The sequence below is a fragment of the Bacillus sp. Medicinal_06 genome (assembly GCF_056711665.1).
Genome location: NZ_JBWYHD010000017.1, coordinates 1 through 57,671, shown reverse-complemented (window position 1 = coordinate 57,671; position 57,671 = coordinate 1). Strand labels below are relative to the sequence as shown.

Sequence of the window (57,671 nt, the reverse complement as noted above, 5' to 3'; positions counted from 1 at the left end):
AGCAGTTCTTTTGCTCCGAGCGCATATGCAATTCCTGCTGCAGCAGTATCTGCATTTATGTTATAAACTTGATCTCCTCTTATTCCAATCGGAGCAATGACCGGAATATAATTTAAATCTAGTAATCCTTTTAATAGAGAAGTCTCTACACTGCTAACTTCACCAACATATCCAATCTCCTCATCAAGTGGCTGAACCCCAAGTAATTTCCCGTCACAACCAGAGACTCCAATTGCATGCAAACCATGCTTTTGAAAATTCATCACTACTTTTTTATTCGTACTTCCGCATAAAACCATTTGAACAATATTCATTACTTCTTTTGTTGTCACACGTAGCCCATTCTTTTTTTCAATTGGAATATTAGCTTGTTTTAGCTTTGCATCAATGTCTGGTCCCCCACCATGAACAACAATAACTTGATACTTTTGTTTCAGCTGCTTTATACACTCAAAAAACACATGGTCTAAACGATCTAACATACTACCACCGCATTTTACTACGATATACTCGCTCATTTTTTCTCTCCTTACGTGCGATAACAAGCATTTATTTTCACATATTCATAACTTAAGTCGCAGCCCCAAGCTCTTCCTTTTTCTTCGCCAAGGTGTAAATGAACATCTATAACGATTTCAGGTTGCTCTAATTTTTGTTTCATTTCCTTTTCAAGGAACACTTGCGGCTCACTCCCTTGTAAAACAGAAATAGACTGAACAACAATATCAACAGTGGTAGGTTCAATCGCAACTCCACTTTGCCCAATCGCACTAATAATGCGGCCCCAATTTGCATCTTCACCATACATTGCTGTTTTCACAAGACTTGAGCCAACAATTTGTTTTGCAACCTTATTCCCTTCTTCTACCGTTTGTGCTCCGTATACATTTACTTCAACTAACTTAGTAGCACCTTCACCATCTTTAGCAATTTGCTTTGCCAAGTCCTCACATACCTTTTGCAAAGCAAACATAAACTTTTCCCACTCTGCATGAGTTGTATCAATAGCGGTCGTCCCTGATAACCCACTTGCCATCACAACGACCATATCATTTGTAGACGTATCTCCGTCCACAGTAATTTGATTAAATGTATGATTCGTAACTTCTGATAATGCTCGCTGGATTGCTCCCTGTTCTATATTTGCGTCTGTTGTAATAAAGCTAAGCATTGTCGCCATATTCGGGTGAATCATACCAGAACCTTTTGCGGCTCCTGCAATCGTTACTTCTTTTCCTTCAATCATGAGTTGATAACACGATTGCTTTGTAACAAGGTCCGTTGTTACAATCGCTTCATAAAATGCAGTTGCTTTCTCTTCTTCTTTCGATGGTATAAGAGAGAGAATACCAGTGCGAATCGCTTCCATTGGTAAAGGAACGCCAATGACACCTGTTGAAGCAACTGCCACGTGATTTTCTTTTACATGAAATTGTTTCGCAGCCAACGTCCTCATTTCATACGCATCTTGTAATCCCTGTATTCCTGTACAAGCATTGGCATTTCCACTATTTACAACAATTGCTTGTAATTTCCCTTCCGCAGCGATACTTTCTTTCGTCACTTGTACCGGCGCGGCTTGAAACTGATTTGTTGTATACACAGCTCCGCAATTAGCAGGGACATCACAAACAATTGCTCCCATATCTTTTTTCCCTTTTTTCAATCCAGCCTGAGTCCCAATCGCCGAAAAACCTTTTGGTGTTACAATTGATCCACTTGCGACTTTTATAATAGAATCTACTCCAATCATCATTCTTCCCCCTTATAGATAGAGCGGTATATATTGTAATCCCTCTGTTTCCTCTAACCCTGCTAATAGGTTTGCATTTTGAACTGCTTGCCCAGCAGCTCCCTTCATCATATTGTCAATTACAGAAACAACTGTAATACGTCCTGTTCGTTCATCATAAGCTACTCCAATATCGCAATAATTTGACCCCCTTACTTCTTTTGGACTTGGAAACTCCCCTTTAGGACGGATACGAACAAAAGGAGCATGACAATACGTTTCTTCATATAGCTTCTGTAATATCTGTACACTGACATCTCGTTTTACTTTTGCATAGAGAGTAACCATAATCCCTCTTGATATTGGAATTAAATGTGTGCTAAATGTAATTGGCTTCGCCTGCACATTCCACTCAGTAAGCATTTGCTCAATCTCTGGAACATGTTGGTGCTCATTTACCTTATAGATACGGAAATTATCATACAGCTCTGGAAAATGAGTGAATGTTGTCGGTGTTTTTCCCGCTCCTGACACCCCTGATTTCGCATCGATGATAAGTGATTCTTCCTCTATCATCCTGCCCTGCATCAATGGCGCGGCTGCTAATAGTGCCGCTGTTGCAAAACATCCTGGATTTGCAACTAATTCTGCTTCTTGAATAGCTGATTTTTTCCATTCACTTAATCCATACACCGCCTTTTGAAGAATCTCTTCCTTTGCAGCAGGCTTTTTATACCATCTTTCATATGCATGAGGATCCAACATACGAAAATCACCTGATAAGTCAATAACTTTTAAGCCCGCCGCTAGCAAGCGCGGCGTCAGCTCCTTTGAAACCCCTGCCGGCGTTGCTAAAAATACAATACTAGCCTCCTTCGCTATCACATCCACGTCGATTTCTTGTAATGTATGGACAATAAAATTTCGCAAATGCGGATATGTATTTGTTATTTGTTCTCCTACTTGTGAAAAAGAGTGAAGAGATGTTATCGAAAAATATGGATGTTGATGTAACAACCTGATTAACTCAATTCCTCCATATCCAGTTGCTCCAATAATCGCGACTTTCATATGCTCCTCCTTATATCGATTCTTTAAATTAAGTATGATTATAATATTGTATATTTATAAAGTCAATTAAATATTTATTAATTTTAAAAGTTTTAAATTCGTAATTTTTCTAGAAAAGCAATAAGTTTACGCGAATTTTTATACAACATTAATGTATACTAGTATTTTTTATATACTTCAAGTACAATAAAAACAATACATTTATATATGTGAGCGGAGAAAAACATGAATGAAAAATTAATCGAGAAGATGTTGATAAAAAGTTTTCGGCAATATCAATGCAGACCTGTTTCAAAAGAGGATGAGGAAGTTTTAATTCAAGGCATCCAAACAATGATTCGGTCAAAACCTAATATCGATGTATACGAAGCAATTGAGGATATTGTTTATGAATATATTACGGGAAAGTAAAAAATAGGAGATTTCCATTTGGAAATCTCCTATTTTTTACTTAATGATTTACCTGCTACACGTTCAAACAAACCCGGAAATAACGCAAAAATTTTTGGTCCGACACTCATCCATTTCGGCAAATTCACTTCACGCTTTTTCGTTTGCATCGCTTTGACAATTTGCTCCGCTACGTATGTTGGCTTTAACATGTAACGCCCCATATTTTTTACATATGTACCGGATTGATCCGCAATATCAAAAAAGTTTGTATCAATTGGCCCTGGATTAATTGCTGTCACATGAATATTTGTATTCGTTAGTTCCATGCGTAAGCTATTTGTAAACCCTAATACCGCATGTTTGCTTGCTGCATACGCACTAGATTTTGGCGTTGCAATTTTCCCTGCTAACGAAGCAACATTAATGATTTGTCCATTATTTCTCTCTAACATATGAGGTAATACCGCTTTCGTACAAGCGACTAACCCAAATACATTAACCTGAAACATATCTTTCACTTCAGCCATGGAGGCATCTTCAAACGTTTTGAAAATACCAAAACCCGCATTATTTACCAATATATCTATTTGCCCTACATCTTTTAATACTCTTGCAAAAACAGTATTAACCTCTGCTTCGTCACTTACATCTAATACATAATAATAGCAAGGCTTATTGTAAGTCGTTTTAATCTTTTCTGCTAATACTCGTAGTTTTTCTTCTGTTCGTGCTATCAATACAGGAATTGCGCCCTCTACTGCCACTTGCATCGCAACTTGTTCCCCAATTCCACTAGAAGCACCTGTAATGACGATTACTTTTTCTTGTAAACGTCCTATCATTGCTGTCACCTACTTTGCATAATAAATCCATTGTGGCGACGATTCATCAATCATCACTTGTTGATTATATGCTAAAAAGTCTAATTGTCCAACTGTTTCTGAAATCGTAAGTGGCAATTGCTCTTTATATAATACAGGGAATAATTTCACACATACTTCAAAGGCTGTCATCGGTTTTTCTTTTAGTAATTCTAATACTTTAAACGCACGTGTTTCTTGCTTTTGCAACCTTCCTTCTATCAGCTCGTTCACATTCACAATATCTTCACCATGACCTGATAAAATGCGTGAAATCTTCATGTTACTTAAACGTTTTAATGTTTGATTATATTGTAGTAAAGGCTGTGCCCGTTCTGTCTGCCCTTCATATGGGGGTTCTAATATCGGATTCGAAGAAATGTGACTAATTAAAGCATCTCCACCAATTAGCAACCCATCTCGCTCCCTGTATAATGAAATATGAGTCGAAGCATGCCCTGGTGTTTCAATAACTGTAAACTCAGGTAAAGATTCAATACTGTCTGCCTCTCGTACAGTATGTGTTAACGATCTATTACAAGAATATTTAAGCGTTTTCGTCGTAAGTAATGCTTCCCCTTTAAAAAATGCTTCCGGAACTCCGAACTGTAATGCGGCTTCTTTAAAAAATTGCTGATAACGTTTCAAGAATTGAGAATCCTGCGTAATCCATGGTTCATTCCACGGATGGCCTACAATATTCGTCTTCTCAGAAAATGTGTTTAAAAGCCCACAATGATCAGCATGATGATGTGTAATCACTACTGTTTCAATGTCTTCTATCTTGTAACCTAAAGTCTTTAATTGTTTTTCTAATGCCGATTTTGCCTCTTTTGTATTTGTCCCTGTATCAATTAATGTTAATGATTCTCCCTCTACTAAAAACACATTCACTGTCTCAACTGCAAATGGAACAGGAATCTCCATTCGGTGAATTGCTAGCATATTTATGCCCCCCTGTCTCTCTCCGATTCAAAAATGAATCCCTCTTCAGTTTACAACTTCTATAAAAATTTGTCATTATTTTCAGACAAAAAGAAGGTGTTTTCTATAATAAAACGAATGTATGTAAATTTATAAGTTTTTCTTACAAAAATGAAGGAGGCTTCATCATGTCTATTCAAAAAATTTCCTTTCTGGGTGCTGGATCTATAGCTGAAGCAATAATTGCTGGTTTATTGGATGCAAATGTCGTAAAGGGTGAACAAATTACAGTAAGTAACCGCTCTAATGAAACAAGGTTACAGGAATTACATACAAAGTATCATGTTAAAGGAACACTTAACAAAGAAGAGCTACTTACTCATGCGGATATTGTTTTCCTGGCAATGAAGCCAAAAGACGTCTCAGAAGCACTTCAACCTATAAAAAAATATATAAAGAATAATCAACTCGTCATTTCATTAATGGCAGGTGTTTCTACAAGTTCGATTACAAGCCTGCTTCAAAAAAAGGTTCCGATTATCCGTGCAATGCCAAATACTTCAGCAACTATTTTAAAATCAGCTACGGCTATATCTCCATCCTTGCATGCAACAGAGCAACATATTCATATTGCCAAATCTTTATTCGAAACAATTGGCCTTGTTTCAGTGGTAGAAGAAGATCATATGCATGCTGTTACTGCACTATCTGGAAGTGGTCCTGCATACGTATATTACGTAGTTGAAGCAATGGAAGAGGCTGCAAAACAAATCGGCTTAGAAGAGGCTGTGGCTAAATCGCTTATTTTGCAAACAATGATCGGTGCGGCTGAAATGCTTAAAGCGAATACAAAACATCCTTCTATTTTACGAAAAGAAATTACTTCTCCAGGTGGAACGACAGAAGCTGGCATTGAAGTGTTACAAAGCTTTGATTTCCAACAAGCACTTATCTCATGTATTACACAAGCTACAAAACGATCTCATGAACTCGGAAAAACATTAGAACAATTAACAAAAGAAAAATAATAAAGGAGCTCAGAAAATAAATCTGAGCTCCTTGTATCACAACTACATTCTCTTATTTGCTACTCTTTCCAAAAATCTCTTCTTGAATGCGACGTCCTGTTGGTGTTGCTGCTAGTCCACCTTCTGCTGTCTCACGAAGAGCAACAGGCATTGTTTGTCCAATTCTAAACATCGCTTCAATCACTTCATCGCATGGAATTGTACTTGTTACACCAGCTAGTGATAAATCCGCTGCAATCATTGCATTTGAAGCACCTGCTGCATTACGTTTTACACAAGGAACTTCTACAAGTCCAGCAACTGGATCACATACTAACCCTAGCATATTTTTTAAAGCAATCGCCATCGCTGTAGCTGCTTGCTCCTGCGTTCCTCCTGCCATTTCAACAGCTGCTGCCGCTGCCATTCCACTTGCTGAACCAACCTCAGCTTGACAACCTCCAGCTGCACCTGAAATACAAGCATTGTTGGCAACAACCATACCAAATGCTCCAGCTGTGAATAAAAACTCAATCATTTCTTCACGTGTTGGCTGTAATTTTTCTTTAAGTGCAAACAGTACGCCTGGTACAGTTCCAGCTGATCCAGCTGTTGGTGTTGCACAAATAATCCCCATCGCTGCATTTACTTCATTTGTTGCAACCGCTTTGCTCACTGCATCCAAAATCGTATGTCCAGATAAGCCTTTTCCGCTCTTCATATACTCCTGTACTTTAACCGCATCGCCGCCCGTTAAACCAGTTGGCGATTTAACACCGCGAATACCACGCTCTACTGCTTGTTCCATCACGACTAAGTTCTTTTCCATTCCAGCAAGTACTTCTTCGCGAGAGATACTTCTTGTCTCCATTTCACATTGAATCATAATTTCTGCAATTTTTACATTTTGTTCTTTAGCTTGTGCCACTAGTTCCGCTGCGTTCCGAAACATGGTGCGTCCCCCCTGCAATTAGTCCATAATAGTTACTTGACAAATATTTGATTGTCCTTTTATTTCTTCAATCACTTCGTCTGCCAATAATTCATCCGTTTCAATAACCATAAGCGCTCTTCTTCCTTTTTCCTTACGTGAAACACTCATTGTACTAATGTTAATTTCATGTTTCGCAAGTATAGAAGCTACAGATGCAATCGCTCCAAAGCGATCATTATTCACGATAAGGAGTGCCGGACTTGTTCCCGATAGCTGTAAATCAAATCCATTTAATTCTACCACTTCAATCTTACCGCCACCAATTGAACAAGCAACCACTTCAATCTCCTCTTCTCCTTTATACAAACGAATTCTTGCTGTATTTGGATGTGGCGCATTCGCTTCTTCTTCAATAAAGTCCACTTCAATCCCACGCTCTTTTGCAATTTCTAGCGCACTTGGGATACGTGTATCATCTGTTTCAAATCCTAGTATTCCACCAATCAACGCTACATCCGTACCGTGACCACGATATGTTTTTGCAAACGAGCCATATAACGAAATTGTAACTCTTTCTGGTTCATGACGGAAAAGTTGACGAGCAACTTGCCCCATTCTTGCTGCACCTGCTGTATGTGAACTCGACGGTCCAATCATAACTGGACCGATAATATCAAATACTGAGCGATATTTCATCATGATTCCCCCTAAATCTTTTATGAAAAATTACTTACTACTATTCTATTAAGCTGCCGATTCTGTTGCCTTCCCTCCCGTACCACGAATTTGCTGTGCCGTACGAATTGGATAGTTTTTGAATAGAAGTGAGCCAATATATCCTGAAATAATACCAGATACCATAATACATAAGAAACATAGCGTTACTTTCATTGGATCATTAAAGCCATACATAACCATAAGTCCGGCGATTGACGTTGCTGTTCCTGTTGCATTATTTACAAGATCGAACATGGAAATAATAATACCGGCTGTCGCACCACCAATAAAGTTTGTCACATAGACTGGAATTGGTTTGCTGAAATTAAATCAGCTTGCGTAAGTGGCTCAATTGCAACCGCAATCGTCGTTCTCTTATCACCAAACTTCATTATAGCTTGTTTTTTATGAAACGCTTACTTTTATTGAATTTTAAAATTTCTGAATTCATAACCACTCCTCTCTCTTGTACTAATATTATATAAATTTATTTATATAACAGCTTTTTAAAACAACCGATACTTTGTATTTTTTCCTATACATTCAAAATCTTTAAAGTTTCTGTATTATCTCATATAGCTATCAAATAATAACAGATTCATCTATTTAATAAAGAAAAAAATTTTTATTACAAATAAAACAATGGCAAACCTATGTTGCCATTGTTTGTAAAATATTACCGTTCTACTGGAAAATGTTTTAAATCCATTGCAATTTCTGTATTCGCAAACAATGTTTGTGCTTCTTTTAATAACTCCTTATAAGTGTCTCCTTGATAACGAGAACTAATATGAGTTAAAATTAACCGTTTTACATTTGCTTGCACTGCAATACGAGCTGCTTGCTCTGTTGTAGAATGAAAATAATCATGTGCTTGTCCTTCATCTTCTGCTGCAAATGTAGCTTCGTGCACAAGTACATCTGCATCTTGTGCTAGCTGACGACTAGCTTCACAATAACGTGTGTCTCCTAAAATCGTAATAATTCTTCCTTTTTGGGGTGGACCGATAAAATCCTTACCATGTAAAACTCTTCCATCATCTAACTCTACTGTCTCACCATCTTTTAAACGTTTAAAGATTGGACCTGGCTTCACGCCTTCTTCTAACAATTTCTCAACAAGGAGATGTCCTTGTATATCTTTCTCTACTATTCGATATCCAAAACATTCAATCCCATGTGATAATCGCTTCATTTCTACAGAAAATTGCTTATCTTCAAAAACAATTCCTTCCTCTGTAATTTCAACAATTTCAAGTGGATATTTAACGTGCGTTGTACTCACTGACAAGGCCACTTCAATAAATTGCTTAATTCCTTTTGGTCCATAAATCGTTAATGGAGTTGTTCCCCCTTGAAAAGAGCGACTTCCTAATAAACCAGGTAGACCAAAAATATGATCACCGTGTAAATGTGTAATAAATATTTTTTCAATGCGACGCGGGCGCACAGATGTATGTAAAATTTGATGTTGCGTTGCTTCACCACAGTCAAATAGCCACGTTTCCCCTCGTTCTTCTAACAACTGTAAAGCAATTGCCGAGACATTCCTTCCTTTTGAAGGGACGCCTGCACCAGTTCCTAAAAATACAAATTCCACTTTCTTTCCTCCAGCTCTTTATAGAATCTACCTTCCATCTTACGGAATGTTATTTCAAATGGCAAATGAATTCCCATGAACTACTCATCTAGACGACTAGATTACACGAACGATACAAATAAAAAAATAGCAATCGTTCGTGTTTTGTAGTAAAATAGTTGTACCATAAATAAAGGGAGCGTTTAACTATGAAAGAAGTATTTCGTTTACAAACTGATTTTTCATCTTCATTTGACCGCTGGGTAAGTTCTTTCGTTTCTGATCACCCAGCACAACTAGAATGGACGACTTTAAAAGAGTTAATCCATGAGTACACAACATTGCATACAAATCAAACGTTACCGGAATATATTTCTTCCTCTATCACATATTATGCACAACGTATTTCAACGGCAAATAATTCAGAAATTGTGATTTATGAAAATCCTTCTATCTCATAATCTATAAAAATAAAAAGTGTCATGAGTACTGAATTACCATGACACTTTTTACATAAATTTATTTCGTAACTTCTGCTGAAACGATTTCTCCTGTTTTCGAAATAGCTGACTTCCTCTTTGCAAAATAGGAATCCCATATTTATCATTGATTTGATCAATTACAGCTAACAGTGGTTCTTCTTTCGCATCTTCTTCAAATGAAAATAAATCCAGTTGCTTCATTGACTCTGTCTTCCACTCTAATTCAGTAGCTGTAACACCAAGCAACCTAATCGGATCTCCATCCCAATGTTGTTTCCACAAACGTGAAGCGGCTTGAAAGATATCATGCTCTTCCCAAATCGCATTTTTTAATTGTTTACTTCGTGTTATTGTACGCCGATCATAGTATTTAATCATAATTTGAATGTTATAGCTGACAAGGGTACGTTTTTGCAACCTTTTACTAACCGATTTCGATAATCGCTCTAACATATCGAGCAATTCTTTCTCTCCATCCATATCTTTTGAAAATGTTGTGGAATTCCCGATGCTTTTATGTTGCCCCATTTGATTTGGATCAACCTCTCTATCATCCATACCTTTTGCTCTTTTTTGTAAATCAACGCCATGCTTTCCTATTTTCGCACGTATCAAATGTTCTTCTCCCTTTGCCAACTGTTCAATGGTATGTATGTGGATTTCTTTTAGCTTTTCTGCTGTTCTCTCACCAATTCCATGCATCGCTTCAACAGGACGTGGCCAAAGTAACTCCTGAATATCTCGTTTTCGAAATACTGTAATACCAAGCGGCTTTTTCATATCCGACGCAGTCTTCGCCAGAAAGAGATTTGGCGCTATTCCAATGCTGCATGGCAACTGTAATTCTGTTAATAGCGCTTGTTGAATCATCTCAGCAATCTCGAGAGGCGTACCTAATCCGTAACAATCTGTTATATCTAAATAACCTTCGTCTATAGAAACTGGCTGTATTTTTTCAGTAAAACGTGAAAGGATTTGAAACATCTCAAATGACGCTTCGCGGTACAATTTAAAGTTTGGCTGCTTTACAATTAACTCTGGACATAATCGCTTTGCTTCCCAAAGTGGCATTGTTGTCCGCACCCCATATTCCCTCGCTTCATAACTACATGTTACAATGATTCCTTTTCGTTCTTTTTCGTTCCCTGCAATTGCTAATGGCTTTCCTTGTAGCGACGAATTATGCGCAATTTCAACTGATGCAAAGAAACAATTCATATCCACATGCAAAATAACACGACCGTTTTTCGGATACATTTCTCGCATATTTCTCACCCCCAAAAAGAACATTCGTTCCCTATTCTTATTATATCAAATTCCACAAAAATAATGGAACGATTCCGTTACAAAAACTATATTCTTTCCTACTTCTATTTTTGATATACTTATATTAAATATGGATAATACTGTAAAAGGAGTGGTGATTATGAAAAAACATAGGAACCTCAACTACACCTTCCTCGTTATTATATTAATTATTGCGATTAACTATTTATTACTACCAGTTTTCAATATTAATGTTAACACCTTCACACTTCTCCCTCACCTAGTGCACGTCGCAACAACATATATACTCCCATGGATTTTTCTCTATCGGCTCATTCGCCTTGTAAAAACAATTGAATCTAAATGAAAAAGAGCGTGTAACCTTCTATAGGTTACACGCTCTTTTTGTTTTCCTTACAATTATTTCGCTACTTCTTCAATAATTGCTACAACTAATTCAGCTGTTTTTGCTAATTCTTCAACAGGAATTTTCTCGTTTGTTGTATGAATTTCCTCATACCCAACTGCTAAGTTTACTGTTGGAATACCATGCCCTGCAATTACGTTTGCATCACTTCCGCCACCACTTTGGTGAAGAGAAGGCGTACGACCAATTTTTTCAGCAGCACGTTTTGCAACCTCTACAACATGATCGCCGTCAGCAAATTTAAATCCTGGATACATAACTTTTACTTCAACATCTGCTTGACCGCCCATTTCTTTTGCAGTTGTTTCAAATGCTTCTTTCATTTTTGCAACTTGCTCTTGCATTTTTTCATCTACTAAAGAGCGAGCTTCTGCGAAAATTTGCACATGGTCACAAACAATATTTGTTTGTGTGCCACCTTCGAAACGACCAATATTTGCAGTTGTTTCAGAGTCAATACGACCAAGTGGCATTTTTGCAATTGCTTTTGCTGCGATTGTAATTGCAGATATACCTTTTTCAGGTGCCACACCAGCGTGAGCTGTTTTTCCGCGAATAATCGCATTTACTTTTGCTTGTGTTGGTGCTGCAACTACAATTTCGCCCACTTTTCCATCGCTATCTAATGCATAACCATATTTTGCTGTAATACGTTCATGGTCTAATGCTTTCGCACCAACAAGGCCTGATTCTTCACCAACTGTAATAATAAATTCAATTTTCCCATGAGGGATATTTTTCTCTTTTAAAACGCGGATTGCTTCAAACATGGATGCTAATCCAGCTTTATCGTCTGATCCTAAAATTGTAGTACCATCTGATACGATATAACCATCTTTAATAGAAGGCTTAATTCCTTTACCAGGAACTACTGTATCCATATGAGAAGTGAAATAAATTGTCTCTACTCCTTCTTTCGTTGCTGGTAAAGTACAAATTAAGTTACCCGCTCCATGTCCAGTTACACCCATTGTGTCATCTTCAAATACTTCAACACCTAAAGCAGTAAATTTTTCTGTTAACACTTTACAAATTTCTGCTTCATATTTTGTTTCAGAATCTACTTGAACAAGTTCCATAAATTCATTTACTAAACGTTCTTGATTAATCATGAAAATGCGCCTCCTGCACTACCATTATGTATGTAACATTGTTAATTATAACAGAATTTCGCAAAAGTTTCGAAAGACAAGATAAAAAACAGATGGTTCACACATCTAGATAACCATCTGCTTTCTTCTACTCATTTAAAAGGACCCAACGCATATGATCTTCCCAAATCCCATTCACCATTAACATTTTCCGGGACACCCCTTCATATTGAAATCCAATCTTCGTTACAACTTGAATAGATGCTAAATTACGAGGCATAATCGGAGCTTCAATACGGTGTAAGTGAAATTCTTGAAAAGCGACATCAATTGCTTTTCTAAGCGCTTCTGTCGTATATCCTTTATTCAATTCATCTTTATCTAATTTGTAGCCTAAAACGCAAGATTGATAAATACCTCTCACGATTAAATTGAAAGAAATGCACCCAATAATATTCTTATTATCGCCTTTCTTAAAAATCCATAATCGAATAATTTTCCCTTCCTTAAACTCTTTTCTATCTTTTTGCAATCGTTTCTTTTGATAGTCCAGTGTAAAAAAATCATCTGGTCGATATTCTTCCCACGCCTTTAAAAACTCACGATTTTTGTCGTAATATTGAAGAACTTGCTCTGCATACGACTCGTCAATTTCTCTTAATTGCAAACGTTCTGTTTCATATATTTTCATCATCGGATCTCCATTCTTCAGCTTGCAAAACTTTTAAAAAAGGCACCGAAAAAACTTGTGTCCATCCTTTTATATTCTCTATGCACTTTGAATTTTCCTGTTCTATTTTATATACACTTCTCGAATTTTGTCCTTACTCTCCCCTTGTCCATACTTTCGTTTCTCGTTACAATAAAGTTGTAATGATTGCAAGGAGGCCCTAATATGAATAAAAAAGCACAAAAAGTTATGATATACGTTATGCTAATTTCAATGCTTGTAACAACATTGCTTGCTGGAGCAAGTATGTTTTGGTAAAAAGGACGACGTGCTCGTCTTTTTTTATTTCCTACGTTTATGTAAATAGGCTGTTTATTCTCCTGACTAGAAAATAAACAGCCTGCTCAATCACCACATTATTTTAAAGAATCATATATATATTTTATTTTATTATGAGTAGAATCGCTACGATACTAAATGAAAAAGCCATCACAAGGGCCATAACAAAGCTTGTATAATGTTTCTGCTGAAACGCTCCTATAACAAAGGTTACATTCAGAAGTGCCATGAATACAATGGATACGAGAAAAGAACATATATTAAAAGTTGCCAATATGAAGGTAACAATGAATAGAAAACCAATACAAAATTGCATATAAGAAAGCCTTGGATTCAAGTACATATAAGCAACCCCTTTTCCTATTATCTTTGTATATTCTCATTAACGCATGGTTATGTACACATGTCAAGACACCTTAAAAGAAAAGAAAAAGCCAACTTGTAGGTTGACCTTTTCATAGGCGATAGCTCCTTTTTCTTTCGCAAGTTGCTGGAACGTTTTTTTTGATTTCACAATCGACACCTTTGTTCCAATCGGAATACGATCAAATAAATATTCCACATCTTGTTTTTTCATCCGAATACACCCTTGCGAAATATATTTTCCAATTGAGCTTGGCTGATTTGTGCCATGAATGCCATATTTACTCCCATCAGTCCCCCGCGCGTTAAACCCGATCCATCTAGATCCAAGGGGATTTTTGGGCGATCCACCAGGGATATTCTTTGCAATATAATAAGGATTTTTTGCTTTCATTACAACATCGAATGTCCCCTCTGGCGTTAATTTGTTTGTTTTTCCTGTCGCTACAGGAAAGACCTTTTGAATTTTCCCATCATTAATGTAAGCAAGCTTATTCGTCTGCTTATTTACAATAATGAATGGATCTCCGACCCGCGGGTTATCTCCAAGAGGCCAAATTGGTGAAAGAGAAAAACATAATAGCAAGGATAGAAGATACGACATGATTCATTCCTTCCTTCTATATATAAATCCACTTTAATTTTTAGACATATTAGATGCGGCTATGAAAACAAAAACTAATCTCCACTTATTTCCTCTTTTATTTTCACTCGGCATGGAGCTAAAAAAGGCACTGTCCGCTTCTATGCATGGCCGGATGCTCTCGCCCACCTAAAAAATGGTTTTATGTTGTTTTTATAATTTGGATTTATATAAGTACTTTCACATTATCCTTCCCCTTAAAACGACTTTTAATGAGTAAATATTGCTCCATTTCATAAACCAGTTGAACGAGCTTCGCACGCATTTCAAACTCTTCACGGGTCTCAGGAAGTGGCATTTCTCTAAAAATCTCTCGCATTTCTTGTAATTGTCTAAGTGAAATAAGCCCCGTACTTTCAGGGCGAATCGAATTCCCCACATTTTCAATTACTTCCGCAATCATACCTGCCTGCTCATATGACCACGATAATGAAGCAGCAAGAGGCATAATCCGTTCTAAAATTTCAAATTGTTGTCTACGCATATCAAAATATCGATAATAATAATCATCTTCTCGCATAAATTGATTTTCAAGTTTTTTAAAAGATAACTCTTTTGCTTCCTTCAAAATGTCCTCTGTTTCAATTAATTCTTTTCCAGACCATGTACTATCCCGATTTCGTAAATATACAGCCATCTCGAATAAAATGGTTTTAAAATTCCATTCTACTTTTTCCTGATAGCCTTTTAATTTCTTTTCCGCACTTGGCATATACATATTTACCAATAAAGCCACGCTAATTCCAATTGTTAAAATTGCAATTTCATTTTCAATCGCTGACCACGTAATCTGTTTTAATGAATACAAATGCATGACAATAACTGAACTTGTAACAATTCCTTCTTGAATTTTAAGCATAACAGCGGTCGGGATAAAAGTAAGTAATAACAAACTAATTGCAAGCGGTGTATAACCGATTGTTTCAAAAATACCAAACGAGAACACCATCGATAATAAGCAAGCTAAAAACCGATGCAAGGAGGCTTGAAGCGATTTTCGTTTCGTGTTTTGCACACACAAAATAACAAGAATCCCCGCGGAGCTATAAAATTCTAAACCAAATAGCTGCGCAATAAAAACTGCCGCACCTGTTCCAACTGCTGTTTTCACTGTACGATATCCAATTCTAAACATATCATTGCTCCTATATGTATAAACGTAGTTACGATAAGTATAAAAAAAGGATGACAAGCTGTCATCCTTTTCTCCTTATTATTCACGTAACTTTTACATGTTACAATATTTTTTGTAAAAATTCTTGTGCCCGTTTGCTTTTTGGTGCTGAAAAAAACTGTTCTGGATTTGCATCTTCAACAAGCTTCCCACCATCTAAAAAAAGCACACGATCAGCTACTTCTTTTGCAAACCCCATTTCATGCGTTACAATGGCCATCGTCATTCCTGTCGTTACTAAAGATTTCATTACTTCCAATACTTCTTTTACCATTTCAGGATCCAGTGCAGATGTTGGTTCATCAAAAAGCATGACTTCTGGCTCCATTGCCAAAGCCCTGGCAATTGCTACACGCTGCTTTTGCCCTCCTGAAAGACGGTTTGGATATGCATCCTTTTTATCGAGCAGCCCTACTTTTTCAAGAAGTTCCTTCGCTTTTTTCTCCGCTTCTTGTTTTGCTACTCCTTTTACATTTACAGGTGCGTACGTAATATTTTCTAATACGGTCATGTGAGGAAATAAATGAAAGTGTTGAAACACCATTCCAACATTTTCACGAACACTCATAATGTTTGTTTTTGGATTCGTTACTTCTTCATCCCCAATCCAAATGTCACCACTCGTGGGTGTTTCTAATACGTTCATACAACGTAAAAATGTTGATTTTCCTGATCCAGACGGTCCAACAATCGCAACAACTTCCCCCTTTTCAATTGTTGTCGTAATTCCTTTTAATACTTCATTTTGTCCAAATGATTTATGAAGGTTTTCAATTTTAATCACTTTTCTTCATTCTCCCTTCAATTGCCTTCCCAACAAATGTAAGAATAATTACTAAAATATAATAAACAAGTCCGACAAATAATAGCGGTTCAAGATATTTAAACGTTTCACCACCTACAATATAAGCACGGCGCATTAAGTCTGTAGCACCAATTACTGTTACTACCGCTGACTCTTTTGTAAGTGTTGCAAATTCGTTTACAAGCGCTGGTAATATATTTTTTAATGCTTGTGGCAAAATAATATTTCTCATCATTTTTCCATATGGAACACCTAATGCCATTGCAGCTTCTGTTTGTCCTTTATCAACTGCTTGAATACCTGCACGAATGATTTCTGACATATATGCACCCGAATTTAAACTAAATGCAAGTACTGCTGCTAAAAATGCAGGTATATCATATCCAATCATTTGCGGAACACCGAAATATATAATCATTAATTGCAAGACGAGCGGTGTACCACGAAATATAGATGTATATAAATCAGCTGCGATATTTAATACTCTTATTCTAGCAATCTTGCAAAGTGCTAATAGCGTTCCTAATATAAAACCAGCTAAAGCAGATACTGCTACAATTTTCAGGGTAACTTCTAGGCCCTTTAATATATATGGTATCGACGGCGTAATTGCCGAAAAATCTAGGTTCATCTTTTGTCATTCCCCTCATTGAAAATAGAAAGGCAGCTTATTTCTCGCTGCCAAACCATTTCTTCACTAATTTATCCATTTCACCATTCTCTTGCATCTTCTTAATTACTTTATTAAATTCTGCTGTTTTATCACTATTTTTTGGAAGAGCAATTGCCGCTCCTACCTCTTCTGGTGCTTCCGGAATTTCAATGCCTTGTAAACTTTTCATTTTTTCCAAATAATTTTTAGCAACTGTATCTTCTAAAATAGCAGCATCAAAACGTCCAGCTTGAATTTCTTGCACGATTTCTGGAATGCGGTCACGACCTTCTGCCTGGAAGTCTACTTGCTTTTTGAATTCCTCTGCTTTTTCCTCTTGAATAGAACCTGTTTGCACCCCTACTTTTTTATCTTTTAAATCTTGTAATGATTGAATGCCAGAATCCTTTTTCGAAACGATCATATTTTTAGCAACAAAATATATATCTGTAAAATCCGCATTCTTCTTACGGTCTGGAGTTGGTGTCATACCTGCCATCACAAAATCAACTTTTCCTGAGTTAAGAGATGCTAATAATCCTCCAAAATCCATATCTTTTATTTTCACTTCATAACCAAGTTCTTTTCCAATGTACTTTGCAATATCTACATCAAAACCGATAATTTCATCACTCTTTGAAGCTTCTACATATTCATAAGGCTTATAGTCTGCTGAAGTTCCCATAATAAGTACTTTCTTATTTGTGTTCGCTTCTTTTGTTTCTCCCTTACTACAAGCACTAAACATACTTACGATTAAAATAAGTGCAAATGAAAGTGATAATAACTTTTTCATATTTCTTCCCCCTAACAATGTATATTTAAAAGTTTTATAGAATTTTTATTCGATGTTTGTATTGTATCAGCGTTTTTATTTTTATGCAATAATTAAAATAAAAATAAATGATATTTTTATTTATAATCTACATTCGATATGTTTTTCATGTATAAAATACTGCATAATACATCTTTTTTATGTATATTCTCTTTCATGATATGCAAGTAAGAAGAAGGAAATTCAAATTCTATTAACCATTAAAGTAAAATTTTCTATATAAATCTAAATACAAAAACCCTTTCTTTTTGTGGGAAAGAGGATTCAGTCATGCATAGAAGCGGTCAGATCCTCTTCTACCCCATGCCAAGTAAAAATAGAGAGAGAACATCCTCTTTTATTTTTCATAGCATCAACTTATATGTCAAAAAATTAAAATGGATATATAGTCTTTCAATACTAGGAAGTGTCCAAATTTATCTACTACCTATCTTTCTCGTTCCTCTCTAAACCAGCAAGATACAAAAAAAAGTGGTACAAACACATGAGTGTCTGTACCACTTTTTTCTACCCTATTAAACCTCTTCGCAATTCTCTTCAAAATACGATTGTAATTTTGCAATAACTTGCATTGGATCGTGTCCTTCAATTTCATGGCGTTCAACCATCGTTACAATCTTTCCATCTTTTAATAATGCAAAAGACGGAGAAGATGGTGGATATCCTTCAAAATATTCACGCGCACGCGCTGTTGCCTCTTTGTCCTGCCCTGCAAATACTGTCACAAGGTGATCTGGACGTTTATCATAATGTACAGAATGTGCAGCAGCAGGACGAGCAATACCACCTGCACAACCACATACTGAGTTTACCATTACAAGTGTTGTACCATCTTTCTTGAATGCTTCCTCCACTGCTTCTGGTGTTGTTAATTCTGTATAACCGGCAGCTACGATTTCCTCACGTGCTTGACGAACAACGTCATTCATAAAAAAGTTAAAGTTAATCAAGGGTTTCCCTCCTCTAGATCTATCTATTTGTATCTTACCAGTATCCGTTTCAGAAATACAAGTAAACTTACTTGCATAAGAGAAAACACGTCTTAGAGCAAATTCTAAGACGTGTTTTCTTAATGACCACGATGTTTTTTCTTTGCTTTTTGCACTTTTATAAAACGTTTTCTCCTCTTTTCTGCTTCACGTTGTTCCTTAGATTGCACTCGTTTTTCTTGTTTATGCAATTCATAAGATAAACTAATTGCTTCTTGAGCTTTCGTAAAGCACTTTGTATGCATTTCTTTTGCTGCTTCTCTTATAATACGTTTTATACTTTTCGGACGTTTTTTCTCTTTCACTTGAATACCACATCTGGCAAAGTGATTAAAATATGTTAGCATCGTATTATTTACAAATAAAAGTATCTCTTCGTCCGATGGCTCAGCACCAAAAATATACTTTGCTGCGTATAAAGTCCCTTTATGTGTATTCTCAATCATTGCCACAAAAAATTGACCATCGTGATATACTGTCAATTGCATCGACAGCCCCTCCTTAGAAAAAATTAGAAATACTGGACATCCCGGAGGGGAAGGTTACTGGCATATTAGTATGCGTCTGGACTACCAACCAGAACTGTGTTTTTGTATCTCTATATTCATTATATATTATTTTTTACTTCCTTTTTCTATTTTCTCATATGCTTCGATCATTTTTTTATGTGATCCTACAATATAATCCGGTAGTTCTGTTATTGGAAAGAATTTGAGCTGGACTGCTTCTTCTTTATTCACAGATATTGCTCCTTCATACTCATTTGTATAATAAGCAGTCGTGACAGATTGAAACTCATCACCATTCGCTAATTTTGTAAAGTAATTTGCACCGGAAAATACATTAATGAGCTTTAAATTCTTTACATGAATCCCTGCTTCTTCATACACTTCGCGGTAAGCTGTTTCTTCTGGTGATTCTCCAAGTTCCATTAAGCCGCCAAGCAAACCCCATTTCCCATACGGTTCTGTTCGTTGTTGCAGCAGAACATGTCCATCTTCATTCAATACGAGAACAACAGCACCAACCAAAATTAAAGGGCGATGACCAACTACTTTTCGTAATTCTTCTACATATCCCATCGAAACAAACCCTTCTTTTTTTATTTCGTTGTCCACACTATTGTATCATATGCAAGAAATGGTAAAACGCGTTAATTATTTTTTAAATAGATTTATTTTGATTTTTCAACATATAAGTCATTGCTATGAAACGCAAAAGGTGACCTGCACTCTTTTGCTATCTTTGGTCTCATTCAGTATGAGGTCTTTCTATGCATGACCGGATGCTCTCTCCTACCTAACAATCGTTTTTTCAGTTTGATATGAAAAAAGCTGATTCGCATAAGAACGAATCAGCTTTTTTCAATGCATCAGATTTAACTAACTGAGAACATATACTTTTTATACGTTTTTCTTACCGACAATACAAGCCCCATCATCATCATATTGGAAAATAAAGAACTTCCTCCATATGATAAAAACGGAAGCGCAATCCCTTTTACTGGCATTAATCCAACAATCATACCAACATTTTGGAAGATTTGGAGAGTTAAAACACCAATTACGCCCGCACATAATAATGTACCGAACAAATTATCTGCTGAATATCCAATTATAATTGTACGGTAAAGAAGAAGAAGGAACATAAACACAATAAAAGCAGCTATTAAAAATCCACCTTCTTCAGCAATCGTAGCAAAAATGAAATCTGTATGTTTTTCAGGAATATAGACGTTTCCATATCCAAATCCTTTTCCGTCCATTCCCCCACTACCTACCGCTAAAATAGATTGTTGGGTTTGGTACCCTTGATCTGCATGTTCAAATGGATCTAACCAACCTAAAATACGTGATTGTTGATGTGGCTTTAACAGCGTAACTAACTTATTAAAAAAGATATCTGGGTACCTTACATATATAAATATTAGCGTAGATAATACCGTCACGGGAATAACTGTACATAATGCAATTAATTTCTTTTGAATACCTGACATAAACAAAATACATGCAATCCCTGCAGCATATAGGAAAACCATCCCTGTATCCGGTTGACTGTATACAAACAACGCTGGTGGAATCGATACTAAAATAATTTTACCTATTAAAATTAAATCGGTTTGAAATGTTCGTATCATATATTTTTCATTGTGTTTCACTGCTAAACTCGCAACTAAAATAAGCAATGCAATTTTAAAAAACTCCGATGGCTGGATTGCCCCAAGAACTGGAACCTTGAACCACCTTTTTGCCCCTAATATTTCAGGCGTTAAAGCTTTAAATGGTGAAATCTTAAGTATTATAATCGAAGCAAACCCAACAATATAAAATGGCCACGCTAATTTTTGCAATTGATCTAAATCAATACTTGCAACAAGTAGTAATAACACAATACCTATTACATAGTTAATCCCTTGTTTCATTGCAAAGTTCGAATCTCCATATTGCCCTGTTTGTTGACTACTATATATGGCAGCTATGCTGGTAATACATAATACAACCAAAATTAAAATTAATTTTACATCTAAACTTTTTAGAAACTCGATGCTCCTCTTCATGACATCCTCCTGAAACGTTGTTAAGGCAAAATAAAAAACCAGGAGTCAACATTCTTCATGCTTTGACGACTGATTGCACATTAATCTATAAAATACTTATATAGAATAACTTTCTTTTTCAAACAATACAATACATTATACTACAGTTTCATCAGTAAGATTTGCCAAAAAAATATTCTTTCTTTATTTTATATCTATATACAATATATCAGCAATGTATTTTCGTAAATTCATAATACATTGTCGATATATTGTAAGATTCAGTGTTTGTACTTTTGAGCTCTACTCACTTCACTTAAAAGAGAAATTCCCATACAAAAAACGCCTCCAAAATTACTCCTGTAAAGTGAACCTCCATCACTAATCGAGCTTTTATGGGATAAAAAATAAGAAACGCATAATAGACGTTTCTTATTTCTCAAGAATAAAACACAGTTTTTCATTTTGATCTAATGTTACCAGTACGGCTTTGGTGTATGTATCTTGTTCCTGTAATTTTTCTTGTAACCACTTCTCTGTTCTGCCAAACAAAGCAAGTGCTTCTTCATTTATTTTCCCCTCTTTCATTACAACAAATGGTATTGAAAAAGGCTGCGCCTCAATCATAGCCTCTTTTTTGGTTACAGGTTCATTCTCTTGTTTTAAAAAAGAAGAAATATTCCCTCCAGGTTCCCAAAGCGCAATCGCCACTTTTGTTATATCCTCAATCTTTTGCATACGAAGTTCTGAAAGCAGATAGTCTATAGAAATACGAGCTTTCTTTAAATTCTTTAATACAATATTCCCATTTTGAATCAAAATAAGTGGATCTGGTTCTAAAAAACGCCTCCAGCTTTCCCATTTCAAGCTCAAAAAGGCAGTTAAACTATACAATATAATAAGCACAGCTGTTGTAGTCATCGAACCAATCATTCCTAATTTCTCATCTGATAACGGATGCGCTAAAATGTTCCCTAAAATTAAAGCAGTAATAAAATCAAGAAAACGGAGTTGAGAAATAGAACGCTGGCCCATAAATTTTGCTACAGCTAGTAAAAAGAAATATGCAATAACGCTACGTAAACCCCATTCTAAAATCGAAAGATGTTCTCGCTCAAAAAAGAAGTTCCACATCTCTATCCGCCTTTCCTATCATGTTATTTTTAGTGTGTGCTACCATTGCTTCTATATACAAAAAAAGCTAATCCTACAAACGGATTAGCTTTTTAAAGTTTCATTTTATTATTCTAATTAATAGACGGACGTATTATCCTCTGATACATTTTCAAGAATTTCTTTTACACGTCCTAAGAATTTACCACAAATTAAGCCATCAAGGACACGATGATCAAGAGATAAACATAGGTTAACCATGTCGCGTGCACCAAACATGCCATTATCCATAATCACTGGTCGTTTTACAATCGATTCTACCTGTAAAATAGCAGCTTGTGGATGATTAATAATCCCCATAGACTGAACCGATCCAAATGATCCTGTGTTATTAATTGTGAATGTACCACCTTGCATTTCGTCCGCTTTTAATGATTTTGTGCGTACTTTCCCTGCAAGCTCTGTAATTTCACGAGCAATTCCTTTAATTGTTTTCTCGTCCGCTTGTTTAATAACCGGTACGAATAATTCACTTTCTGTTGCAACTGCGATAGAAAGGTTGATATCTTTCTTCTGAACGATTTTATCGCCAGCCCACATTGAGTTAATTTGTGGGTATTCTTTTAAAGCTTGTGCAACTGCTTTTACGAAGAATGCAAAGAATGTTAAGTTGAAACCTTCACGTTTTTTGAATTCACCTTTAATTAAGTTACGATATGATACAAGGTTTGTTACATCTACTTCAATCATCATCCAAGCGTGTGGTGCTTCATGTTTACTACGTAACATATTCGCAGCAATTGCTTTACGCACACCTGTTACTGGAATCTCGATGTCTCCAGGTACTGTTGGTACAGAAACTGGTTTTACCGCTTCCACTTTTGGTGCTGATGGTGCAGGCGCGGCTTTTGGTGCTTCTTGCGGAGTCGGTACAGATACAACTACTTCCTCTTTTTTTGCACCTGCTTGCGGAATATTTCCAGATTCCACAAGTTTCAGTATATCTTTACGTGTAATACGTCCATTTGCTCCTGTACCCTCTACTAAATCTAAATCAATATTATGTTCACCTGCAAGTTTTAATACAGCTGGTGAGAATCGCGGTTTACCATCAGTTGGTTGCTTCACTTTTGGTGCTTTTTCAGCTGGAGCAATTTCTGCTTTTGGTTCCTCTTTTGTTTTCTCTTCTACAGCTGTCGCAGCTACTTCATCTGCGCCCTCTACTTGGATTACACAAACAACCTCACCTACTGCAAGTGTGTCACCTTCACCAGCGACTAATTCTTTCACAATTCCTGTGAAAGAAGATGGTACTTCTGCGTTTACCTTATCTGTCATTACTTCTGCAAGCGGATCATATTTATTTACGTGATCGCCAACATTTACGAGCCATTTACTAATTGTACCTTCTGTAACGCTCTCCCCGAGCTGAGGCATTGTGATATTTTCTACAGCCATGTATAGTCCCCCCGATTAAAATTCCGCAAGTTCACGCATTGCTTTTTCAACTTTATCTGGATTTACCATAAAGAATTTTTCCATTGTTGGTGCATATGGCATTGCTGGAACGTCTGGACCTGCAAGACGTGCAATTGGTGCATCAAGGTCAAATAAACAGTTTTCTGCAATAATTGCTGCTACTTCACTCATAATGCTTCCTTCTTTGTTATCTTCTGTTACAAGAAGAACTTTACCTGTTTTAGAAGCTGCTTCAATAATCGCTTCTTTATCTAATGGATATACAGTACGTAAATCAAGAATGTGAGCAGAAATACCATCTTGCGCTAATTTTTCAGCAGCTTGAAGAGCAAAGTGAACACATAATCCGTATGTGATAACAGTAATATCATCACCTTCACGTTTTACATCTGCTTTTCCAATTGGTAATACGTAATCATCTTCCGGCACTTCACCTTTAATTAAACGATATGCGCGTTTATGTTCAAAGAATAATACTGGATCTTCATCACGGATTGCCGCTTTTAATAATCCTTTTGCATCATATGGTGTAGAAGGAATAACAATTTTTAAACCTGGTTGATTTGCGAACATTGCTTCTACAGATTGTGAATGATACAATGCACCGTGAACACCGCCACCAAATGGTGCACGCACAGTGATTGGACAAGTCCAATCATTGTTAGAACGGTAACGAATTTTTGCTGCCTCAGAAACAATTTGGTTTACTGCTGGCATAATAAAATCAGCAAACTGCATTTCAGCAATTGGACGCATTCCGTACATCGCTGCTCCGATTGCTACCCCGGCAATTGCAGATTCTGCAAGTGGTGTATCTAGTGCACGATCTTCACCAAATTGATCATACAATCCATTTGTCGCTTTAAATACGCCACCTTTTTTCCCAACATCTTCTCCTAATACAAATACTTTCTCATCGCGTTCCATTTCCTCGCGCATCGCTAATGTAATTGCGTCAATATAAGACATTACAGCCATGAAACGTTCCCCCCTATTCTGCGTATACGTGCTTCAATGCATCTTCAGGTGCTGCATACGGAGCATTTTCTGCATATTCTGTTGCTTCGTTTACGATATGCATAACTTCATCTATCATTTGTTTTTCAGATTCCTCTGTTAACACGCCAACTTCTTTTAAGTAAGCCGCAAATGTAAAGATCGAATCTTTTTTCTTCGCTTCTTCTACTTCTTCCTTATCACGATATACACGATCATCGTCATCACTAGAGTGTGCTGTTAAACGGTATGACACTGTTTCAATTAAAGTTGGACCTTCTCCGCGGCGTCCACGGTCTGCCGCTTCTTTTACAGCTTTATATACTGCAAGTGGATCGTTTCCGTCTACTGTGTACCCTGGCATACCATAACCAATTGCACGATCTGATACATTTTTACATGCTAATTGTTTTTCAACAGGGATAGAAATTGCATATTTGTTATTCTCACACATGAAAATAACAGGCAATTTGTGTACACCAGCAAAGTTTGCACCTTCGTGGAAATCACCTTGGTTAGAAGAGCCTTCACCAAATGTTACAAACGTTACTAAATCTTTCTTTTCCATCTTTCCTGCTAATGCAATCCCTACTGCATGAGGTACTTGCGTGGTAACTGGTGATGAACCTGTTACAATACGATTTTTCTTCTGACCGAAGTGACCTGGCATTTGACGGCCACCAGAGTTTGGATCTCCTGCTTTTGCAAAGCCAGATAACATAAGCTCTTTTGCTGTCATACCAAATGCTAGTACAACACCCATATCACGGTAGTATGGCAGTGCATAGTCTTTTTCACGATCAAGTGCAAACGCTGCGCCTACTTGTGCAGCTTCTTGTCCTTGACAAGAAATTACGAATGGAATTTTTCCTGCACGGTTTAATAACCACATACGTTCGTCAATTTTACGCGCAAGCAACATTGTGCGATACATTTCTAATACTTGCTCATCACTTAAGCCAAGTTCTTCATGGCGCTTTTCTTTTACTTCTGCCATTTTCATAACCTCCTAAATCCACATTTTTATGCGTGTAACGCTTTTCCATCTACCGCTAATGCAGCTTCACCAATTGCTTCAGATAAAGATGGATGCGGATGAATTGTATGTGCAACTTCCCAAGGTGTTGCATCAAGTACTCTTGCAAGACCCGCTTCAGAAATCATATCCGTTACATGTGGGCCAATCATATGAACACCAAGAATATCATTTGTTTCTTCATCAACTACAAGTTTCACAAAACCATCTGATTCTCCGTATACAAGTGCTTTTCCGATTGCACGGAATGAGAACTTACCTACTTTTAACTTATAGCCTTTTTCTTTTGCTTCTTGCTCTGTTAAACCAACAGAAGCAACTTCTGGACTACTGTATACGCATTTCGATACCATTGAGTAATCAATTGGCATAACTTCTTTACCTGCAATATGTTCTACAGCTACAATCCCTTCATGAGAAGCAACATGCGCAAGTTGCAGGCCACCAATTACATCACCAATTGCGTAAATATGTGACTCTTTCGTTTGGTAAAATTCATTTGTTTGAATGTATCCTTTTTCTACGATGATATCTGTATTCTCTAAACCGATATTTTGCGTATTTGCTTGCCTTCCTACAGATACAAGCATTTTTTCTGCTTTGAATTCTTTATTTTCACCATTGTGCTCGGCTTGAATCGCTACTCCATTATCTTTTACCAATGTTTCTGGTAATACTTTTGCACCTGTCACCACTTTAATACCTTTTTTCTTTAATAAACGTTGCATTTCTTTTGAAACATCCTGATCTTCAAGCGGCAGGACATGTTTTGCGTATTCTAATACAGTAACTTCTACACCGAAGTCAGCAAGCATAGATGCCCATTCAATTCCAATTACGCCACCACCGACGATAATAATTGAACTCGGAAGCGTTTCCATTTTTAGGGCATGATCCGATGACATTACGTACTCTCCGTCTAATTCTAATCCTGGTAATGAATTTGGACGAGATCCTGTTGCAATCAGAACATTTTTTGGAATCAACATTTCATTCTCTTCACCACTTGCCAATTCAACTGAAATTGTTCCTGGCATTGGAGAGAAGATAGAAGGTCCAAGAATTCGGCCGATACCTTCAAACACATCAATTTTACCTTGCTTCATTAAATGTTGAACACCTTTGTGAAGCTGCGTTACAATCTTTTCTTTACGCTCTTGCACTTTTGCAAAGTTTAATTCTACATTACTTGTTACAACACCGAATTCTTCACTCTTTTTCGCAGTCGCATATACTTCAGCACTACGTAGCAATGCTTTACTAGGAATACAGCCTTTGTGCAGGCAAGTACCTCCCAGATTATCTTTTTCAACAAGTGCTGTTTTCAGCCCTAATTGTGATGCACGAATAGCAGCAACATATCCACCAGTACCGCCGCCAACGATGACTAAATCATACTCTTTTGCCATTATCTCAACCCCTAGCTACCGTTTCTTTTTCTCGTACAACATACTCTTTTGGATCTTCTTCTTCACGTAATACGCGAAGTGCTCCTTCTGCTAATGCTTGTAATTCATCTTCTCCAGGATGTACAATCACATCTGCAATCCAATGAACACGATCTTTGATCTCATCAACAAGAATTTTGCTATACGCAAGTCCTCCTGTTAAAACGATGGCATCGATTTTCCCATGAAGAACGCTGCTTGCTCCACCAATTTCTTTCGCAACTTGATATGCCATTGCTTTATAAATAAGAGTTGCCTCAGGATCGCCTTTTTCGACCATGTTTTCAACTTTAATTGCATCGTTTGTACCAATAAGACTCACTAATCCGCCTTGTCCAACAATCTTTTTCATCATTTCATCGCGGTAATAGTCACCAGAGAAACACATTTCTATTAACTGACCAACCGGTACTGTTCCCGCACGCTCTGGACTAAATGGCCCTTCTCCATTTAAGCCATTATTTACATCAATGACTTTCCCTTGCTTATGAGCACCAACTGTAATTCCACCGCCCATGTGTGCAATTAATAGGTTTAAATCTTCATATTTACGACCAAGTTCTTCCGCGACTTTACGTGCCACTGCTTTTTGGTTTAACGCATGAAAAATACTTTTTCGCTCCATGCCAGAAATTCCGCTAATGCGAGCGATTGGCTCCATTTCATCAACAACAACTGGATCAACAATGAAAGCTGGAATATTTAACCCAGAAGCAATTTCATACGCCAAAATACCGCCAAGGTTTGAAGCATGGTGGCCACTATATCCATTTTTCAAATCTTCTAACATAGCTTCGTTCACTGTATACGTACCGCCTTCAATCGGACGAAGTAATCCTCCGCGTCCACAAACAGCGTTTAATTTTGAAATATTAATGCCATGAGAATGTAGAACCTCTAAAATTGTTTCTTTTCGAAATTCATATTGATCAATAATTCGTTTATATTCTCCAATTTTATCTACATCGTGACGAATTGTTTCTTCTAAAACGGGTCTTTCATTATCAAAAACACCTATTTTTGTAGATGTACTTCCCGGATTAATAACAAGGATGCGATTTAAAGACACTGTTGCTACCTCCACCTTATAAATTCAAAAGGCAGTGGCAACCTCATAAGAGGTAACCACAGCTTTTGTAGAAGTTGTATATGAAAGAATTAGCGACGGCTAATGATGTCATGTCCGTTGCGTAAGTACGTGCTGCGAGTATTTTTCAAGCTTGCGATACGCTCTTCAGCTAGTCGGTCTGCTGCAACATAAGTTGGTATACCATCACGTTTTGAAATCTCAATTACTTTTGCAATTGTGTCATAAATTGACTCTACTCGTTTTAATGCACGTTCTCTATTGTATCCATATAATTCATCTGCTACGTTAATTACGCCGCCTGCATTAATTACATAGTCCGGTGCGTATACAATTCCCATTTCATGAATTGTGTCACCATGACGATCTTCTTTTAATTGGTTATTTGCAGAACCTGCGATTACTTTTGCTTTAAATTGTGGAATTGTTTCGTCATTTACTGTTGCACCTAATGCACATGGCGCATAAATATCGCATTCTACACCATAAATTTCATTTGGTTCAACTGCTGTTGCACCAAATTCTTCTACCGCACGTTGTACCGCTTCTTTATTGATATCTGTAACGATTAATTGTGCTCCTTCAGCGTGTAAATGTTTGCATAAATGATATGCTACGTTACCAACACCTTGAACAGCAATTACTTTACCTTCTAGGCTATCTGTGCCAAATGCTTCTTTTGCTGCTGCTTTCATACCACGATAAACACCATAAGCAGTTACTGGAGATGGGTTACCAGAAGAACCGAATGAAGGTGAAATACCTGTTACAAAGTCAGTTTCTTCGTGGATAATATCCATATCATCAACAGTTGTACCAACATCTTCTGCAGTAATGTAGCGTCCGTTTAATCCTTGAATGTAACGTCCTAGTGCACGGAACATCGCTTCACTTTTATCTTTACGTGGATCACCGATGATAACTGTTTTTGCACCACCTAGATTTAAACCAGCTGCTGCATTTTTATATGTCATCCCTTTTGCAAGGCGCAATGCATCTTCAATCGCCGCTTCTTCAGAATCATATGTCCACATTCTTGTTCCACCAAGAGCTGGTCCAAGTGTTGTATCATGAATTGCAATGATTGCTTTTAATCCAGACTCTTTATCTTGACAAAATACTACTTGCTCATAATCATATTTTTCTAAGTATTCGAAGATTTCTAATGTCATTGTCATTTCCCCCTAATTGTTTTACCCTTTTGGTTTATTTAGAAGCAGTCGCAACTGCTAAAGCTAATGAATATACTTTTGTTTCTGCTGAATCAGCACGAGATGTCAAAACAATCGGTGCTTTTGCGCCAGCAATCATCGCTCCTACATTTGCATTTGCAAAATAGACAAGCGATTTATATAGCACGTTTCCAGCTTCAATCGTTGGGACGAGTAAAATGTCTGCCTTACCTGCTACATCACCTACTATGCCTTTATGCTCTGCTGCAATTTGTGATACAGCATTATCTAAAGCAAGCGGTCCATCAACGATACAATCTTTAATTTGTCCACGACGATTCATTTGTGTTAACATCGCCGCATCGATTGTAGCCTGCATCGCTGGGTTAATAACTTCCACCGCTGCAATTGGAGCCACTTTCGGCAATTCGATTCCTATTGCCCGGGCAACTTCCACAGTATTTTGTATAATGGCAGCTTTCTGCTGTACATCAGGTGCAATGTTCATAGCTGCATCTGTGACGAAAATAAAGCGATCATAATTTGGAACTTCAAACGCTGCAACATGTGATAACACGCTACCTTTTCGAAGCCCCCACTCTTTATTTAATACTGCTTTTAAAATACTTGCTGTTGGGATGTTTCCCTTCATAAGTACATCTGCTTCACCATTTCTTACAGCTTTAACAGAAAGTTCCGCGGCCTCAGCATCTGATGATGCCGCAATCACTTGAACATGTTCTGAAACTTGTAAGCCACGCTCTTGTAGCATACCCATAATTTTTTCTTGATTTCCATATAGACGAAATTGAGCTAACTGTAATTGAATAGCTTTAGCTACCGCTTCAATTACTTCATGATCTTCAGCTACTGCTACAGCCACAGTTTTTTTAGGTTGTCCTGCCGCTTGATCAATTAGATGTTTTAACTTCATATTTTGTAATCAACCCTTTCCGTCGTCCCTCGTCTATTTAATAAGCAAATACCGTGCCAACTTTTCAAATTGGTCCTACCAATAATGAAAACGCATACAAAATACAGTGAAATCAGTACTTTATAAATTTACATAATATTCTGTCCTAAATTGTCGTTTTTTGTATACCATGCAATAAATTGCATGGTACGCAATTTATTGCATGCTATTTTTTGCATAGTCATACTTTTCTAACTTATAATATAAATTTCGAACTGAAATTCCTAACGCTTTCGCTGTCTTTGTTTTATTCCCATCAAATTTCTCTAAATATTCATGTATGATATTCCCTTCAAACTCCGTGACTAAATGTTCAAGAGACTTCTCCTCTAACTCTGGTAGTAAATTACTTCCTTTTAACTCCACTTGGTCTTCTTTATGCAAAGAAGGCAAATGATGCACATCAATATACATTTCATTATAGTTCATAAAAATAATTGCCCGTCCCAAAATATTCTCAAGTTCTCTGACGTTTCCCGGCCAATCATACGATTGCAAATATTCAATAGCCGATTCCGTTAACCCTTCTACATTTCGGCCATAATCTTGATTGATTTTTTGAATCAATCGTTCTGATATTACTGGAATATCTTCCTTTCGCTGACGAAGAGATGGAATTTGAATTGGAATTTTATTTAAGCGATAATATAAATCTTCCCGAAATTTACCTTCCAAAATTGCTTTTTCTAAATTCACATGCGTCGCTGCAATAACCCTAACATTGATAGGAATTGGTTTTGTCCCTCCAACTTTCACAATTTCTTTTTCCTGCAAAACACGTAATAGTTTTGCTTGCGTATTAGCAGACAACTCACCAATCTCATCTAAAAAAATACTTCCATTATTCGCTTCTTCAAAGAAACCTCGTTTACCGCCTCTTCTCGCTCCAGAAAAAGCACCTTCTTCGTAACCGAACAATTCGCTTTCTAATAAAGTTTCGGAGATAGCGGCACAATTCACACGCACAAACTTATTATATTTCCGGTTACTCCCATTATGGATAGCATGTGCAAATAACTCTTTTCCAGTCCCTGATTCTCCGCGAAGCAATACTGTTGCTGGTGTATTTGCTCCAAGCTTTGCTTGTTCTATTGCCGCCATCGTTTCATCAGACGTTCCTACGATATCCTCAAAAGAATATTTTGCTTCTAGCGTCCGAATAATTTGTCTTGCCCGATTTAATTCATGTGTTAACTTTTGAATTTCTGAGACATCACGAATAACACCAACGCTACCTTTCAATATGCCATCCACAATAACCGGTGCAACATTTACAATTACATCACGTTTCTTCTGACCGATTTTCATATGAATTCCTCGTACCGCTCTACGCGTCCGAAGTACTTTCATATGCATACTTTCACCCTCTACAATATCAGTCGTTGCAGGTTTTCCAATTATGTCATCCTCTGTAAGGCCTGTTAACTTCGTATAGGCGGGATTTATAACAAGACCTCTCCCCTTCTCATCTACAACAGAAATTGCTTCCTCAGATGAATGAATAATCGCTTCCAGTAAGGTTTGAATTTCTTTTAGGTCCGTAACCTCTTCTGCCAAATCTACAACTTCTGTAATATCTTTAAAAATAGCAAAAGCTCCTTGAACCTCTCCATCTTCTTTTAAAATAGGAATACGAGTTGTAATAATCTTTTTTTCATTCCCTAACGTCAACTCATGATTCACTTCTATTTGTTTCGTTCGTATAATACGAAGTAATTTACTAGTCGGAATTACTTCTAAAATATATTTCCCTACCGCATCTCCAGTTTTATAACCAATTATACGTTCTGCACTTTTATTAAACAGCTTTACATAACCCTCTGCATCAATAACGATCATTCCGTCATGGGTAGAATTTAAAATCAAATTTCCTTGCTGTGTTTGTTCTTTCAGTTTTTCAATTAAATCCTCTTTCTCATGCGCCAACTTCGTAACGATTTTCGCAATATCCCCTGGTATAAGAAGTGTATTTTCACGCTTTTTTGCTAAAAGAACTTTATGTAAATGATAATCTCCCGTCATATCAAACATTACGTCAATATCAACTTCCAAAAAGGGCTCTATATCCGCTCCAATTGCAATATGTTGCTCCTTTGCAAATTGTAACCCTTTCGCCTTTGGATTTATATCAATCATCCCTATAATTTCAAATATATTCGAAGTCTGTAGCAAGCTTAGAATCGTACTTCCACCTTCGCCTGCTCCAATAATTAACACTTTTTGTTTCACACATTTCACTTCCCCTCGAAGTATCTCTGCAAAATTTTTCACACCTTTATCTTACTCGTTCAGCAACTACTTGACAAATCCCCTTTCGATATAACATCATTTAATATATACGAAATTATCTGAAAAGGAGCGTTACCTATGCAGCGTTACCTTGCTCTTCTATTAGCACTCATTCCTATTTCATTAGCAGTGCTAGGTATAAAATTAATGCGAGATACTGTATTCGGTATTCTTTTATCTCCAATCCCTGTATTATGGTTACAATTTTTAATGGGTATATTCTGCTTTGCAATTGGTTTTTATATCTTCGGTGGGTTCGTTTTATACCGCGATCGTAAACGAAACAAAGTACAAGCTCGTTTTCGAAGATAGGTAAACATAAAAAAATGAGACCTTTTCTAATAAGAGGTCTCATTTTTTTACTGGCAATAACGCTCTAGCCGTTTCTGGATAATCTGTAATAATTGCAGAAATGTTCATATCAAAATATTTCCGCATAACTGTTTCATCATTTATTGTATAAGGACGAACCTCTACCCCACTATCCATTGTTAATTCAGCAATCGCATCTTGGAGATAGCGATGATTCGGATGAATAGCAGTAGCTCCCATTTTTTTCGCATACGCCCATGGGCTATGTAAACCTTCTCGGTATAAAATAGCCGTTTGAATATCCGGAGCCATCATATGACATCTTTTTATACTGTAATGATTAAAAGACGAAAAAACTGTCCTCTCTTCTAAATCAAATTTTCGTATAAGTGTTATAACCTCTTCTTCTAAACCACGATACGGAATTTTATTATTTTTAAATTCAATATTCAGAAGTAATCGATTAGATTGCAGCCACCCTAATACTTCTTCTAATAAAGGAATCGGACAAAAACCTACCTTTTCCGAAAACTTGTGACTCGCATCCAATTTTCGCAAATCTTCATATAAGTAATTACGAACAGCTCCCTTTCCATTCGTTGTACGATCGACAGTTTCATCATGAATTACAACAACTTTTCCATCCTTCGTAAATTGCACATCTAATTCTATCCCATCTGCTCGAAACGATTCCGCAGCTTCAAATGAAATCATTGTATTTTCTGGATACGTCCCCGCCGCACCGCGGTGCGCAAATATATGAGTCATCCTCACTCCTCCAATCTATGCTATACTATACGAAAAAGGAGGTACTTCTATGAAACCATTACAAATTTCTCCAGAAACGGCAATTCGTCTATCAAAAGCTCTCGGTGTTCCACTTGAGCAAATCATGCATATGCCGCAGCACATTTTAGTTCAAAAGCTAGTTGAATTAGAAAAACAAAATAAAGATGAAGAGTAATATAGTCCTGTTTTTGCAGGGCTTTTTATTATTTCTCTTTACTATATTTTTATCTTATATATCATAATATCACAAGTAGTTTCTTACATAAATTTAAGAAACATATGTATAACAGAAATAGAGTTAATTAAATAAAGTGAAACTTTAATCAGTGGGGGTTTTCTTCATCCCCCACTGATTATCAGCCCTCACCAATCGGGCTTTTACGGGCAGTTTATCTCCCACTTAACTTCTTTAGAAAAGCGGAAGCGGCTCACTTAGAATCGCAGGACGCCCGCGTCCTAGGCAGAGAGGTGCTTTTTTCCTCGTTCAAAGGGGCAAAACGACCGGAGATTCTAGCCGCTAGAGCTGGACATTACTCCCGCCAAATTTTGAGGCGGAAGTATTACTGCCCGTTAATGCGGATAAATTAAATTTCTTCACCCTTTATTCGTCTTCATTATTTAAGCTTCTACTGACACCTATTTACTTCTATTAAACTTTATGACCAGGAATCCACTAACTAAAACAAGAAGGAGAGGTATCAGACAGCATCTCTCCTTCTTATCTATTTCTTATTCATAATAAACTGCGTGGTTATTATTTGCCTTCTTTATGGTTTATAGATGTTTTGTTATGTTCCGTTTTCACCCATGTATGTTGTTGTTTCCACTTAATTAATTCCATAATTTGGGCATATATAAACGTGTATGCATAATAGAAAATTGAGAAACTCATCTGAAGCAGTTTATATTTCCGATTTGTATCTACCTTGACTGCATAATACATACAAACAACAAATTGATAAGTAAACAGTACCAAAGAAATAATACTGGCTCCCAAAATCAGCGCCACGAGTCGTTTCCCTATATCCGGAATATCCTGATATGATTTCGTCACAATCACATAGCCAATAGCAATTAAAATTCCCATTAAGGTTATCGTCATTTGAACTGCACGTGTCATACCAAATAAGTAAAATAACTGGTCAATAATTTTCATCTTATCTTTTTCAGTAAATAATTTTTTCATCATCGGTTTAAAGTTCGTAAACGCTACATACCAATGCCCCTGCGACCAACGTGTGCGTTGCTTAATACTTACTTTAAAATTATCCGGTTTTTCATCATACACACGGACAAAATGATTCCATAGTATCCTTCCGTTATCTTTAACAATTTCCATTTCTAACTCTAAATCCTCTGTTAAAGAATCAAAACAAAAACCTCCATGTTTCATGAGGTACTCCATTTTAACAATAAATCCAGTTCCACCAATAGCATTCGGTAACCCAACACGATATTTCGCTAACTGGAAGAAACGATTTGTTAAATAATAACTCATAGCGTATCCAAGAGACAAATTAGTCGCCGAATTTTTGGAATCTAAATATATTTGAATCGCTTCTGGTTTTCCCTTTGCAATGTACTGCGAATTTAATTCTTGTAAAACATTAGAATCAATGTGATTATCGGCATCCAGAATCATTAAACAATCATATTTTCGTGTTAACTCTTCAAACCCTAAATAACGTAATGCATATTGCATTCCTGCTGGCTTACCGACTCCCTCGCGTGTAAATAACTGTTCACTTGTATTTATATATTGCATTCCTTTTTCTTCACAAATAGCACCTGTTCTATCAGAACTATTATCATTTACAACATAAATGTCATATAAATCGTCACGATATTGAATTTTTTTCAAATTGTCAATAGTTGAGCCAATTACCTTCTCCTCATTATGCGCTGCTACTAAGATTAAAAACTTTGTCTTATCTTCGACTAATTCATAATCCCGTTTTGCTCTACTAAAGCCAAAAAAAGATAATATCACATAATATAGAGTATTAACGTTAACATATAAAGTAATAAAAAAATATACCTAATAACACCGTTACTACTTTGCTGCCCACGAATTCCATTTTGATCCTCCTACAGCTTGCGTTTTAATTGAATATTCAGTCACTTTAAAGTGGAATAACAAATTATATACAATATTCAACCAATTTTTAATATGAACGAATAATTGTAACTATATAAAGGAAGGAAACTACTCAAATTCAAACAAAAAATACCACCAATCGTTTGATTCAAAAATTAATACAGCACAGTGTTTATCGCATTACATTAAATGTTATTTGTTGGCATAAAAAGAAATTTAGTGGTAACTTTACATTACCACTAAACACTAAAAAACCCTATAATATCACCCTTTATGATGCCTTATGTTCAAGCCTTAACTTATCTGCAACCATTGCGATGAATTCGGAATTCGTAGGCTTTGCTTTTGACATCGATACAGTATAACCAAATAAGGACGAGATTGAATCAATATTCCCACGACTCCATGCTACTTCAATCGCATGACGGATTGCTCGTTCCACACGGCTCGCTGTCGTGTTATATTTTTTCGCAATATCCGGGTATAAAACTTTTGTGATAGAGCCAAGGAGCTCGATATCGTTATATACCATAGAAATTGCCTCTCGCAAATACATATATCCTTTAATATGAGCTGGTACACCAATTTCGTGAATAATGCTTGTAATACTCGCATCTAGATTCTTCGGTTTTCCATCTACTGTTGTTGCAGATCGGAAAGATGGTAGTGGACGTTTAATTGCAGTATTCGCTTTACCGCTCACTTGACGAATATGACTCGTTAAATTTTCCATATCAAATGGCTTTAAGATGAAATAAGAAGCACCTAAATCAACTGCTTTTTTCGTTACATCTTCTTGTCCAAAGGCTGTTAACATGATGACATTTGGCTGCTTTAGTCGTTCAATATGTCGCATTTTCTCTAGTACCGCTAAACCATCTAAATGAGGCATAATAATATCTAAAACGAGTACATCTGGTTGTTTCTCTTTCAGTAAATTTAAACACTCTTGACCGTTATAAGCGATTCCAATCACTTCCATATCGTCTTGAGCAGCAACATAACTTTCTAACATTGATACGAGTTCCTTATTATCATCCACAAGACACACTTTAATTTTCTCCACAGCTTTTCCTCCCTTACCGAATCGATTCTCCCGACATGTGTAAGCTTCTAGGCTACATGAATTGTTCGACAATTGTGTGAAATTTCCCTTTTAAAGTTTCTTAATTTCCGATAAAATCACAAAAAAATATGTTTATCGTTCATTTATTTCCTTTCTTTACACATTCCATCATAGGATTACAACGAAACGTTCACTCTTTTCTTTTATTTTACAACAAAAAGCAGCTCTTGCGGAGCTTTTACAAAATTTCAACGAATTTCTCAAGAAAAAAGCAAGCTGATATGAATCAGCTTGCTTTTTTCTCTTGCTCATAAATATTAATTCCTGCTTCATGTAACATCCATTCAATATGGACACCATATCCTGAAGTTGGATCATTAACAAATACATGTGTAACAGCACCAATCATTTTTCCATTTTGAACAATCGGACTACCACTCATCCCTTGAACAATACCACCCGTTTTGGCCAACAGACGTTTATCTGTAACTTTTACAACCATTCCTTTTGTGGCTGGAAACTTTTGTGGTACCGTGCTTACGATCTCAATATCAAATGCCTCTACTTTATCTTGATCGATAACTGTTAATATTTTCGCTGGTCCTTCTTTCACTTGATGTGATAATGCAATCGGCATCCCTTCATCCATTATGCCATTTTTTATACCTGTATTTAACTTACCAAAAATACCAAACGGACTATTTGTTGTAATATTCCCAATCACTTCACGATCCGGTGAAAATCTTGCTAATTTCTCTCCTGGATTTCCATGACTACCACGCTCGATGGAAGTAACTGTCGAACGCACAATTTGTCCATCCTCTACTTGAATTGGTTTTTTCGTATCGTTATCAGAAATAACATGACCAAGCGCTCCATATTTCATGGAATCCGTATGAACAAAAGTCATCGTTCCAATGCCAGCAGCTGAATCACGAATATATAAACCAATTCGATAGGACGACTCACCATTATCTTTTTCTGGGGTTAGTTTTGTACGAATATACTTACCATCTCGTAATAAGACAAGGTTAAGTGGTTCACCTGTTTTTCCACTGTCATGAATGAAAGGTGCTACATCACTCATTCTCTCAATGGTTTTTCCATTAATTTCAGTAATCATATCCCCAACTTGTACACCAGCTACTTCTCCAGGTGATACTTTTCCTTTTTCAGTTTGAATTAAATGATGCCCAACAACAAGCACACCTTTTGTATTCAATTTCACTCCAATTGATTGCCCACCTGGAATTACTTTAAAATCTTTTAATACTTTAACATTTACTTTTTTTACCGGAAAGCCAGCAAGTTGAAAAACCATATCTGCTTCACCATTTTGGTGCGAATTTACTACAAGTCCAGATTTCTGTTCTTTATTTGAACTTACTGTAAAAACATTATGATTTGTGGATGAAGCCTGAAAAACCGGAAATGATGCTATTTCTGATTGTTGTCCCTCAAAAATAACGAGTTGCTTCGGGGATGAAATAAACGTACGAAGCGGTTTAAAACATCCGATAAAAATTAATGAAACAAGGAGACAAAGACCTATTATTTTTCGGAATTGCTCTAATTTCAATTCGTTCACTCTCCTCGCTCCTACCCCACATTCAGCCTAACGACTTCATCTTTTAATCTCTCCTTGCAATGCTCTGTTTATAACCGGAAGAATTAAGAAATCATCATTTGAGCAAAAAAGCTATCCATTATTGGATAGCCTCTGCTGTCTGTTTAAAACGATGTGCTTGCGTAAGTAACTCTTTTGCATGTTCCGTCGTTAAATCGGTAATTTCCACACCAGAAATCATTCGAGCAATCTCCGTTACCTTATCCTCTGTACTTAATACAGTAACTGATGTAATCGTCCGATCATTTGCAACTTGTTTACGAATAAATAAATGCGAATCCGCCATCGACGCTACTTGAGGTAAGTGCGTAATACAAAGTACTTGCGAGTTTACAGATACACGATAAATTTTTTCCGCAATCGCTTGTGCCACTCGACCACTCACGCCTGTATCTACTTCATCAAAAATAACAGATGCAACACCTTGATGCTTAGAAAAAATGCTTTTCAAAGCTAAAATAATGCGGGATAATTCTCCGCCAGAAGCTACTTTTGAAAGTGGTTTTAAAGGTTCACCTGGATTTGTTGAAATATAAAATTCCACATGATCATAGCCATCTACCGTAAGTTTCACTGGCGTCCCATCTACAAGCGGATCATCCATGATTCCGTCTCTTTTTGCAATCCTCACTTCAAATTTTGTTTTTTCCATATACAGTTCTTTTAATTCTTGGTGGATTGCGTTCGTAAGATGATCTGCAAGCTGATGGCGCATATTACTCAACAGCATTGCTTCCTTCAAAATCACGCTTTCTAATTCTTTTAATTTCTTTTTCGTCGTTTCAATATGTACATCTTTATTTTCAATTGTAAAAATTTCTTGCTCTATTTTATCAGCATACGCTAAAATCTCTTCTACAGTATTTCCATACTTTCTCTTTAGCATACGAATTTCATTTAAACGCGTTTCAATTTCATCTAAACGATTCGGGTCATACTCCATCATATCTAACTTTTCTCGAAGCTGATAGGCAACCTCTTCCAATAAGTAGTAGCTATTCGCAATCGAATCATGATTCTCTTGATACGCCTCATCTAGGTGCGTAATACTCTCCATTTGTCCCATTGCATTTCGTACATGGTCAAGTCCACTACCATCTTCACTTAATGAACGATATGCATCACCAAGCGCTTTATAAATTTTTTCGAAATTTGAGATTTTTAATCTCTCTTCCGTCAATTCATTTTCTTCATCAGCTTTCAAATCTGCTTTACGAATTTCTTCGTGCTGAAATTGAATTAAATCTAACCGATGTGCCATCTGTTGCTCATTCTCTGTTAAAGATTTAAGTTGTTTTTTTAGCTGCTCATACTCACCGTATACATCTTGATATATTTCTAATTGATTCGTAATCCGATCTCCATCGAAATGATCAAGCATAAACAAATGGCGTTCCTCATTCATCAAATCTTGGGTTTCATGCTGTCCATGAATATCAACAAGCGTTTTTCCAATTTCTTTTAATATACTCAATGTGACAAGCTTACCATTTATACGGCATACACTTTTTCCATTCGCAGCAATGTCACGCTTTAAAATGATCATCCCATCTTCAATTTCAATATCCAGCTCTTCAGCCTTCGCAATACACGGATGTTTATCATCCTCTATATAAAATAAGCCTTCAATTTCAGCTTTCTCTGTTCCGTACCTAACAAACTCTGCTGAACCACGGCCCCCAACAAGTAAGCTAATTGCATCAATAATAATTGATTTTCCGGCACCTGTTTCACCACTTAAAACTGTTAAACCTTTTTGAAAAGAAATATTTAATGACTCAATAATAGCAAAGTTTCTAATCGATAATTCCGATAACAATGCCCCATTCACCTCGTTATAAACTAATCCCCTACTAAGGGCTTTCGCTGAGCGCTTTTCACTCAAATAGTTATTATATGTACCATTTACTCTTCTAGCCCGCTTCATTGTACCAAACATTTGTTTTACGGGTCAATCCATCGATTCTCTAACTTCATTCTAAAAACTACAATACTTCGCTTTACATTTATCTATTTTCCCATAATAAAAAATATCTTGTTTACTTTCTGCTTTTAGCAAAAAAGTAAACAAGATTCTTTTTGTTACAACATATTTAAGAAACGATCTGATACAACACCTGTATCTTCAGGCGTACGGCAAATAATTAAGCAAGTATCGTCACCACAAATGGTTCCAATAATCTCATCCCATTCTAAATGATCAATAAGTGCTCCAAGCGCATGCGCATTACCAGGTAATGTTTTTAACACAAGCATATGTCCTGCTGTGTCTAACTTTACAAACGAATCCACGAGATTGCGTTTTAATTTTTGCAAGGGATTAAACCGTTGATCTGCTGGTAAGCTATATTTATAGCGACCATCATGTAATGGAACTTTTACTAAGTGCAACTCTTTAATGTCACGTGATACGGTTGCTTGCGTTACATTAAAACCTTCATTACGTAAGATATCAACTAGTTCATCTTGTGTTTCAATTTCTTTATTCGCGATAATTTCTCTAATTTTAATATGGCGCTGACCTTTATTCATACATTTGCACCTCACACTATCTCTTACCATAGTTTAAACATTGGTATACTTCACTTATTTATGTTAACTTATAATCGTTTACTTGTACATAATTGTTTTTACAATCATTATACAATTCCAACAAAAAGAGGAACAACAACAGTTATTCCCCTTTCCCTTTTTGTTTTAAAATTTCATGAGCTTCTGTTACCACTTGTCTTACAGAAGCTAGAGAATGATTTTCACCACTCTCACGCTCACCATGCCATTTTAAATGAATTAAAAACTCAATATTTCCGTCCCCACCTGTAATTGGAGAGAATGTTAAGTTTTCAACATCATATCCTTCTTTTATTGCAAAATCCACTATCATTTCTACGACAGCTTCATGAACTTTACGATCACGAACAATGCCTTTATTCCCAACTTGCTCTCTTCCAGCTTCAAATTGTGGTTTAATTAAAGCCGCAACATCACCATTTGGAGTCAATATCGTTTTTAAGACTGGAAGAATTAATTTTAATGATATAAATGAAACATCAATGCTAGCAAACTGCGGCAAACCACGCTCTAAATCAGCCGGTGTTACATAACGAAAATTCGTTCGCTCCATAACAACAACGCGCTCATCTTGACGCAATTTCCAAGCAAGTTGATTGTAACCTACATCTAAAGCATAAGATAGCTTTGCACCATTTTGCAACGCACAATCTGTAAAACCACCAGTTGATGAACCAATGTCTAACATAACTTTATCTTGTAAATCAAGGTGAAAAGTCTCTAATGCCTTCTCTAACTTATAACCACCACGGCTTACATATGGCATAACTTGTCCTTTTACCGTAATCGGTGTATCTTGTGGAACTTTTTCCCCTGGCTTATCGAGTCTCATTTCATTTGCATATACAAGTCCCGCCATAACAGCGCGTTTTGCCTTTTCACGCGTTTCTATAAGCCCTCGTTCTACTAATAGTACATCTACTCTTTCTTTTTTTACACTCATTTGTTACGCCCTTTTTTGTTTTGATGGAATCATTGTATGAATACGGTCCACAACAGCATCTGTCGTTAAACCAATTTCTTCTAATAGCTTTGTAACACTACCATGCTCAATGAAATGATCCGGAATACCCATTCGTTCAATTAAATTACTATGATACCCATGGTCAGTAGCAAATTCAACTACACCTGTTCCAAATCCGCCAATTAAGCAAGCTTCCTCAATGGTTAAAATTGGCATATTCTTACCTAAAAGTTCATGTAAATACGTTTCATCCATCGGCTTAATAAAGCGAGCGTTTACTACTTTCACTGAAATACCAGCCTTTTCAAGACGCTCCGCTGCTTCCATCGCCATCGGAATTGTTGTACCAAACGTTAAAATTGCCGCTTGCGTGCCTTCTTTTAACGTTTCCCATGTCCCAATTGGAATAGCCTGCAATTCGTCATCCATTGGAACACCAAGCCCATTTCCACGTGGATAACGCAGAGCAATTGGACCATCTTCATATTGCATTGCCGTGTACACTAAATGCTGACCTTCATTTTCATCTTTCGGCATCATGAGCACCATATTCGGCAAGTGACGTAAAAACGCAATATCAAATACACCTTGATGCGTTTCACCATCCGCTCCAACTAGTCCTGCACGGTCAATTCCAATGAAGACATTTAAATTTTGACGACATATATCATGAACAACTTGATCATATGCCCGTTGCAGGAATGTTGAATAAATCGCTAAAAACGGCTTCATTCCTTGCGTTGCCATTCCAGCCGCCATTGTTGTCGCATGCTGTTCAGCAATTCCAACATCAATCATACGATCTGGAAACTCTTGATGAAATTTCTCAAGTTTAGATCCAACTGGCATCGCTGGTGTAATAGCTACAATCCGCTCGTCCGTTCTTGCAAGCTTACGAACTGTCTCACTCACAACGGCACTCCATGCTGGTGCAACTTCTTTCGGCTTCACAAAATCACCAGATTCGATTTTATATGGACCTGTTCCATGCCAAGTTCCAATTACATCGCTCTCTGCTGGTTTATATCCTTTTCCCTTTTTCGTAATCACATGAACAAGTACCGGGCCTTTTGTTTTCTTTGCATATTGAAGCGTTTCAAATAGGTTTTCATAACTATGTCCATCCACAGGACCTAAATATGTAAACCCTAACTCTTCAAAAAAGACACCTGATACAAGCAAATATTTTAAGCTATCTTTTACTTTTTCTGCTGTTGCTGCCACTTTCCCGCCAACTGCTGGGATTTTCTTGAGTAAATATTCTAACTCATCTTTCACCCATTGATATTTTCCAGCAGTACGCAGACGGCCTAGAACATTATGAAGAGCGCCAACATTCGGAGCAATCGACATTTCATTATCATTTAAGATAACAATCATATCTGTCTTTTCATGCCCAATATGGTTTAATGCTTCTAAAGCCATTCCACCAGTCAAAGCACCATCCCCAATAATCGGTATAACACACTCTTTCGTTTTCTTTAAATCACGTGCTAGAGCCATTCCCATTGCAGCGGATAATGAAGTCGAACTATGACCTGTTTCCCATACATCATGCTCACTTTCACAGCGCTTCGGGAAACCACATAGGCCTCTATATTGTCTTAATGTGCCAAACTCTTTTGCACGCCCTGTTAAAATTTTATGTACATAGGATTGATGTCCTACATCCCATAAAAATTTATCTTTTGGACTATCGAATAATTTATGCAGAGCAATTGTGAGTTCTACTACACCTAAGTTAGGAGCAATATGTCCACCCGTTTGAGAGAGCTCTTCAATTAAAAACTTCCGAATATCCTCACTCAATGCCTCTAGTTCACTGATAGACATATCTTTCAAAAAACTAGGGTTTTGAATTTGCGTTAGATCCACATGGATCACTCACTTTCGTTTCATAATCTGTCAACATGTAAAATACTGTAAAAACATTTGCAAAACACAAGAAATTCTTCAATATCTTTCCTATTACGCTCTATTCTATCGTGCTTGAATAGACAATCTGCCATCTTTCTCTACGTTCTTAGAAAGCGAAATATGCCTTTCAGCTAAGAAGCCGCCAGTTATCGTCACTTCTCTATCGATGAAAAAAGAGCCGCTAACACAAAGTGATAACGGCAACGTAATCTAGATATATTTTTGCCAATAACAAGTAAAGAAAAACCTTTTTCTACATTTATACCACAAAATGATAAATGACTCAACAAATGAAAACGCTCTTACATTAGTTATTACGCTTTGCGATTAAATCACAAATAGATAATAAATGCTCATCTTTTAATTGTAAAGATGCAATCGCATCTTTCGCCTTGACAATTGTTTCTTCTAAGATACATTTTGCCTCATCTATAGTAAATAACGTCGTATATGTACTTTTTTCATTGGAAGCGTCACTACCAATAGGTTTTCCGATTTCTTCTTCTGTACCTTCTACATCTAAAATATCATCGCGAATTTGGAAAGCCAGACCAATATATTTTGCAAATGCAAGTAGTTTTTTCTCTTGTTCTGGTGTTGCTCCTGCAAGTATAGCTCCTGCAAGCACAGCATATTCTAATAATCGGCCTGTTTTGTGCTTATGAATATATTCTAATTCTCTAAGCGTAAGCTGCTTTCCTTCCGCTTCCATATCTGCTACTTGTCCAGCAACCATCCCTTCTGGCCCAGCTGCTTTTGCAAGTTCAAGAGCAAGCCTTAGCTTTGTTTCTGTAGAAACATCTTGATAATTGTACGCTGTCACTGCCTGAAAAGCATAGGTCAACAAGCCATCTCCTGCTAAAACGGCCATCGCTTCACCAAACACTTTATGGTTTGTTGGTTTTCCTCGTCTTAAATCATCATCATCCATACATGGTAAATCATCGTGAATTAACGAATATGTATGAATCATTTCAAGAGCACAAGCTGCTCCTATACCTAATTCTCTTTCTTTTTCAAACGCTTGCAACGTTGCAAATAAAAGTAACGGACGGAGACGTTTTCCGCCCGCTTCCAATGAATATATCATCGCTTCGCGAAGTACATTTGGACATTGTAATTGATTTGCATAGCGCACAAGCTGCTCCTCAACGAAAGCTTTACTTTCTTTCACAAAAGCATCAAAAGCTACATATGCCACTATGCTTCATCTCCTACAGCAGTAAATGGTTTAAGTTCTCCATCCTCTCCAAGGATAACTGCCATTTGTTCTTGAACATCTTTTAATTTCTCATCACATAGCTTAGATAACTCCATACCTTCTTTAAAATATGAAATTGCCTCTTCTAATGGAACATCACCTTGTTCAAGCTTAGAAACAAGTTGTTCAAGCTGAGAAATCGCTTCTTCAAAACTTAATTTATTTTCCATTGTTCAATTCACGCTCCTCTATGCCCGATACGTTACAATCTAACACTCCATCTTGTAATTGTACGGAAACACCCTCACCAAGGCTAACATCTTTCACGCTTTTTAACACTTGCTTTTTCTCGCTATATACGAGCCCATATCCCCTCATCATTACTTTAAGTGGACTAAGTGCTTCTAGTTGCTGAGCCGCCCTCATAAAAGTAAACTCTTTCGTTTGCAGCAATGTTTGCATTTCACGTTGTAATTGCTTTTGCAACATTTCTACCCTTGTCTTCGTTTGCAAAATCTTTTGAGATGGATGATGCTTCTCAACATAAAATGAGAGCTGTTTCAATTGATTTACCTTTTTCTCTATATAACGTTCTTTCGCTAAAATAAGCTGCTCAAGAGTGCGATCTAACTGCTCTTCTTTTTGCTCGTACACTTGCTTTGGATAACGAAATGCATACGATTTTTGAAGGGTTTGCAGTTGTTCTTGCTTTTTATATAACATCTCTCGCATTGCTCTTTGCATACGAAGAGTTCTTTGTAACACTTTCTCTTGTAATTCAAGTATATTCGGTGCTGCAAGTTCTGCTGCTGCCGTTGGAGTTGGCGCACGTAAATCTGCTACAAAATCAGCGATTGTAAAATCTGTTTCATGCCCAACAGCTGAGATGATTGGAATTTCACTTGTAAAAATCGCCCGTGCAACACTTTCTTCATTAAAGGCCCATAGTTCTTCAATAGAACCACCCCCACGACCAACAATCAATACATCTATCTCTTTCATCTCATTCGCTGTTTGAATCGCTTGTACAATTGAGGGAGCCGCAGACTCCCCTTGTACAAGTACCGGAAATACAATCACATTCCCAATTGGATAACGGCGTTTAATTGTCGTTATAATATCTCGAATCGCAGCTCCTGTTGGTGATGTAATGACACCAATTGTTTTGGCATAGGCAGGAATTAGTTGTTTATAAACTTGAGAAAACAGCCCTTCCTCCTCTAATCGAACCTTTAATTGCTCGTAAGCTAAGTGAAGATTCCCAACCCCATCAGGCTGCATATCCTGAATATAAATCTGATAGGAACCACTCGCTTCATAGACAGAAATTTTCCCTTTTACAAGTACCTTCATTCCATCTTCTGGTCTAAACTTTATATTACGATTATGCCCCGCAAACATAACCGCTGCTATCCTTGCATTTTCATCCTTTAATGTGAAATACATATGGCCACGGCTATGATATTTAAAGTTTGAAATTTCTCCTTTTAACCAAACAGACTGCAGATGCGGGTCATACTCTATTTTTGTTTTTATATAGCGTGTTAATGCTGTAACGGTTAAATATTGCTTTTCCATCTCTCTCTCCTCATAGCCGATTCAAATTATTTACAAGCAACTCCTGCACGTTTTGCAGATTCAACTGTATTATGAAGGAGCATTGTAATTGTCATTGGGCCGACTCCTTTTGGTACTGGTGTAATATAGCCTGCGATATCCAGTACATTATCAAAATCAACATCACCGCATAGTTTTCCTGTTTCTAAGCGATTGACACCAACATCAATTACAACTGCACCTTCTTTTATATAGTCAGCTGTTACCATTTTTGGTCTTCCAACAGCTACAATTAAAATATCAGCTAACTTTGACAATTCTTTTATATTCTTCGTTTTGGAGTGACAGTATGTTACAGTTGCATTTTCATTTAAAAATAGCTGTCCCACTGGTTTCCCAACGATATTACTTCTTCCAATCACCACAACATGTTTTCCTGAAATATCAAGATTTGTTTCTTTTACTAATTCCACGATGCCATGCGGTGTACACGGAAGGAATGTATCTTGACCTGTCATCATACGGCCAACGCTGATTGGATGGAATCCATCTACATCCTTTTCAGGTGAAATTCTTTCAATGATAGCTTTCTCTTCAATATGTTTCGGTAAAGGTAATTGTACTAATATTCCATTAATACGGTCATCCTCATTTAAGCGATCGATTTCAGCTAACAAACGCTCTTCTGTAATTGTATCTGGAAACTCAATTAACTCTGAATAAATCCCAACTTGTTCACAGCCCTTTTCTTTTCCTTTTACATAAGAACGAGATGCTGGATCTTCTCCAACTAAAATAACTGCTAATCCTGGTACAATCCCTTGCTCTTTCAACTTCACAACTTCTTCTTTTAATTGTGCTCGTTTTTTCTCCGCAACTTCATTTCCTTTGATGATTACTGCTACCATTTTAAGATTCCCCCTTAAAGAAATTAAAGTGTGTCTTTTATATTAGATAAAACGCCGTTTATAAAACGACGAGATTCCTCATCCCCAAATGTTTTTGCAATTTCAATTGCTTCATTAATTGTTACATTGTGTGGAATTTCTTCCATGTACTTCATTTCATACACAGCTAGACGTAAAATACTGCGGTCTACAATACTAATACGTTCTAATTTCCACTTTTTTAAATTTTGACGAATTGCTTCATCAATTGTTTCTTTATGTTCTACAAAACCAACAACAAGTGATTCTAAAAACTCATTTGTTTCTTCGCCTTCTTCTAGCGTATTTTCCACCGCTACTTTCGGCTCTAATTCTCCAGTAATGTCCATTTGATATAATGCTTGCATGGCTCTTTCTCTAGCCGTCCTACGTTTCATTGTAACTCTCCTTTATGCTTCAAGTCTTTCCTTATGTTTTGTTATATTATTATAATTTATAAGCCGTCAATTTACTTACTCTTACAGTTTTCATTGATTTTTCAACCTTATAATACAATGATAATAACACAATTTGTCGTTTCATACACGAGTTACAAGGCTGAAAAATAATAAAAAGATTAACTTCAAGTTCCATATCCTATCACAATGTACGTTTTTTGGAAAAACGCATCATCTCTTTTTATATTTTTTATTTTTGAAATAGTATAATAATTAGAGTTTTTGTGCATGAAGAGATGAAACGAGAAAAAAGGTGCCCATTTGACAAGGCACCTTCCCATTTTTACACTGGCTCGATTTCTGTTTTTTGCGTTTCGAATGTTACGCCAACGATGTGAACATTCACTTCTTTCGGCTCAAGACCCGTCATTGTAAAGAGCGCTTGGCGAATATTATCTTGAATTTTTTGTGCAACAACTGGGATGGCTACACCAAAATACATGACAACATAAACGTCAACGATAATATCGTCGTTTACTAATTCAACCTTCACGCCTTTACCGTGATTTTTCTTTCCTAACTTCTCAACAACATCTGTAGCAAAGTTCCCACGCATTGCTGCTACACCATCTACTTCAGCAGCAGCGATGCCTGCGATTACTTCAATTACTTCCGGTGCAATTTCTACTTTTCCAAGGGTTGTATCTTGACCCATATCTAACATATGTTCAGCCATGAAAAAAACCTCCTTTAAATGTATCACTGCGTCACAAGCTCATGCTCTTCCAAGAATTTCGTATTAAATTCCCCTTTTATAAAGTCAGGATGATCTAGCAATTGTAAATGGAACGGGATTGTCGTATGTACGCCTTCAATGACAAATTCACTAAGCGCTCGCTTCATTTTTGCAATTGCTTCTTCACGTGTTTTCCCATGAACAATTAATTTTGCAATCATTGAATCATAAAAAGGTGGTATTGAATATCCAGGATAAACAGCTGAATCGACGCGAATACCATATCCTCCTGGCGGTAAATACATTTCTACCTTACCTGGAGACGGCATAAAGTTTTTGGCAGGGTTTTCCGCATTAATTCGACATTCCATTGCCCAACCGTTAAATTGTACTTCTTCTTGCTGTAACGATAGTGTTTCCCCAGAAGCAACACGAATCTGTTCTTTAATTAAATCCACCCCTGTTACTAGCTCTGTAACCGGATGTTCTACTTGAATTCGTGTGTTCATTTCCATAAAGTAAAAACTTTTCGTTTTATATTCATAAATAAACTCAACCGTACCAGCACCTGTATAATCAACCGCTACCGCTGCTTTTACTGCCGCTTCACCCATTTCCTTGCGAACGTTGGCATCAAGTGCAGGCGAAGGACTTTCTTCTATCAATTTTTGCAAACGGCGCTGAATTGTACAATCACGCTCTCCTAAATGAATCGCATTGCCATGTGTATCTGCCATTATTTGAATCTCAACATGGCGGAAATCTTCAACGTACTTTTCTAAGTATACACCAGGGTTTCCAAAAGCGGTACTAGCTTCTTGCTGTGTAATTTGAATTCCTTTTACAAGCGCCTCTTCATCGCGAGCAACACGAATTCCTTTTCCGCCGCCACCCGCAGTTGCTTTAATAATGACCGGATATCCAATTTGATTTGCAAGTTCTATCGCTTCTTCTGTGTTTTTTATAATTCCTTGTGAACCTGGTACAATCGGAACCCCTGCTTCTTTCATTGTATCACGAGCAACGTCTTTTGTACCCATTTTTGAAATTGCCTCAGGACTAGGACCAATAAAAATTAAATTACACTCACGGCATAGTTCTGCAAAATCTGCATTCTCCGCTAAAAATCCATAACCAGGATGAATTGCATCACAGCCTGTTAATTTTGCAACGCTTATAATATTTGTCAAATTTAAATAGCTTTCTTTCGACAGTGTCGGTCCAACGCAATACGCTTCATCTGCGATTTGCACATGAAGTGATTCTTTATCCGCTTCTGAATAAATAGCTACTGTTTCAATATTCATTTCTTTACAAGCACGAATAATTCGTACAGCAATTTCTCCACGATTGGCTATTAATACTTTTTTTATCATCACAAAGACTCCCTTATTACGCTTTTACAAGAAATAGCGGTTGTCCATACTCAACAAGTTGTCCGTTGTTAACAAGAATTTCAACAATTTCTCCAGTTACTTCTGCTTCAATTTCATTAAAGAGCTTCATCGCTTCAACAATACAAACGACTTTCCCTTCTGAAACACGATCACCAACACTTACATATGCAGGCGTATCCGGCGAAGAAGAAGCATAGAATGTTCCAACCATCGGCGATGTAATTTTATGTAAATTTTCATCTTGAACAGTTTTCTTTTCTTCCTGCTTGGGTGCTTCTACTTGCGCCGCTGCTACCGTCGTTTCAAGTTCTACCGCTGGTGTTTGTAATGCTGTTTTTGCCGCTGGAGCTGCTTGCACAGAAACAACTTCATTACCACGTTTTTTCATTTTTATTGTGGTACCATCTTTTTTGTATTCAAATTCATCAATGTTAGAGCTATCAATTAACTTAATTAATTCACGAACTTCTTGAATTTTAAACATGTAAAATCCACTCCCATATACTTGTTTGTCTCGCTCTTACAGATACGAACATATAAAAACAAGCTACGTTGTCTGTAAAGATACGATTCATTCTACTAGAAAAATCATTCCTATCACATTTTCTAATAGAAACTTTTGCTACTCTCATCTTACGATAAATATTTTCAACATTCCAATTTATATTTCTTTACAATAAATCGAAATTCCTGTAAAAATATTATTTCGCTAAAAAATTATCACCTAGTAATAATACCAAGTTTCACTCGAAATTGGCAAGACCACTTCATAAAAAAACATATTTTTACCAAATATTATTTTTTTATTTACAAGCCGTTCATCCTTCCTTCACATACGAATAGTATGTTCAAAGTATAGTAAATTATCTTATAGTGAGGTGCAGAAATATGATATGGCTCATCTTGTTCGTACCAGCTGTATTAATCTGGCTCATCATTGTCTTTACTCATATAAAATATGGAAAAGGCAATCACCATTACCACGAACCTTTAATTTTTCACTCTCAGCGTATTTCACCTTTCCCTATAGAAAACATTACAGCCACTCAAAAAAGCGAAACAGAAAAAAGCTATCGAAAACGATAGCTTTTTTCTGTTTCCTCACTGTTCACGAATAGGAATCCGCCTAACGTATCACCATTCGCAATGTGTATTTAAAACTAGTCAATATATACATTATTTTGCTGGATCAAACTTGACACCTACATCTTTGGATCCTGCCTCAGCGCGAACAAGTTGGATAATTTTATTTGCTTCCTTTTGAGAATGTTTCGAAGCTTTTACTGTTACTTTAATATCCTCTCCATCCGTTCTTACAAGAGCATCGTTGTAGCCACCTTGTGATTTAATTACTGTTTCAAGTAATCCTTCTTTTGTTTCCATCTTATCGATTGCATTTAATTGATCTTTCGCTCTACTTATTTCTTCAGCAGAAGATTTTGTTGATTTCATCACTTCTTGTAATTTTTCTTTCTCTGCACTGCGTTGGTCTTCCATTTTCAAACGAAGTGCTGTAAAGTTCTCATCACTTGATTGAACAGTTACATTACTTTCCTTTTTACCTGTTTCTTTTTTATTATCATCTTTTTTCTCTGTTTCTTTTGAAGTAGCTTCCTTATTTGATGTTTCCTTTGTCGTTTCTTTCGTCACTTCTTTTTCAACACCTTGCTTTTCTTGTCCAACCTTTTCACCTACTGTCGGTGTTGCAGTATTCATTTTCTCAGGTGTTGTAACATAGTATACGGATAGCACAACTACTAAACTTAGCATTGTTAATAACCAAACTGTTTGTTTTTTTAACACTTTAGTTCCTCCCTAACTCTTTTTTGGTAGTACCGCTACGCGGTGAGATGGTACATCAAGCATACGCGTCACCGCTTCTTTCACCATTGCTTTTATTTGTATATTATCCACTCCTTTTGCTACGACAAGAACACCTCGCACTTTCGGTTTCTCTGTTCGCAGTACAATCGGAGTTTCTTTGTCACCCTCACGTATAATCACTGTTTTTTCATCCGTTGATTCATCTTCAACTTCCCTTTTGCCTCCAGTTTTATCTGTTTCCCCTGTTGTTTGGGATCGTTTTACAATATTTTTTTCAAGTATTTTTTGTTCAGATGAATCTAAATTCACTTCAATAGATACATCTTTTACCCCTGTTATATCTTCTAATGAAGATTTCAATTCTTGTTCATATGCTTTTTCATATTTTTCTATAATTGACATATTATCGTTATTCTTTTGTCCAAAGGTTGGCACATCTTTTCCTGCATCTTGACTTGTCTTTTCTTTAAACACAGGTACTTCTTCTTTTTTCGGCTGAAAGAAATTACTAGAAAACATGAGCAACATTCCAAGTATAAGTAGGACAAGCAAAAACTTCGGTGTTACCTTCCTCTCTTTCTCCTTGCCATCTTTTTCGTCCCCCTTCAATAAGTTACGAAAAAATGAGAACTTTGAATTTTTATCTTTATTGTCCATTTACTCTACCTGTCCCCCCTTCCATTTGAACTTGGATTTGTTTATCCTCTAGCTGCCACCTGCTTGAAAAGAACTCTTTCATTTCTATGTTTGTTTCTTCCGAAGTTTTTCGTGGTTCTTTCGTATCAATTTCAATTGGTTTTACTGTTTCAATTGCATCATTTTTCTTTGGTTCAGTTTCTTTTAATGTCACAATAACTGATTGAATATCTTTTGCTGTTTTTACTTCATCCTTCGTTTCTGCGGCGATTACTTGTATTTCAGACACTGTCACGCCATACTTTTTCTCAAATTCTTTTCCAACTTCTTTTTTCATTTTGACAGCCATCTCTTCTAAACTATATGCACGTGTTAGGGCTTGTATTTCTTTTTTCTTTTCATCAATTGAATTTTTTATTGATCCGTCCGCTACGTATTTTTCTTGATCAAAATTCGCAATCACTTCATTTACATCTGTTTGTAACAACTTAAATAGCGGCGTTAAGATTAAAACGACTAACAATAAGCTCACGACAAATTTGACATACTTTTGTAAATTTGAGTTAGGAAGGATAAGATGCAGCATCGTCGCTAAGAGTAAAAATACGATAATATTTCGAATCCACTCTATAATAAATTGCATACCCGTCACCTCCTATCGCATCATGAGGGTAATGTTTCCCGCGGCAATAATAATGGTAATGCTTAAAAAGAACATAAAAGATACGATAGCTAAGCAGGCAAATACATAAATGATACTTCGTCCGATAATATCTAAACATTTAATAATAGCTCCTCCGCCAACCGGCTGCAGTACTGCCGCTGCGAATTTATAAATAAACGCGATACAAAAAATTTGAATCGCTGGAAAAGCAACGATTAAACATAAGATAACAAGTCCGATAATCCCGATCGTATTCTTTAACAATCCAGAGGCGCTAATCACAGTATCCGCCGCTTCTGTAAACATCCGGCCCACCACAGGAATAAAATTCCCCGTTACAAACTTCGCTGTTTTGACAGCTATCCCATCAGCAACTGCTGTTGCTGTCCCTTGCACAGATAATACGCCTAGAAAAATTGTTAGAAAGATACCGATGATCCCAACGCTTACATTTTGCAAGAGCTTGGACAATTTCGTAACTTTATATTGGTCACTCATTGTACTTACAATGCTTAAGATGGTCGCCAGCAATAAAAGTGGAAGTACAATATAATTCATAAGCAGCCCACTTGTATTCATTAAAAAAATGATAATCGGATGGAAGAATGATACAGATACAACCCCGCCCCCTGTCGCTATGAGTGCTAGGAGAATAGGAAGTAGAGCTAATATGAAATCTACCATCGTTTGAATCGTTTCTCGTGCATACGTCATTACGACATAAAAACTATTTAAAGCAAAAATAATGAGCACCATGTATACAACCGCATCTGCAATTTTGCTAACGCTACTCTTTGAAAAAGCTGATTGCAGGGACTGTAATAACGCACTAAAAATTGTCAGCATAATGAGCGTTCCGAGTAACTTTCCATTTGCAACAAGCTCATGAAATAAATATTTTAATAATCCTATCATCCATTCTTTTATAGAAAATTCCTTTTCACCCTTTACAAATTCCATAAAACTTCCCTTTTGACTCTCTGGTAAATAGCCTCCATACTTTGTGACAAGCCCGTCCCAAAACTGCTTCACATCTTCAATTCCTAATTTATCCAATTGCTGATCCACGACGTTTTGTTCTACAGGAGAAGCTTGTACGACAATTGGTAAAGAAAAGAAAAGGAAGCAAGCAAACAGCAGCTTAGCTCCAAACCTTCGCAACATTCACTCCTCCTTATCCGGTAGGTAAAAAGCCGAGAATTGTTTCAATAACAACCGTTAAAATAGGAATAGCCATAACAAGAATTAAAATTTTCCCCGCTAGTTCAATTTTTGAAGCGATTGCGCCTTGACCAGCATCTTTTGTAATTTGCGCTCCAAACTCGGCAATGTAGGCAATTCCAATGATTTTCAGCAGCGTCTCTACATAGACATTGCTTACTTTCGCCTCACTGGCAACTCTCTCAATCATTCTTAAAATAGAATGAATTTGATCGATTAGTAGCAGGAACATTACACTCGCAATGAACACAATAAACAAAGAGGTAATACTAGATTTATGTTGATTTAGCACAGCTGCTAAAAATGTCGCAACGAGGCCCAATCCGACAATTTGTAAGATCTCGATTCGAACCGCCCCCTTTACTGGAAGAGAAAGACACTTTTTATCTTGTCAAACAATGTATTAATCAAAAATGCAACATGAAATAAAATAACGACAAAACCGACAAGAATTACCCAGTTTGCAATATCCTCCCGCTTTAACTCTTTTAGTACTGTATGAATGAAAGCTAAAACAATGCCGATTCCGGCGATTTGAAATATTAAACCAACATCGATGGACATCGCCTTTCTCCCCCCTATAGCAGTAAAATTACGATAAGTAGCCCTGCTAATACACCCAAACTCTTTATCATCTTTTCATATTGAAATTGCAGCGCTTTCGCTTCACCCTCTTCTCTTTCTAAATGCGTAATACATAAGCGAATATGCTTTTGCTGCGATTCACGGTCATGCTGCCCTAATGTTTCACCAAATTGTTGTAAAATCTCATATTCAGTTTGTTTAAATGCAGTGAGTTTCCAATTTTCTTGTAAACTATCGAGCCAAGCTTCTCTAACTGTTTGCTCACCGCTTTCTAACCGCTTTGAAAAACTTTGAAATATCCAGTTTAAAGGCTTCGGCATTTGTTTTACTAAGCGTTCCGCTGCTTCTGATAAAGGTGTATGCCCATACATAATTTCAGCCTCTAGGGATTGCAGCGCTGCTTTTAAAAGCCTAAGTTGACGTGGGCGTTCACTATACCTTTTCGCGTACGAAAACCCAAAAAAAGTAGTCACTGCTACAATTAACACTGCACCAAATATTTTTACCATACGCTTTGAGCCTTCCCTTGCCTTTGAACAGGCTTGCCATCTCCATCTTTCACCTGGACAACGGTTCCAGGTCCCTTTGCTTTTGATAGTTCAATAAAGCGATCAAACACCCCAAGTTCCATCACAGCCTTTAAAGATGGTCTTTTCATTACATCATCAAAAGAAAATCCGTGAGCACTTATAAAAAGCTGAACACCTGCATGGACTGCCTCCATAATCGCTTCACTATCTTCCATACGCCCAATTTCATCCACTATTAATATATCGGGGCTCATAGAACGAATCATCATCATCATTCCTTCTGCTTTTGGACACGCATCTAGCACATCAACACGGGGACCAAACTCATATTGTGGAATCCCTTTTACGCATCCAGCAATTTCTGAGCGTTCATCAACAATCCCCACTTTACAAGAAGGAATTTTATAAGAATGAACTCCTTGACTCATACAACGTGCCACATCTCTAAGAAGTGTTGTTTTCCCTGTTTGCGGTGGCCCAATTACCATCGTGTTTAACCAATGTGAGTCGTACAAATAAGATAGGAGCGGCTCAGCTATCCCAATTTTTTGGCGCGCGATCCGGATATTAAATGACGACACATCCCGGATCATTTTCACTGCACTTTTCTCGGTAATTACTTTTCCAGCTAAGCCAATTCTATGGCCACCGCGTAAAGTAACATACCCACGCTTTAACTCTTCTTCCATCGTATAAATTGAATATTGACTCAGCTTATTTAATAAATAGATCGCATCCTCTGCTGTAACGACATAGTCATAAAAGAACACTTCTCCGTGCGCAATACATTCAAGCGGTCTTCCGATCCGGACCCGAATTTCTTCTAACACACTATATTGTTCACAGCCTTCAATGAACTGTTTCATATGCTTTGGTAAAACTTCTAATACTTCCTTCATAAGCTTCTCCCCACTATAATTGACTTACTATTTCAGCACCGCAATAAAAATACAGCCAATTCCAAGAGTTAGAAAAAAAAGTTTCAGAAAGGAAATTTCATTTGCAACGCTTGCAATACCGATTGTCATCGTTAGAATCAATACAGTCGGTCCGACAAATGCCAGCATACCGTTTATAAACAATGCTTTTTTTGCATCATTTACATAAAGCATAAGCAAAGCGGCGAATATTTCCGCACTACCTGAAAATAACCGAAGCAAACCCATAATAAGCACAGATGTCTCCATTGCCGCTAGCCACTGTTTCATTTTCCCACCTTCTCTCCTTACCAATTACTTTTCAAGTAACTTCTTAGACTTACTGAGTAAGTCGTACTCCAAAAAGCATATATTTGTACAACCATATGCAGAGGTTGTCTATTTCAGAAGTAAAAACATAATTTTTCACATCACCCTTAACGAAAACAATCTGAATATTCACATCTTTTATATGTTACACTTAGTATACAAAAGGAAGATTTTCTATGAAGCACGTCACATTATTGTGCGCCCGTAAGGGACTTATACGATTGCCTGAATAAGGCTAGAGAAGACGACTCTCTATTGTCAACCACCTTATCCTAAGGGGAAACCCAAGGGGGAGTGTAGCATGGTGTGTAAAGGCACAAGTC

62 protein-coding genes and 2 pseudogenes (1 of these 64 running past the window's edge) are annotated in these 57,671 nt (G+C 36.8%); 8 read left to right on the top strand and 56 right to left on the bottom strand.

What is annotated here, in order from left to right; genetic code table 11:
• The 3 genes in view from argB to argC are tightly spaced (at most 12 nt apart) and all read right to left on the bottom strand, a layout consistent with a single transcriptional unit that may run on beyond the window.
• Positions 1 to 518 carry the 5' portion of an acetylglutamate kinase gene (gene argB / locus AC1M36_RS25140; protein WP_336450005.1) on the bottom strand. It extends 250 nt beyond the left edge of the window, so only the first 518 of its 768 coding nucleotides appear in the window; its start codon is at positions 516 to 518; the stop codon falls past the left edge of the window.
• A gap of 11 nt (positions 519 to 529) precedes the next feature.
• Positions 530 to 1,753, bottom strand: a complete 1,224-nt coding sequence (gene argJ, locus AC1M36_RS25135; RefSeq protein ID WP_336450006.1) for a bifunctional glutamate N-acetyltransferase/amino-acid acetyltransferase ArgJ — start codon at positions 1,751 to 1,753, stop codon at positions 530 to 532.
• Positions 1,754 to 1,765: 12 nt separating this feature from the next.
• On the bottom strand, positions 1,766 to 2,803 hold the full coding sequence (gene argC, locus AC1M36_RS25130; protein WP_336450007.1) for an N-acetyl-gamma-glutamyl-phosphate reductase: 1,038 nt from the start codon (positions 2,801 to 2,803) through the stop codon (positions 1,766 to 1,768).
• A 225-nt stretch (positions 2,804 to 3,028) separates the two neighbouring features.
• On the opposite strand from argC, the gene AC1M36_RS25125 reads away from it, so the two are divergent.
• A complete protein-coding gene (locus AC1M36_RS25125; protein WP_479846313.1) occupies positions 3,029 to 3,214 on the top strand; it encodes a YqzH family protein in 186 nt (61 codons plus the stop codon).
• Between the two features lie 29 nt (positions 3,215 to 3,243).
• Here the strand turns inward: AC1M36_RS25125 and AC1M36_RS25120 are convergent, their stop codons facing one another.
• Together AC1M36_RS25120 and AC1M36_RS25115 are read right to left on the bottom strand one after the other, a co-directional pair.
• On the bottom strand, positions 3,244 to 4,038 hold the full coding sequence (locus tag AC1M36_RS25120; protein WP_336450009.1) for an SDR family oxidoreductase: 795 nt from the start codon (positions 4,036 to 4,038) through the stop codon (positions 3,244 to 3,246).
• A 9-nt stretch (positions 4,039 to 4,047) separates the two neighbouring features.
• On the bottom strand, positions 4,048 to 5,001 hold the full coding sequence (locus tag AC1M36_RS25115) for an MBL fold metallo-hydrolase (RefSeq protein ID WP_479846312.1): 954 nt from the start codon (positions 4,999 to 5,001) through the stop codon (positions 4,048 to 4,050).
• Between the two features lie 167 nt (positions 5,002 to 5,168).
• Between AC1M36_RS25115 and proI the strand changes: the two genes are divergently transcribed.
• Entirely contained in the window at positions 5,169 to 6,008 is an 840-nt protein-coding gene (proI, locus tag AC1M36_RS25110) for a pyrroline-5-carboxylate reductase ProI (protein ID WP_336450011.1), read from the top strand.
• A gap of 52 nt (positions 6,009 to 6,060) precedes the next feature.
• Here proI and sdaAA read toward each other — a convergent pair whose 3' ends face one another.
• From sdaAA to rnz, 4 genes and pseudogenes are all read right to left on the bottom strand, one after another.
• Entirely contained in the window at positions 6,061 to 6,939 is an 879-nt protein-coding gene (sdaAA, locus tag AC1M36_RS25105) for an L-serine ammonia-lyase, iron-sulfur-dependent, subunit alpha (RefSeq protein WP_336450012.1), read from the bottom strand.
• A gap of 18 nt (positions 6,940 to 6,957) precedes the next feature.
• Entirely contained in the window at positions 6,958 to 7,617 is a 660-nt protein-coding gene (sdaAB, locus tag AC1M36_RS25100; protein ID WP_207993132.1) for an L-serine ammonia-lyase, iron-sulfur-dependent subunit beta, read from the bottom strand.
• 48 nt (positions 7,618 to 7,665) lie between these two features.
• A pseudogene (locus tag AC1M36_RS25095) lies at positions 7,666 to 8,030 on the bottom strand (PTS sugar transporter subunit IIC); the annotation flags it as partial.
• 284 nt (positions 8,031 to 8,314) lie between these two features.
• A complete protein-coding gene (gene rnz, locus AC1M36_RS25090) occupies positions 8,315 to 9,238 on the bottom strand; it encodes a ribonuclease Z (RefSeq protein WP_336450013.1) in 924 nt (307 codons plus the stop codon).
• 188 nt (positions 9,239 to 9,426) lie between these two features.
• Between rnz and AC1M36_RS25085 the strand changes: the two genes are divergently transcribed.
• Complete coding sequence (locus AC1M36_RS25085; RefSeq protein WP_336450014.1) at positions 9,427 to 9,678, top strand: DUF3932 family protein; 252 nt, start codon at positions 9,427 to 9,429, stop codon at positions 9,676 to 9,678.
• 48 nt (positions 9,679 to 9,726) lie between these two features.
• On the opposite strand, the gene AC1M36_RS25080 is transcribed toward AC1M36_RS25085, so the two are convergent.
• Positions 9,727 to 10,965, bottom strand: a complete 1,239-nt coding sequence (locus tag AC1M36_RS25080) for a DNA polymerase IV (RefSeq protein WP_336450015.1) — start codon at positions 10,963 to 10,965, stop codon at positions 9,727 to 9,729.
• Positions 10,966 to 11,125: 160 nt separating this feature from the next.
• Between AC1M36_RS25080 and AC1M36_RS25075 the strand changes: the two genes are divergently transcribed.
• Positions 11,126 to 11,332, top strand: a complete 207-nt coding sequence (locus tag AC1M36_RS25075; protein WP_336450016.1) for a hypothetical protein — start codon at positions 11,126 to 11,128, stop codon at positions 11,330 to 11,332.
• A 53-nt stretch (positions 11,333 to 11,385) separates the two neighbouring features.
• Here AC1M36_RS25075 and AC1M36_RS25070 read toward each other — a convergent pair whose 3' ends face one another.
• Entirely contained in the window at positions 11,386 to 12,504 is a 1,119-nt protein-coding gene (locus AC1M36_RS25070) for a tripeptidase T (RefSeq protein WP_479846311.1), read from the bottom strand.
• A 127-nt stretch (positions 12,505 to 12,631) separates the two neighbouring features.
• Positions 12,632 to 13,177 (bottom strand): GNAT family N-acetyltransferase, encoded by a 546-nt coding sequence (locus AC1M36_RS25065; protein ID WP_026049154.1) that lies wholly within the window; start codon positions 13,175 to 13,177, stop codon positions 12,632 to 12,634.
• A 201-nt stretch (positions 13,178 to 13,378) separates the two neighbouring features.
• Here AC1M36_RS25065 and prli42 point away from each other — a divergent pair, with 201 nt between their 5' ends.
• Positions 13,379 to 13,471 carry a stressosome-associated protein Prli42 gene (gene prli42, locus AC1M36_RS25060; protein ID WP_016116231.1) on the top strand — a complete coding sequence of 31 codons (93 nt, stop codon included), beginning with the start codon at positions 13,379 to 13,381 and terminating at the stop codon, positions 13,469 to 13,471.
• Positions 13,472 to 13,595: 124 nt separating this feature from the next.
• Here the strand turns inward: prli42 and AC1M36_RS25055 are convergent, their stop codons facing one another.
• The 19 genes from AC1M36_RS25055 to AC1M36_RS24965 all read right to left on the bottom strand — a co-directional run bounded on the left by AC1M36_RS25055 (position 13,596) and on the right by AC1M36_RS24965 (position 33,022).
• A complete protein-coding gene (locus tag AC1M36_RS25055; protein WP_336450018.1) occupies positions 13,596 to 13,835 on the bottom strand; it encodes a DUF3894 domain-containing protein in 240 nt (79 codons plus the stop codon).
• Between the two features lie 63 nt (positions 13,836 to 13,898).
• The gene (locus AC1M36_RS25050; RefSeq protein WP_336450019.1) at positions 13,899 to 14,459 is read right to left on the bottom strand and encodes a L,D-transpeptidase; all 561 of its coding nucleotides are present in this window, start codon (positions 14,457 to 14,459) and stop codon (positions 13,899 to 13,901) included.
• Between the two features lie 205 nt (positions 14,460 to 14,664).
• Positions 14,665 to 15,633, bottom strand: a complete 969-nt coding sequence (locus AC1M36_RS25045; RefSeq protein ID WP_336450020.1) for an aromatic acid exporter family protein — start codon at positions 15,631 to 15,633, stop codon at positions 14,665 to 14,667.
• Between the two features lie 100 nt (positions 15,634 to 15,733).
• Positions 15,734 to 16,456, bottom strand: a complete 723-nt coding sequence (locus AC1M36_RS25040) for an amino acid ABC transporter ATP-binding protein (RefSeq protein WP_336450021.1) — start codon at positions 16,454 to 16,456, stop codon at positions 15,734 to 15,736.
• On the bottom strand, positions 16,449 to 17,108 hold the full coding sequence (locus AC1M36_RS25035) for an amino acid ABC transporter permease (RefSeq protein ID WP_336450022.1): 660 nt from the start codon (positions 17,106 to 17,108) through the stop codon (positions 16,449 to 16,451). Before AC1M36_RS25035 ends, AC1M36_RS25040 begins: the two co-directional genes overlap by 8 nt.
• A gap of 37 nt (positions 17,109 to 17,145) precedes the next feature.
• Positions 17,146 to 17,925: a transporter substrate-binding domain-containing protein gene (locus AC1M36_RS25030; RefSeq protein ID WP_336450023.1), complete on the bottom strand. Its 780-nt coding sequence runs from the start codon at positions 17,923 to 17,925 to the stop codon at positions 17,146 to 17,148.
• Positions 17,926 to 18,479: 554 nt separating this feature from the next.
• Positions 18,480 to 18,893, bottom strand: coding sequence for a BrxA/BrxB family bacilliredoxin (locus tag AC1M36_RS25025; RefSeq protein WP_336450616.1), 414 nt, complete (start codon positions 18,891 to 18,893; stop codon positions 18,480 to 18,482).
• 140 nt (positions 18,894 to 19,033) lie between these two features.
• Positions 19,034 to 19,441, bottom strand: a complete 408-nt coding sequence (locus AC1M36_RS25020) for a YjdF family protein (RefSeq protein ID WP_336450024.1) — start codon at positions 19,439 to 19,441, stop codon at positions 19,034 to 19,036.
• A 126-nt stretch (positions 19,442 to 19,567) separates the two neighbouring features.
• Complete coding sequence (locus tag AC1M36_RS25015) at positions 19,568 to 20,035, bottom strand: NUDIX hydrolase (protein ID WP_336450025.1); 468 nt, start codon at positions 20,033 to 20,035, stop codon at positions 19,568 to 19,570.
• A 296-nt stretch (positions 20,036 to 20,331) separates the two neighbouring features.
• Positions 20,332 to 21,510, bottom strand: a complete 1,179-nt coding sequence (locus AC1M36_RS25010) for an FtsW/RodA/SpoVE family cell cycle protein (RefSeq protein ID WP_336450026.1) — start codon at positions 21,508 to 21,510, stop codon at positions 20,332 to 20,334.
• Between the two features lie 411 nt (positions 21,511 to 21,921).
• Positions 21,922 to 22,623 carry a DUF421 domain-containing protein gene (locus AC1M36_RS25005; RefSeq protein ID WP_336450027.1) on the bottom strand — a complete coding sequence of 234 codons (702 nt, stop codon included), beginning with the start codon at positions 22,621 to 22,623 and terminating at the stop codon, positions 21,922 to 21,924.
• A 117-nt stretch (positions 22,624 to 22,740) separates the two neighbouring features.
• Positions 22,741 to 24,060, bottom strand: a complete 1,320-nt coding sequence (locus tag AC1M36_RS25000; RefSeq protein WP_336450028.1) for a dihydrolipoamide acetyltransferase family protein — start codon at positions 24,058 to 24,060, stop codon at positions 22,741 to 22,743.
• Between the two features lie 15 nt (positions 24,061 to 24,075).
• A complete protein-coding gene (gene bfmBAB / locus AC1M36_RS24995) occupies positions 24,076 to 25,059 on the bottom strand; it encodes a 3-methyl-2-oxobutanoate dehydrogenase subunit beta (RefSeq protein WP_098490143.1) in 984 nt (327 codons plus the stop codon).
• Between the two features lie 13 nt (positions 25,060 to 25,072).
• Complete coding sequence (gene bfmBAA, locus AC1M36_RS24990) at positions 25,073 to 26,074, bottom strand: 3-methyl-2-oxobutanoate dehydrogenase subunit alpha (protein ID WP_336450029.1); 1,002 nt, start codon at positions 26,072 to 26,074, stop codon at positions 25,073 to 25,075.
• Between the two features lie 26 nt (positions 26,075 to 26,100).
• Entirely contained in the window at positions 26,101 to 27,522 is a 1,422-nt protein-coding gene (gene lpdA / locus AC1M36_RS24985; protein WP_336450030.1) for a dihydrolipoyl dehydrogenase, read from the bottom strand.
• 4 nt (positions 27,523 to 27,526) lie between these two features.
• Positions 27,527 to 28,630, bottom strand: a complete 1,104-nt coding sequence (gene buk / locus AC1M36_RS24980; protein ID WP_336450031.1) for a butyrate kinase — start codon at positions 28,628 to 28,630, stop codon at positions 27,527 to 27,529.
• Between the two features lie 89 nt (positions 28,631 to 28,719).
• The gene (locus AC1M36_RS24975) at positions 28,720 to 29,820 is read right to left on the bottom strand and encodes a leucine dehydrogenase (protein ID WP_336450032.1); all 1,101 of its coding nucleotides are present in this window, start codon (positions 29,818 to 29,820) and stop codon (positions 28,720 to 28,722) included.
• A 34-nt stretch (positions 29,821 to 29,854) separates the two neighbouring features.
• The gene (yqiS, locus tag AC1M36_RS24970; protein ID WP_336450033.1) at positions 29,855 to 30,754 is read right to left on the bottom strand and encodes a phosphate butyryltransferase; all 900 of its coding nucleotides are present in this window, start codon (positions 30,752 to 30,754) and stop codon (positions 29,855 to 29,857) included.
• 195 nt (positions 30,755 to 30,949) lie between these two features.
• On the bottom strand, positions 30,950 to 33,022 hold the full coding sequence (locus tag AC1M36_RS24965) for a sigma-54 interaction domain-containing protein (RefSeq protein WP_479846310.1): 2,073 nt from the start codon (positions 33,020 to 33,022) through the stop codon (positions 30,950 to 30,952).
• 138 nt (positions 33,023 to 33,160) lie between these two features.
• On the opposite strand from AC1M36_RS24965, the gene AC1M36_RS24960 reads away from it, so the two are divergent.
• Positions 33,161 to 33,394, top strand: coding sequence for a DUF2627 domain-containing protein (locus AC1M36_RS24960; RefSeq protein WP_336450035.1), 234 nt, complete (start codon positions 33,161 to 33,163; stop codon positions 33,392 to 33,394).
• Positions 33,395 to 33,433: 39 nt separating this feature from the next.
• Here AC1M36_RS24960 and AC1M36_RS24955 read toward each other — a convergent pair whose 3' ends face one another.
• The gene (locus tag AC1M36_RS24955) at positions 33,434 to 34,162 is read right to left on the bottom strand and encodes a glycerophosphodiester phosphodiesterase (protein ID WP_336450036.1); all 729 of its coding nucleotides are present in this window, start codon (positions 34,160 to 34,162) and stop codon (positions 33,434 to 33,436) included.
• A gap of 49 nt (positions 34,163 to 34,211) precedes the next feature.
• Between AC1M36_RS24955 and AC1M36_RS24950 the strand changes: the two genes are divergently transcribed.
• The gene (locus tag AC1M36_RS24950) at positions 34,212 to 34,358 is read left to right on the top strand and encodes a YycC family protein (RefSeq protein WP_174099073.1); all 147 of its coding nucleotides are present in this window, start codon (positions 34,212 to 34,214) and stop codon (positions 34,356 to 34,358) included.
• Between the two features lie 579 nt (positions 34,359 to 34,937).
• On the opposite strand, the pseudogene AC1M36_RS24945 reads toward AC1M36_RS24950, so the two are convergent.
• From AC1M36_RS24945 to accB, 15 genes and pseudogenes are all read right to left on the bottom strand, one after another.
• Positions 34,938 to 36,261, bottom strand: a pseudogene (locus tag AC1M36_RS24945) (glycosyltransferase family 2 protein).
• A gap of 291 nt (positions 36,262 to 36,552) precedes the next feature.
• Entirely contained in the window at positions 36,553 to 37,347 is a 795-nt protein-coding gene (gene spo0A / locus AC1M36_RS24940) for a sporulation transcription factor Spo0A (protein WP_241814720.1), read from the bottom strand.
• Between the two features lie 286 nt (positions 37,348 to 37,633).
• Positions 37,634 to 38,935 carry a SpoIVB peptidase gene (gene spoIVB, locus AC1M36_RS24935; protein ID WP_336450037.1) on the bottom strand — a complete coding sequence of 434 codons (1,302 nt, stop codon included), beginning with the start codon at positions 38,933 to 38,935 and terminating at the stop codon, positions 37,634 to 37,636.
• Between the two features lie 118 nt (positions 38,936 to 39,053).
• Positions 39,054 to 40,793 carry a DNA repair protein RecN gene (gene recN / locus AC1M36_RS24930; protein ID WP_336450038.1) on the bottom strand — a complete coding sequence of 580 codons (1,740 nt, stop codon included), beginning with the start codon at positions 40,791 to 40,793 and terminating at the stop codon, positions 39,054 to 39,056.
• 263 nt (positions 40,794 to 41,056) lie between these two features.
• Complete coding sequence (gene argR / locus AC1M36_RS24925; protein ID WP_001032579.1) at positions 41,057 to 41,506, bottom strand: arginine repressor ArgR; 450 nt, start codon at positions 41,504 to 41,506, stop codon at positions 41,057 to 41,059.
• 142 nt (positions 41,507 to 41,648) lie between these two features.
• Positions 41,649 to 42,488, bottom strand: coding sequence for a TlyA family RNA methyltransferase (locus tag AC1M36_RS24920; protein WP_336450039.1), 840 nt, complete (start codon positions 42,486 to 42,488; stop codon positions 41,649 to 41,651).
• Between the two features lie 3 nt (positions 42,489 to 42,491).
• Complete coding sequence (gene dxs / locus AC1M36_RS24915; RefSeq protein WP_336450040.1) at positions 42,492 to 44,384, bottom strand: 1-deoxy-D-xylulose-5-phosphate synthase; 1,893 nt, start codon at positions 44,382 to 44,384, stop codon at positions 42,492 to 42,494.
• 349 nt (positions 44,385 to 44,733) lie between these two features.
• Positions 44,734 to 45,627 carry a polyprenyl synthetase family protein gene (locus AC1M36_RS24910; protein WP_336450041.1) on the bottom strand — a complete coding sequence of 298 codons (894 nt, stop codon included), beginning with the start codon at positions 45,625 to 45,627 and terminating at the stop codon, positions 44,734 to 44,736.
• On the bottom strand, positions 45,627 to 45,857 hold the full coding sequence (gene xseB, locus AC1M36_RS24905) for an exodeoxyribonuclease VII small subunit (protein ID WP_241814725.1): 231 nt from the start codon (positions 45,855 to 45,857) through the stop codon (positions 45,627 to 45,629). Before xseB ends, AC1M36_RS24910 begins: the two co-directional genes overlap by 1 nt.
• Positions 45,847 to 47,205, bottom strand: a complete 1,359-nt coding sequence (xseA, locus tag AC1M36_RS24900) for an exodeoxyribonuclease VII large subunit (RefSeq protein WP_336450042.1) — start codon at positions 47,203 to 47,205, stop codon at positions 45,847 to 45,849. Before xseA ends, xseB begins: the two co-directional genes overlap by 11 nt.
• A gap of 26 nt (positions 47,206 to 47,231) precedes the next feature.
• Positions 47,232 to 48,092 carry a bifunctional methylenetetrahydrofolate dehydrogenase/methenyltetrahydrofolate cyclohydrolase FolD gene (gene folD, locus AC1M36_RS24895; RefSeq protein WP_017150887.1) on the bottom strand — a complete coding sequence of 287 codons (861 nt, stop codon included), beginning with the start codon at positions 48,090 to 48,092 and terminating at the stop codon, positions 47,232 to 47,234.
• Positions 48,093 to 48,115: 23 nt separating this feature from the next.
• Entirely contained in the window at positions 48,116 to 48,508 is a 393-nt protein-coding gene (gene nusB / locus AC1M36_RS24890) for a N utilization substance protein NusB (RefSeq protein WP_336450043.1), read from the bottom strand.
• A 343-nt stretch (positions 48,509 to 48,851) separates the two neighbouring features.
• The gene (locus tag AC1M36_RS24885; RefSeq protein ID WP_017150885.1) at positions 48,852 to 49,244 is read right to left on the bottom strand and encodes an Asp23/Gls24 family envelope stress response protein; all 393 of its coding nucleotides are present in this window, start codon (positions 49,242 to 49,244) and stop codon (positions 48,852 to 48,854) included.
• Between the two features lie 23 nt (positions 49,245 to 49,267).
• Positions 49,268 to 50,620 carry an acetyl-CoA carboxylase biotin carboxylase subunit gene (gene accC / locus AC1M36_RS24880; protein WP_174099063.1) on the bottom strand — a complete coding sequence of 451 codons (1,353 nt, stop codon included), beginning with the start codon at positions 50,618 to 50,620 and terminating at the stop codon, positions 49,268 to 49,270.
• 16 nt (positions 50,621 to 50,636) lie between these two features.
• The gene (gene accB, locus AC1M36_RS24875; RefSeq protein ID WP_336450044.1) at positions 50,637 to 51,125 is read right to left on the bottom strand and encodes an acetyl-CoA carboxylase biotin carboxyl carrier protein; all 489 of its coding nucleotides are present in this window, start codon (positions 51,123 to 51,125) and stop codon (positions 50,637 to 50,639) included.
• Positions 51,126 to 51,529: 404 nt separating this feature from the next.
• Here accB and AC1M36_RS24870 point away from each other — a divergent pair, with 404 nt between their 5' ends.
• The gene (locus AC1M36_RS24870) at positions 51,530 to 51,727 is read left to right on the top strand and encodes a DNA recombination protein RecO (RefSeq protein ID WP_336450045.1); all 198 of its coding nucleotides are present in this window, start codon (positions 51,530 to 51,532) and stop codon (positions 51,725 to 51,727) included.
• A gap of 90 nt (positions 51,728 to 51,817) precedes the next feature.
• On the opposite strand, the gene AC1M36_RS24865 is transcribed toward AC1M36_RS24870, so the two are convergent.
• Genes AC1M36_RS24865 through AC1M36_RS24825 form a run of 9 tightly spaced genes read right to left on the bottom strand, consistent with a single transcriptional unit; the run spans position 51,818 to position 57,309 of the window.
• Positions 51,818 to 52,444 carry a SpoIIIAH-like family protein gene (locus AC1M36_RS24865; RefSeq protein ID WP_336450046.1) on the bottom strand — a complete coding sequence of 209 codons (627 nt, stop codon included), beginning with the start codon at positions 52,442 to 52,444 and terminating at the stop codon, positions 51,818 to 51,820.
• 12 nt (positions 52,445 to 52,456) lie between these two features.
• The gene (gene spoIIIAG / locus AC1M36_RS24860; RefSeq protein WP_336450047.1) at positions 52,457 to 53,122 is read right to left on the bottom strand and encodes a stage III sporulation protein AG; all 666 of its coding nucleotides are present in this window, start codon (positions 53,120 to 53,122) and stop codon (positions 52,457 to 52,459) included.
• Positions 53,112 to 53,744: a stage III sporulation protein AF gene (gene spoIIIAF, locus AC1M36_RS24855; protein WP_336450048.1), complete on the bottom strand. Its 633-nt coding sequence runs from the start codon at positions 53,742 to 53,744 to the stop codon at positions 53,112 to 53,114. The genes spoIIIAG and spoIIIAF overlap by 11 nt, the downstream gene beginning before the upstream one ends.
• 12 nt (positions 53,745 to 53,756) lie before the next feature.
• Positions 53,757 to 54,929: a stage III sporulation protein AE gene (gene spoIIIAE, locus AC1M36_RS24850; protein WP_336450049.1), complete on the bottom strand. Its 1,173-nt coding sequence runs from the start codon at positions 54,927 to 54,929 to the stop codon at positions 53,757 to 53,759.
• 10 nt (positions 54,930 to 54,939) lie between these two features.
• Positions 54,940 to 55,326 carry a stage III sporulation protein AD gene (gene spoIIIAD / locus AC1M36_RS24845; protein ID WP_077293892.1) on the bottom strand — a complete coding sequence of 129 codons (387 nt, stop codon included), beginning with the start codon at positions 55,324 to 55,326 and terminating at the stop codon, positions 54,940 to 54,942.
• A gap of 20 nt (positions 55,327 to 55,346) precedes the next feature.
• Positions 55,347 to 55,550 carry a stage III sporulation protein AC gene (gene spoIIIAC / locus AC1M36_RS24840; RefSeq protein WP_000020914.1) on the bottom strand — a complete coding sequence of 68 codons (204 nt, stop codon included), beginning with the start codon at positions 55,548 to 55,550 and terminating at the stop codon, positions 55,347 to 55,349.
• Between the two features lie 14 nt (positions 55,551 to 55,564).
• The gene (spoIIIAB, locus tag AC1M36_RS24835) at positions 55,565 to 56,080 is read right to left on the bottom strand and encodes a stage III sporulation protein SpoIIIAB (protein WP_336450050.1); all 516 of its coding nucleotides are present in this window, start codon (positions 56,078 to 56,080) and stop codon (positions 55,565 to 55,567) included.
• Positions 56,074 to 57,000, bottom strand: coding sequence for a stage III sporulation protein AA (spoIIIAA, locus tag AC1M36_RS24830; protein WP_336450051.1), 927 nt, complete (start codon positions 56,998 to 57,000; stop codon positions 56,074 to 56,076). Before spoIIIAA ends, spoIIIAB begins: the two co-directional genes overlap by 7 nt.
• 27 nt (positions 57,001 to 57,027) lie before the next feature.
• Complete coding sequence (locus tag AC1M36_RS24825) at positions 57,028 to 57,309, bottom strand: YqhV family protein (RefSeq protein WP_336450052.1); 282 nt, start codon at positions 57,307 to 57,309, stop codon at positions 57,028 to 57,030.
• Positions 57,310 to 57,671: the final 362 nt, after the last annotated feature.

Coding starts and splice junctions, on each gene's coding strand:
- argJ (WP_336450006.1), bottom strand. CDS start 1,753: ATGATTGGAGTAGATTCTATTATAAAAGTCGCAAGTGGATCAATTGTA.
- argC (WP_336450007.1), bottom strand. CDS start 2,803: ATGAAAGTCGCGATTATTGGAGCAACTGGATATGGAGGAATTGAGTTA.
- AC1M36_RS25125 (WP_479846313.1), top strand. CDS start 3,029: ATGAATGAAAAATTAATCGAGAAGATGTTGATAAAAAGTTTTCGGCAA.
- AC1M36_RS25120 (WP_336450009.1), bottom strand. CDS start 4,038: ATGATAGGACGTTTACAAGAAAAAGTAATCGTCATTACAGGTGCTTCT.
- AC1M36_RS25115 (WP_479846312.1), bottom strand. CDS start 5,001: ATGCTAGCAATTCACCGAATGGAGATTCCTGTTCCATTTGCAGTTGAG.
- proI (WP_336450011.1), top strand. CDS start 5,169: ATGTCTATTCAAAAAATTTCCTTTCTGGGTGCTGGATCTATAGCTGAA.
- sdaAA (WP_336450012.1), bottom strand. CDS start 6,939: ATGTTTCGGAACGCAGCGGAACTAGTGGCACAAGCTAAAGAACAAAAT.
- sdaAB (WP_207993132.1), bottom strand. CDS start 7,617: ATGAAATATCGCTCAGTATTTGATATTATCGGTCCAGTTATGATTGGA.
- AC1M36_RS25085 (WP_336450014.1), top strand. CDS start 9,427: ATGAAAGAAGTATTTCGTTTACAAACTGATTTTTCATCTTCATTTGAC.
- AC1M36_RS25080 (WP_336450015.1), bottom strand. CDS start 10,965: ATGCGAGAAATGTATCCGAAAAACGGTCGTGTTATTTTGCATGTGGAT.
- AC1M36_RS25075 (WP_336450016.1), top strand. CDS start 11,126: ATGAAAAAACATAGGAACCTCAACTACACCTTCCTCGTTATTATATTA.
- AC1M36_RS25070 (WP_479846311.1), bottom strand. CDS start 12,504: ATGATTAATCAAGAACGTTTAGTAAATGAATTTATGGAACTTGTTCAA.
- AC1M36_RS25065 (WP_026049154.1), bottom strand. CDS start 13,177: ATGATGAAAATATATGAAACAGAACGTTTGCAATTAAGAGAAATTGAC.
- prli42 (WP_016116231.1), top strand. CDS start 13,379: ATGAATAAAAAAGCACAAAAAGTTATGATATACGTTATGCTAATTTCA.
- AC1M36_RS25055 (WP_336450018.1), bottom strand. CDS start 13,835: ATGTACTTGAATCCAAGGCTTTCTTATATGCAATTTTGTATTGGTTTT.
- AC1M36_RS25050 (WP_336450019.1), bottom strand. CDS start 14,459: ATGTCGTATCTTCTATCCTTGCTATTATGTTTTTCTCTTTCACCAATT.
- AC1M36_RS25045 (WP_336450020.1), bottom strand. CDS start 15,633: ATGTTTAGAATTGGATATCGTACAGTGAAAACAGCAGTTGGAACAGGT.
- AC1M36_RS25035 (WP_336450022.1), bottom strand. CDS start 17,108: ATGAACCTAGATTTTTCGGCAATTACGCCGTCGATACCATATATATTA.
- AC1M36_RS25030 (WP_336450023.1), bottom strand. CDS start 17,925: ATGAAAAAGTTATTATCACTTTCATTTGCACTTATTTTAATCGTAAGT.
- AC1M36_RS25025 (WP_336450616.1), bottom strand. CDS start 18,893: ATGAATGACGTTGTTCGTCAAGCACGTGAGGAAATCGTAGCTGCCGGT.
- AC1M36_RS25020 (WP_336450024.1), bottom strand. CDS start 19,441: ATGCAATTGACAGTATATCACGATGGTCAATTTTTTGTGGCAATGATT.
- AC1M36_RS25015 (WP_336450025.1), bottom strand. CDS start 20,035: ATGGGATATGTAGAAGAATTACGAAAAGTAGTTGGTCATCGCCCTTTA.
- AC1M36_RS25010 (WP_336450026.1), bottom strand. CDS start 21,510: ATGAAGAGGAGCATCGAGTTTCTAAAAAGTTTAGATGTAAAATTAATT.
- AC1M36_RS25005 (WP_336450027.1), bottom strand. CDS start 22,623: ATGTGGAACTTCTTTTTTGAGCGAGAACATCTTTCGATTTTAGAATGG.
- AC1M36_RS25000 (WP_336450028.1), bottom strand. CDS start 24,060: ATGGCTGTAGAAAATATCACAATGCCTCAGCTCGGGGAGAGCGTTACA.
- bfmBAB (WP_098490143.1), bottom strand. CDS start 25,059: ATGGCTGTAATGTCTTATATTGACGCAATTACATTAGCGATGCGCGAG.
- bfmBAA (WP_336450029.1), bottom strand. CDS start 26,074: ATGGCAGAAGTAAAAGAAAAGCGCCATGAAGAACTTGGCTTAAGTGAT.
- lpdA (WP_336450030.1), bottom strand. CDS start 27,522: ATGGCAAAAGAGTATGATTTAGTCATCGTTGGCGGCGGTACTGGTGGA.
- AC1M36_RS24975 (WP_336450032.1), bottom strand. CDS start 29,820: ATGACATTAGAAATCTTCGAATACTTAGAAAAATATGATTATGAGCAA.
- yqiS (WP_336450033.1), bottom strand. CDS start 30,754: ATGAAGTTAAAACATCTAATTGATCAAGCGGCAGGACAACCTAAAAAA.
- AC1M36_RS24960 (WP_336450035.1), top strand. CDS start 33,161: ATGCAGCGTTACCTTGCTCTTCTATTAGCACTCATTCCTATTTCATTA.
- AC1M36_RS24955 (WP_336450036.1), bottom strand. CDS start 34,162: ATGACTCATATATTTGCGCACCGCGGTGCGGCGGGGACGTATCCAGAA.
- AC1M36_RS24950 (WP_174099073.1), top strand. CDS start 34,212: ATGAAACCATTACAAATTTCTCCAGAAACGGCAATTCGTCTATCAAAA.
- argR (WP_001032579.1), bottom strand. CDS start 41,506: ATGAATAAAGGTCAGCGCCATATTAAAATTAGAGAAATTATCGCGAAT.
- AC1M36_RS24920 (WP_336450039.1), bottom strand. CDS start 42,488: ATGAGTGTAAAAAAAGAAAGAGTAGATGTACTATTAGTAGAACGAGGG.
- xseB (WP_241814725.1), bottom strand. CDS start 45,857: ATGGAAAATAAATTAAGTTTTGAAGAAGCGATTTCTCAGCTTGAACAA.
- xseA (WP_336450042.1), bottom strand. CDS start 47,205: ATGGAAAAGCAATATTTAACCGTTACAGCATTAACACGCTATATAAAA.
- folD (WP_017150887.1), bottom strand. CDS start 48,092: ATGGTAGCAGTAATCATCAAAGGAAATGAAGTTGCGGAGAAAAAACGA.
- nusB (WP_336450043.1), bottom strand. CDS start 48,508: ATGAAACGTAGGACGGCTAGAGAAAGAGCCATGCAAGCATTATATCAA.
- AC1M36_RS24885 (WP_017150885.1), bottom strand. CDS start 49,244: ATGGCTGAACATATGTTAGATATGGGTCAAGATACAACCCTTGGAAAA.
- accC (WP_174099063.1), bottom strand. CDS start 50,620: ATGATAAAAAAAGTATTAATAGCCAATCGTGGAGAAATTGCTGTACGA.
- accB (WP_336450044.1), bottom strand. CDS start 51,125: ATGTTTAAAATTCAAGAAGTTCGTGAATTAATTAAGTTAATTGATAGC.
- AC1M36_RS24870 (WP_336450045.1), top strand. CDS start 51,530: ATGATATGGCTCATCTTGTTCGTACCAGCTGTATTAATCTGGCTCATC.
- spoIIIAG (WP_336450047.1), bottom strand. CDS start 53,122: ATGGACAATAAAGATAAAAATTCAAAGTTCTCATTTTTTCGTAACTTA.
- spoIIIAF (WP_336450048.1), bottom strand. CDS start 53,744: ATGCAATTTATTATAGAGTGGATTCGAAATATTATCGTATTTTTACTC.
- spoIIIAE (WP_336450049.1), bottom strand. CDS start 54,929: ATGTTGCGAAGGTTTGGAGCTAAGCTGCTGTTTGCTTGCTTCCTTTTC.
- spoIIIAC (WP_000020914.1), bottom strand. CDS start 55,550: ATGTCCATCGATGTTGGTTTAATATTTCAAATCGCCGGAATCGGCATT.
- spoIIIAB (WP_336450050.1), bottom strand. CDS start 56,080: ATGGTAAAAATATTTGGTGCAGTGTTAATTGTAGCAGTGACTACTTTT.
- spoIIIAA (WP_336450051.1), bottom strand. CDS start 57,000: ATGAAGGAAGTATTAGAAGTTTTACCAAAGCATATGAAACAGTTCATT.
- AC1M36_RS24825 (WP_336450052.1), bottom strand. CDS start 57,309: ATGAAACAGTGGCTAGCGGCAATGGAGACATCTGTGCTTATTATGGGT.